The organism is Colwellia sp. 12G3 (genome assembly GCF_002836775.1).
Taxonomy (GTDB): Bacteria; Pseudomonadota; Gammaproteobacteria; order Enterobacterales; family Alteromonadaceae; genus Colwellia.
In genome coordinates, this window is the sequence record NZ_PJAQ01000010.1 from 1 (window position 1) to 57,671 (window position 57,671).

At 37.4% G+C, this 57,671-nt stretch carries 42 protein-coding genes and 6 tRNA genes (1 of these 48 running past the window's edge); 37 read left to right on the plus strand and 11 right to left on the minus strand.

Features of this window, described 5'->3' with window-relative positions; genetic code table 11:
• Positions 1–444: 444 nt before the first annotated feature.
• Together CXF71_RS04070 and CXF71_RS04075 are read right to left on the minus strand one after the other, a co-directional pair.
• Positions 445–1,575 (minus strand): saccharopine dehydrogenase NADP-binding domain-containing protein, encoded by a 1,131-nt coding sequence (locus CXF71_RS04070; protein ID WP_101231709.1) that lies wholly within the window; start codon positions 1,573–1,575, stop codon positions 445–447.
• 17 nt (positions 1,576–1,592) lie between these two features.
• Positions 1,593–3,353 (minus strand): fatty acid desaturase, encoded by a 1,761-nt coding sequence (locus tag CXF71_RS04075; RefSeq protein ID WP_198559828.1) that lies wholly within the window; start codon positions 3,351–3,353, stop codon positions 1,593–1,595.
• Between the two features lie 276 nt (positions 3,354–3,629).
• Between CXF71_RS04075 and CXF71_RS04080 the strand changes: the two genes are divergently transcribed.
• From CXF71_RS04080 to CXF71_RS04120, 8 genes are all read left to right on the plus strand, one after another.
• Positions 3,630–4,526, plus strand: a complete 897-nt coding sequence (locus CXF71_RS04080) for a helix-turn-helix transcriptional regulator (RefSeq protein WP_157826691.1) — start codon at positions 3,630–3,632, stop codon at positions 4,524–4,526.
• Between the two features lie 597 nt (positions 4,527–5,123).
• Entirely contained in the window at positions 5,124–9,911 is a 4,788-nt protein-coding gene (locus CXF71_RS04085; protein WP_198559829.1) for a response regulator, read from the plus strand.
• 31 nt (positions 9,912–9,942) lie between these two features.
• A complete protein-coding gene (locus tag CXF71_RS04090) occupies positions 9,943–10,305 on the plus strand; it encodes a response regulator (protein WP_101231713.1) in 363 nt (120 codons plus the stop codon).
• A 14-nt stretch (positions 10,306–10,319) separates the two neighbouring features.
• Complete coding sequence (locus CXF71_RS04095) at positions 10,320–11,816, plus strand: response regulator (RefSeq protein ID WP_101231714.1); 1,497 nt, start codon at positions 10,320–10,322, stop codon at positions 11,814–11,816.
• Between the two features lie 15 nt (positions 11,817–11,831).
• Positions 11,832–13,589: a hypothetical protein gene (locus tag CXF71_RS04100; RefSeq protein WP_101231715.1), complete on the plus strand. Its 1,758-nt coding sequence runs from the start codon at positions 11,832–11,834 to the stop codon at positions 13,587–13,589.
• 86 nt (positions 13,590–13,675) lie between these two features.
• A complete protein-coding gene (locus tag CXF71_RS04105; RefSeq protein ID WP_101231716.1) occupies positions 13,676–14,623 on the plus strand; it encodes an ion transporter in 948 nt (315 codons plus the stop codon).
• 726 nt (positions 14,624–15,349) lie between these two features.
• Entirely contained in the window at positions 15,350–15,607 is a 258-nt protein-coding gene (locus CXF71_RS04115; protein WP_101231718.1) for a hypothetical protein, read from the plus strand.
• 400 nt (positions 15,608–16,007) lie between these two features.
• Complete coding sequence (locus tag CXF71_RS04120; protein WP_101231719.1) at positions 16,008–16,586, plus strand: class I SAM-dependent methyltransferase; 579 nt, start codon at positions 16,008–16,010, stop codon at positions 16,584–16,586.
• 32 nt (positions 16,587–16,618) lie between these two features.
• Here CXF71_RS04120 and CXF71_RS04125 read toward each other — a convergent pair whose 3' ends face one another.
• From CXF71_RS04125 to metG, 5 genes are all read right to left on the minus strand, one after another.
• Positions 16,619–17,287: a carbohydrate-binding family 9-like protein gene (locus CXF71_RS04125; RefSeq protein ID WP_101231720.1), complete on the minus strand. Its 669-nt coding sequence runs from the start codon at positions 17,285–17,287 to the stop codon at positions 16,619–16,621.
• A 67-nt stretch (positions 17,288–17,354) separates the two neighbouring features.
• Entirely contained in the window at positions 17,355–18,119 is a 765-nt protein-coding gene (gene tsaA / locus CXF71_RS04130) for a tRNA (N6-threonylcarbamoyladenosine(37)-N6)-methyltransferase TrmO (RefSeq protein WP_332871767.1), read from the minus strand.
• The gene (rcsF, locus tag CXF71_RS04135) at positions 18,100–18,516 is read right to left on the minus strand and encodes an Rcs stress response system protein RcsF (RefSeq protein WP_101231721.1); all 417 of its coding nucleotides are present in this window, start codon (positions 18,514–18,516) and stop codon (positions 18,100–18,102) included. The genes tsaA and rcsF overlap by 20 nt, the downstream gene beginning before the upstream one ends.
• Entirely contained in the window at positions 18,506–20,707 is a 2,202-nt protein-coding gene (locus tag CXF71_RS04140; RefSeq protein WP_101231722.1) for a cation:dicarboxylate symporter family transporter, read from the minus strand. The genes rcsF and CXF71_RS04140 overlap by 11 nt, the downstream gene beginning before the upstream one ends.
• Positions 20,708–20,868: 161 nt before the next feature.
• Positions 20,869–23,019 (minus strand): methionine--tRNA ligase, encoded by a 2,151-nt coding sequence (gene metG, locus CXF71_RS04145; protein ID WP_101231723.1) that lies wholly within the window; start codon positions 23,017–23,019, stop codon positions 20,869–20,871.
• 128 nt (positions 23,020–23,147) lie between these two features.
• Here metG and apbC point away from each other — a divergent pair, with 128 nt between their 5' ends.
• Positions 23,148–24,326, plus strand: coding sequence for an iron-sulfur cluster carrier protein ApbC (apbC, locus tag CXF71_RS04150; RefSeq protein WP_101231724.1), 1,179 nt, complete (start codon positions 23,148–23,150; stop codon positions 24,324–24,326).
• Between the two features lie 42 nt (positions 24,327–24,368).
• Positions 24,369–24,959, plus strand: coding sequence for a dCTP deaminase (dcd, locus tag CXF71_RS04155; RefSeq protein WP_101228604.1), 591 nt, complete (start codon positions 24,369–24,371; stop codon positions 24,957–24,959).
• Between the two features lie 53 nt (positions 24,960–25,012).
• Here dcd and CXF71_RS04160 read toward each other — a convergent pair whose 3' ends face one another.
• Entirely contained in the window at positions 25,013–25,927 is a 915-nt protein-coding gene (locus tag CXF71_RS04160; RefSeq protein WP_101231725.1) for a gluconeogenesis factor YvcK family protein, read from the minus strand.
• Between the two features lie 411 nt (positions 25,928–26,338).
• Here CXF71_RS04160 and CXF71_RS04165 point away from each other — a divergent pair.
• The 14 genes from CXF71_RS04165 (at position 26,339) to prpF (ending at position 36,800) form a co-directional block, all read left to right on the plus strand.
• Positions 26,339–26,414, plus strand: a tRNA-Ala gene (locus CXF71_RS04165).
• Positions 26,415–26,517: 103 nt separating this feature from the next.
• Positions 26,518–26,593: transfer RNA gene (locus tag CXF71_RS04170), tRNA-Glu, on the plus strand.
• Positions 26,594–26,700: 107 nt separating this feature from the next.
• Positions 26,701–26,776: transfer RNA gene (locus CXF71_RS04175), tRNA-Glu, on the plus strand.
• Positions 26,777–26,879: 103 nt separating this feature from the next.
• Positions 26,880–26,955 (plus strand) — tRNA-Glu (locus CXF71_RS04180).
• Positions 26,956–27,057: 102 nt separating this feature from the next.
• Positions 27,058–27,133, plus strand: a tRNA-Glu gene (locus tag CXF71_RS04185).
• 188 nt (positions 27,134–27,321) lie between these two features.
• Positions 27,322–27,397: transfer RNA gene (locus CXF71_RS04190), tRNA-Glu, on the plus strand.
• Positions 27,398–27,588: 191 nt separating this feature from the next.
• Positions 27,589–28,008, plus strand: a complete 420-nt coding sequence (locus tag CXF71_RS04195) for a GFA family protein (RefSeq protein ID WP_101231726.1) — start codon at positions 27,589–27,591, stop codon at positions 28,006–28,008.
• Positions 28,009–28,041: 33 nt separating this feature from the next.
• The gene (gloA2, locus tag CXF71_RS04200; RefSeq protein ID WP_101231727.1) at positions 28,042–28,428 is read left to right on the plus strand and encodes an SMU1112c/YaeR family gloxylase I-like metalloprotein; all 387 of its coding nucleotides are present in this window, start codon (positions 28,042–28,044) and stop codon (positions 28,426–28,428) included.
• Positions 28,429–28,486: 58 nt separating this feature from the next.
• On the plus strand, positions 28,487–29,026 hold the full coding sequence (locus tag CXF71_RS04205) for a DUF924 family protein (protein ID WP_101231728.1): 540 nt from the start codon (positions 28,487–28,489) through the stop codon (positions 29,024–29,026).
• 719 nt (positions 29,027–29,745) lie between these two features.
• Positions 29,746–30,450 carry a GntR family transcriptional regulator gene (locus CXF71_RS04210; protein WP_101231729.1) on the plus strand — a complete coding sequence of 235 codons (705 nt, stop codon included), beginning with the start codon at positions 29,746–29,748 and terminating at the stop codon, positions 30,448–30,450.
• Position 30,451: 1 nt separating this feature from the next.
• Positions 30,452–31,360 carry a methylisocitrate lyase gene (prpB, locus tag CXF71_RS04215; RefSeq protein ID WP_101231730.1) on the plus strand — a complete coding sequence of 303 codons (909 nt, stop codon included), beginning with the start codon at positions 30,452–30,454 and terminating at the stop codon, positions 31,358–31,360.
• A gap of 98 nt (positions 31,361–31,458) precedes the next feature.
• Positions 31,459–32,610 carry a bifunctional 2-methylcitrate synthase/citrate synthase gene (gene prpC / locus CXF71_RS04220; protein ID WP_101231731.1) on the plus strand — a complete coding sequence of 384 codons (1,152 nt, stop codon included), beginning with the start codon at positions 31,459–31,461 and terminating at the stop codon, positions 32,608–32,610.
• Positions 32,611–32,815: 205 nt separating this feature from the next.
• Complete coding sequence (acnD, locus tag CXF71_RS04225; protein ID WP_101231732.1) at positions 32,816–35,434, plus strand: Fe/S-dependent 2-methylisocitrate dehydratase AcnD; 2,619 nt, start codon at positions 32,816–32,818, stop codon at positions 35,432–35,434.
• A 181-nt stretch (positions 35,435–35,615) separates the two neighbouring features.
• Positions 35,616–36,800 (plus strand): 2-methylaconitate cis-trans isomerase PrpF, encoded by a 1,185-nt coding sequence (gene prpF / locus CXF71_RS04230; RefSeq protein WP_101231733.1) that lies wholly within the window; start codon positions 35,616–35,618, stop codon positions 36,798–36,800.
• Between the two features lie 107 nt (positions 36,801–36,907).
• Here the strand turns inward: prpF and CXF71_RS04235 are convergent, their stop codons facing one another.
• The 3 genes from CXF71_RS04235 to CXF71_RS04245 form a co-directional block, all read right to left on the minus strand.
• A complete protein-coding gene (locus tag CXF71_RS04235; RefSeq protein WP_232771377.1) occupies positions 36,908–39,754 on the minus strand; it encodes a TonB-dependent receptor in 2,847 nt (948 codons plus the stop codon).
• A 225-nt stretch (positions 39,755–39,979) separates the two neighbouring features.
• Positions 39,980–41,089 (minus strand): FecR family protein, encoded by a 1,110-nt coding sequence (locus CXF71_RS04240; RefSeq protein ID WP_101231734.1) that lies wholly within the window; start codon positions 41,087–41,089, stop codon positions 39,980–39,982.
• 2 nt (positions 41,090–41,091) lie between these two features.
• Entirely contained in the window at positions 41,092–41,676 is a 585-nt protein-coding gene (locus CXF71_RS04245; RefSeq protein WP_101231735.1) for an RNA polymerase sigma factor, read from the minus strand.
• Between the two features lie 148 nt (positions 41,677–41,824).
• Here CXF71_RS04245 and CXF71_RS04250 point away from each other — a divergent pair, with 148 nt between their 5' ends.
• The 13 genes from CXF71_RS04250 to CXF71_RS04310 all read left to right on the plus strand — a co-directional run.
• Positions 41,825–42,514, plus strand: coding sequence for a YccT family protein (locus CXF71_RS04250; protein WP_232771375.1), 690 nt, complete (start codon positions 41,825–41,827; stop codon positions 42,512–42,514).
• Between the two features lie 50 nt (positions 42,515–42,564).
• Complete coding sequence (locus tag CXF71_RS04255; protein WP_101231736.1) at positions 42,565–43,398, plus strand: SIMPL domain-containing protein; 834 nt, start codon at positions 42,565–42,567, stop codon at positions 43,396–43,398.
• A gap of 113 nt (positions 43,399–43,511) precedes the next feature.
• Positions 43,512–43,976 (plus strand): GAF domain-containing protein, encoded by a 465-nt coding sequence (locus CXF71_RS04260; RefSeq protein WP_101231737.1) that lies wholly within the window; start codon positions 43,512–43,514, stop codon positions 43,974–43,976.
• A 58-nt stretch (positions 43,977–44,034) separates the two neighbouring features.
• Positions 44,035–44,322 carry a hypothetical protein gene (locus CXF71_RS04265; RefSeq protein ID WP_101231738.1) on the plus strand — a complete coding sequence of 96 codons (288 nt, stop codon included), beginning with the start codon at positions 44,035–44,037 and terminating at the stop codon, positions 44,320–44,322.
• A gap of 99 nt (positions 44,323–44,421) precedes the next feature.
• On the plus strand, positions 44,422–45,084 hold the full coding sequence (proQ, locus tag CXF71_RS04270; RefSeq protein WP_101231739.1) for an RNA chaperone ProQ: 663 nt from the start codon (positions 44,422–44,424) through the stop codon (positions 45,082–45,084).
• Positions 45,085–45,171: 87 nt separating this feature from the next.
• Entirely contained in the window at positions 45,172–47,223 is a 2,052-nt protein-coding gene (gene prc / locus CXF71_RS04275; RefSeq protein ID WP_101231740.1) for a carboxy terminal-processing peptidase, read from the plus strand.
• Positions 47,224–47,342: 119 nt separating this feature from the next.
• On the plus strand, positions 47,343–48,821 hold the full coding sequence (gene nhaC, locus CXF71_RS04280; protein ID WP_101231741.1) for a Na+/H+ antiporter NhaC: 1,479 nt from the start codon (positions 47,343–47,345) through the stop codon (positions 48,819–48,821).
• Positions 48,822–48,848: 27 nt separating this feature from the next.
• Positions 48,849–51,467, plus strand: coding sequence for an aminopeptidase N (pepN, locus tag CXF71_RS04285; protein ID WP_101231742.1), 2,619 nt, complete (start codon positions 48,849–48,851; stop codon positions 51,465–51,467).
• A gap of 94 nt (positions 51,468–51,561) precedes the next feature.
• The gene (locus tag CXF71_RS04290; protein ID WP_101231743.1) at positions 51,562–51,777 is read left to right on the plus strand and encodes a DUF2835 domain-containing protein; all 216 of its coding nucleotides are present in this window, start codon (positions 51,562–51,564) and stop codon (positions 51,775–51,777) included.
• A 375-nt stretch (positions 51,778–52,152) separates the two neighbouring features.
• Entirely contained in the window at positions 52,153–54,225 is a 2,073-nt protein-coding gene (locus CXF71_RS04295; protein ID WP_101231744.1) for a DUF1302 domain-containing protein, read from the plus strand.
• Between the two features lie 27 nt (positions 54,226–54,252).
• Positions 54,253–55,614, plus strand: a complete 1,362-nt coding sequence (locus CXF71_RS04300) for a DUF1329 domain-containing protein (RefSeq protein WP_101231749.1) — start codon at positions 54,253–54,255, stop codon at positions 55,612–55,614.
• A 71-nt stretch (positions 55,615–55,685) separates the two neighbouring features.
• Positions 55,686–56,786, plus strand: coding sequence for a WD40/YVTN/BNR-like repeat-containing protein (locus CXF71_RS04305; protein ID WP_232771376.1), 1,101 nt, complete (start codon positions 55,686–55,688; stop codon positions 56,784–56,786).
• Positions 56,787–56,932: 146 nt separating this feature from the next.
• A protein-coding gene (locus CXF71_RS04310) for an efflux RND transporter permease subunit (protein ID WP_101231745.1) crosses the window boundary here: on the plus strand, positions 56,933–57,671 show its beginning. It continues 1,580 nt past the right edge of the window; the window shows 739 of its 2,319 coding nt (coding positions 1–739); the start codon lies at positions 56,933–56,935; its stop codon lies beyond the right edge, outside the window.

Here is a 57,671-nt window from a genome sequence, read left to right on the forward strand (position 1 = left end):
TAAGCGGTCATAGAGCTTTTGTGAAACCATGATCATATTTAGGGTAATATCAACCTTAATTCGCTGCTTGTTTGTGGGGTTGGTTTAAGCTCAATACAGTCGACTGTGGAGTTCAAGTTTTAGATGTTAGCTATAAGGCTAAAGTTATCGTTAATCGAATTCGAAATTAAAGGTTGATTTACTAATATCCTACTTTTACTAACAACGGATAAAACTACGTTAGTATGCATATATTGAATTTCAGCATCTTGTTTTATGCTAATTTTATGAATATAGAAATAGAAATAGATAAATTACTACATAAAATCAAAACATTGAGTAAATAGTAACACTAACGGATGACATGTCACGCCAACTGATTACAAGTCAGTTGCTTGTTGTAGATAAAACCACTACTTATGTGGTTTTACACCATGAATAATATATTAAAATACAATAATAGCCCTATTGTTTTCTGTCTGAATTTAATGTTAACTTCATGCCTACTTCTTGATGTCCTTTAGTAAAGTCTTCTAAACCAAAGGCTCTTGCAGGACCAATAACTCCGTGTTGTTGGTAGTCTCCTTTAGTGATCCTATCAGCAATCCACGCCATAATATCTACCGTATATTGATACATATTATGTCCTTCTAATGTCGCGCTGCTTAGCAGAACATTATTTTTATCTCTGGCTTCTGCGTACAAATAAACATCACTGTTTTTGCTTTTCATAATGTTTTCAGACTTTCTCCGCGGAATTGAGACATGTTTTACGAGCTTTCGCATTAAGGCTAAATAGCCTGGGATTTTAAAAAGTACTTTTTGTAATTTACTAAAACCTAAGGCGACAATGGTTAATGGGCCAAACCAGCCTAAATAGGTATTTACATTAAGTACTTCTTTATGATTTTTAGGGATTTCAAACCCTTCTAAACCAGCTAATGAAACGCATCGAACGGTTTTGTTATTAACGTTAATTTTCCAGCTTGTGTTACACAAATAATCTGAATACCAACGGCCATTTTTATAAAAAGTGCCTTCTTCATATAAGGCTTTTATTAAAGAAGTAAGTGTGCCTGAAGAAAGACTGACTATTTTTCCTTTAAGAGTAGAATAGGCTATGTTGACGGTATCTACTTGACTAGTTTTATCTTTTCGCTTTGTTTCTTCTATGATCTTTTCAGCTAAAAATAAACCGGGTATATAGTCATAACCGCAAGCGGGCATAATCAACTGTTCACTGTCTTTCAATTGGTTTTCATAGGTTTCATAAATGTGATTAATAAATGTAGGCTCACCCGTTGAATCCATATAATGAGCGCCATTATCAACGGCAACTTTTAATGGAATTTGCCCTAATTCCATAAAGGGGCCTACAGTCGAAATAAGTAAATCACCAGACTTGATTAAAGCCTTTAGTGCCGCCTCGTCAGTAGCATCGACTTCTGCAATATCAATCATGGGGAATTCAACTTGTAATGCGTTCAATTTGCTTTTATTTCTACCAATAGCCGTAATTTTTAGGTCTCGCTTGATAAGTTGCGGTAATAATAAATGGCCAGTGAAACCTGTCGCGCCTAATAAATAAATGTTCATGTTTTATTGCTTCTCGGTTATAAATCTAAAACTAATGACTGGCTTGTTGCTCTTGAAACGCAAACTGCAATCAGCTCATCTTTCTGGTGATCTTCTTCAGTTAAAATACTATCTCTATGACTTACTTTACCGCTTATTACCTTACAGACACACGAGCCACATAAGCCTTGTTCGCATGACGTAGGTACTGATATGTTATTGCTTTCAAGGATATTTAGTATTGATTGATCAGCAGGGACATATAATGTTTTGGCTGATTTTTTGAGTACTATCTCAAATGCTTTATCGTTACTGGTATCAATGGTTTTAGCACTAAATCGTTCAAAGTGAATGTTATTAGCTTGCCAATGTTGTTCTTTGGCGGTGTTAATCATGTAATCCATAAATTTTTCTGGGCCGCAAATATATAAGCCCTTATTTTGAGTTCCACTCCCTAATAAAGCGGCAATGTCTCGTTCAAATATCGGCATTTCATCATCAAAGTATGTAGTCACTTGTTGAAAAAATGATAATTTTTGTATTTCTTTTATAAAAGGTAAGTAGCTTTGGTTACGCGAAAATAAATGTAAATGAAACGGTTTACCCAGATGATTTAGGTAATGAGCCATTGAGAGAATAGGTGTGATGCCAATACCACCAGCAATTAGTTGATAGTTATCGTAAGTGATATCAATATTAAAATTATCTCTAGGCGTGCTAATTTTTATATTATTTCCAAGCTTGAATGACTCATGCAATGCTGCAGAGCCACCACGACCGTTTTGTTCACATTTTACTGCAATCAAGTAATGATCTGGCGTTGAACTTGATAAGTTAGTAATAGAGTATTGGCGGGTCAAACGATCGGTAATATGCACATCAATATGAGCACCAGCGGAAAAAGCCGGCAGTGCTTTTCCATTATTGCTAACGAGTTTATAGCTCAAAGTATCTTCTGCTATTTTGTTAATTTCAGTAATTGATACATAACAGGTAGAAGACAGGTTAATTTCTACCTTGTCCCAACTTGATTCAATAATATTTCGCATCGGAACTTGTTGTTGCTCTAATATTTCCTGGGCAAATCTCCAAATCTTTTGATAGCGATAAAACGGTAATTTAGGGAAAAGGTGATGAATAAAGTGCTTATCTTGGTACAAGATAAAGGGCTGTAACCATTTTTCCACATTCAACCTAACGGTTGCTTGAAAAGGATTATCAGCTTGAAGTATGCCAGGAGGATGCTGTACGTAAGAAAAAAAATACAGTAAAACGGCGTAAGCTACTCGTTGAGGTAAAAGATAGAGTAAAATAAACTCATTAGCCCATGGTGACATTAACCAAGCCGTGTACCAAGTAAGATAAATAATTGTTCCGCCAATGAAATAACGTTTTTCTTGTGTGGTTCTTGTTGAAAAATTTCTAGCGACCCATGCTCCCCAATATATATCTTGGTAAGTCCAACGAAGTAAACAGCGCAAAAAACTATCATTTACATACTTAACATCAGGGTCTCTTTGCGGATCTCCCGTATAGCGATGATGTGATAAATGTAAATAACGATAGATGGGTGTTGACAGCCCCGGAAAATATAAAAAAGCACCTATGGTACCAATCCAATCATTTATCCATGAAATACGTGAAACCGAGGCATGTGCTGCTTCATGAATGGTACCAAACATGACAATCATTGCAGCACCATTAACAATGAACATAATGAAGTAAGGTAAATCGTAATACAAATACCCTAATGTGGAGGAAATAATAAAAGCTAAACCGCTTAAATAAAATACTAGCATCTGAAATCCATATTTTGGAGCTGTGTTTAATTGCTTAAACCTAGGATCTTTAACTATTTCGCTAATGATTAATTTGGCATCACTTGGAAAGTATGTACTCATAAATTGTTCAACCCGATTGATTAAAATACTGATGATTACCTTATGCTGTAAATGCTAGATAAGTTAATCACCCACTAATCTCGGTAGTATATAATAAGTAAAAATGCTTTTTTATTGCAAGTAGGTGGTAATTTTATAATAATATGTCCATTACTCATTATTACTTATTTGCGTATGAATAATTCAGAACCGTGGTTACATGTCAGAGAGCAATTAGGCGTTCAGCCGATAGTAAGCCAGCAACTTTTGGAACCTTTAAATATTCATATTGAAAGGTACATGTGTGAAGCTAAAAGTTTTAAAATTAATCCATTACCTTATCCTCTACTTATTGTGCATTCTAGCGGTTCTAAAGCTGAAGAAATGAGTGAGGGGCAAATACACGATAGATTTTACCCTGGCTATTCAGCCTTAGTTCCTGCAATGCAAGCCACCCACTGGAAATTTACAGGCTTCGTCGATTTTACAGCCTTTTATTTCTTGCCCTGTAGTAACGATCCATTTAGTCAGTTAATCATCCAATTTTGCCAAGAAAGAAAAGGGCTTGTGCCTGTTTCGGATGCTTTGGTTGCTGCCGTTGCAGCACAAATATCGGATGAGATTTTTCAAGAACGTAAGCAGGAGGTTTTTACTGAACGATTGGTTTTTGTTTTATTAGAAAAAGTTTGGCGAATTTTGAACGCTGAACAGACAATAAAAATGAATCCAGATCACGTGCAGCTTGGCCGCATTCAAAAAGTAGTAACCTATATCCAAAAAAATGTTGACAAACATTTGACGATAAAAGAGTTAGCGTCAGTTACCTTGCTAAGCGAAACGCACTTTAGACGAGTGTTTATTGAGGCTATAGGGTGTACACCTCATCAATTTATTACTCAATATCGGATCCAACAAGCGAAAAAATGGCTTATTTACTCAAAAATGCCAATTATTGCTATAGCAACGGAGTTAGGGTTTAACGATCAAAGTCACTTTACGGTTACGTTCAAAAAATTATTAGGCGTGACTCCGGGTAAGTATCGACAACTTTTTAATCGCTCAAGTATAAATTATGGGCAGAAATTGGACTAGATTTATCGAACAAAACTTTACCTTTTTCTACAGAGAGTTAGTGTAGTGGCTCATCAAAACTGGCCTGGAATATAGATTTAAAACAGATCTTGGAATGTCAGCTTTCGTATCTTTGTTAACATTAAGCCAGGGATCATCAGAGAGTTCTTCAGCTAGCCAATTGCTGACTTTAGCTTTTGAGTTAATAACAGCAGAGCAGAGATTCTTAAGCTTCCTTTTTCATTTAAAACCCACATCCATTTACAACTAAAATTATGCTTAAAACTTTTCCATGGCGTTAGATCTTAAATCCCCAAAGCGGACAAAATAACCATACAAATTAGAGTATTAAGTTTAAGGCGGTTTCGCCCCCTGAGTGAGATAGAAAGATAATTAACTTCTTGCTCTCACTAGACTCAACACCGATCTCAACTATTTTTAATTTTTATTTGTGACCCTTTAAGAGTTTTGCAAAGCTAGACTTTATTAACTAGTTTAATTTGTCCTGCAAAAAATCCTCTTTTGAATTTAGATAACAAGGTCAAAAAGCTTGTTTTTATCTTTATAATTCGCTAGCTTAATAACATAAATTGTATTTTTAATTAGAATATTATGATAATGAGATTTCCAAAATGGATTACAATACTTCTCTTCTCTATTGTATTGATAAACAGTTCATATGCCACTTCAATCTCAAATAAAAATCAGACCAGTTACTTAAACAAACAAGAACTTGAGTGGATCAAAAATCACCCCTCCTTAAATGTTCATAATGAAAGTGATTGGGCGCCTTTCAATTTTAATGTTAATGGTCAAGCAAGTGGTTTTTCCATTGAATATATGAATCTCTTGGCTGAACGAGCTGGCTTCAAAATAGATTATATTAATGGCCCTAGTTGGAATGATTTTCTCAGTATGATTCAAGATGGTAGTTTGGATGTAATGATTAATATTGTTATGACACCTGAACGCTTAAAGTATTTATCTTTCACGCCTATTTATGCCATTGTGTCTCCTGTACTTGCGATTAGAAATAAAGATAATGATGTATTTTCCTTCAATGATTTTGGTGACAAAACACTTTGTGTTCCTCAAGGATCTGCTAGCCATGAGTATTTGAAAAATAATCACCCTGAAATCAATTTACATCCTTTAAAAGATTCATTGGCTTGTCTTAAAGCGATGCAAAGTGATGAAGTTGACATAACGATGGAAGGTGATGCCATATTACAAAACTTACTTACCAAGAATAATATTCAGGATATTAGAATATCAAAAATTGCTATAGATGCTGAGATGGCATCTGAACTTAGAATAGCAACAAGTAACAACAACCCCATATTAAGAACTATTCTCGAAAAGACCATGGGAGAGATTGATAAAGTTAGGGTTAGTCAATTACATAAAAAATGGTTAGAAGTAAAACATTATAAAAAAACAGAATTACATACGGTTAATACCAACCTATTTAGCACAACTGAATTAGCATGGATAAAGTCCCATCCGATACTACGTGTTGGTAATGAAATGGATTGGTCTCCTTTTAACTTTGTAGATAACAATCAAGCTAACGGATATTCTATTGACTTACTTAACTTAATAGGTAAAAAAAGTGGCCTGAAATTCAATTATATTAATGGATATTCGTGGTCAGAATTATTGATTCTGTTTAAAAATAAAGAATTAGATATTATACCTTCTTTGTATGAAGTTGAAGGTCGAAGTGCTTTTACTTTATTTACCTCATCATATCTCGAAAATAAAACAGTTCTTGCTATGATGGGTAATGCCGGGGGAAATATTACGCTCGAAGATATGACAGGTAAAAGACTTGCTGTTCAGGCAGGAGGGAATTATGAAACTTATCTCAGAAAAAATCATCCTAAAATAATATTAATACCTTTTGCAATGATGTTTGAAGGGATTAATGCGGTTCTTGATAAAAGTGTCGATGCTTATATTGGTAGTCGAGCAGATGTTTCTTATGCCATCAACAAAGAAATGATTTATGGGCTTAGTTTAATAGGGCTATCCGAAATGGATAATCCTGAAAATACAGCGCTTAAAATGGGCATTAGAAAAGATTACCCAATATTACATAGCATTATTGAAAAATCATTACTTTCTATTTCAGAAGTAGAACGTAATCAATTAAGAAGCAGATGGCTTCCTTCAATAAAAAAATCTCCTGAGAATATAAAAAACTCACTCAATTTCACATTAATTACATTATATGTATTACTTGCCATATTCAGTTTAGTTTTATTGCTTTCTTATTTTAGCCGCAAAATGTCAAATCAAAATAAATTTGGCTTACAAACAGGCACACGCCAATTTCGTATTATTATGCTGTTATCATTAGGGATTTTTATTAGTGTAATCGTGCTATTTTCATGGTTAGAAATGATAAAAATAAAATCAAAAATTATATATGACTTGGAAAGTAACTTAAAACAAACGCTTGTAACCACCATAGATAGATTAAATAACTGGGTTGCACAGGAAGAGTTTATGTTATTGCAATTAGCGAAAACACCTACGCTTATCAAGGAAACTGAAAGGTTACTGCAACTTAAAACTGAAAAATCGATCTTAATAAAATCTAACGAACAAAAAAACATTCGTCGCTTGGTTGCGAGTAACTCTATTTCTGTTGGTTTAGGTTTTTTCATTATCAATAAAAATGGTATATCTATAGCCTCTAAAAGAGATAGTAATATTGGCTCAAAGAATTTAATTGCGATACAACGACCAGAAAAATTAATATCAGTTTTTGATGGTGAGAGCACTTTTGTTCCTCCAATATATTCTGATATTGAGAAAAACACTTCATCATTGTTTATTGCGGTGCCAATTAAGGATAAACAAAACCAAGTCATCGCAGTATTAACTAAACGCTTAGAGCCAACAGATAAGTTTTCTCAAGTTTTGCAGTTCTCTCGAGTAGGTATAAGTGGTGAGACTTATGCATTTGATCACAATGGAACTTTATTATCAGAAAGTCGATTTGAAAATGATTTAAGAGCTATTGGCTTAATCAATGACCTTCAAAGTAGTGTGATGAATATTCAAATACGAGATCCTGGCATAAACCTACTAGAGACTGATTTTCGAGAGTATAAGCGCAACAACTTGCCTTTAACCTTAATGGCAAACAGTACCATTAATTCGATAAAAGATGATGCTTTTCAAGTAATGAATACTGAACATCGAGTTCAAAGCGATATTATTGGCTATAGTGACTATAGAGGCGTTCCTGTCGTTGGAGCCTGGGTGTGGGAAAAACATCTTGGCATGGGATTGACTAGCGAAATGGATGTTGATGAAGCTTATTCAACTTACCACAGTATACAAAGAGCATTGATTAGCATTATTGGTATCACCATAATATTACTTATTGGCGGCACTTTCTTCATTTTAGTGATGGGAGAAAAAACCAATAAAATAACGACTCAATCAAAAAAAGAGCTAGAAGATAAAGTTAATGAACGAACTAAAGCATTACAGTTTTCAGAAGAAAAAAGCCGTTCCATTGTTACTAATGCATCAGAATGTATTATCACCATTAATGAACAACAAAAAATCATTGCTTTTAATCCCGCGAGTGAAGAAACGTTTGGTTATTCTATAGATGAAATAATGGGTCAACCTATTGAGATTTTGTTGCCCAAAGATAGACAAGCAACTCACTCTCAATATATTGAAAATTGCAAATCAGATAGCGTTACTTCAAAAGATATGAAATCAAGAAATGGAATATCGGGTCGCCGTAAAAATGGTGACTTATTCCCAGCAGAAGCTAGTATTTCACGTTCTACAGTGAATAATAAAAGCTACTTTACCGCTTTTGTGAAAGATATAAGCAAGCGTGTAGAAGCTGAAATGGCAATGGCAGAAGCCAAAGAGCAAGCCGAACAGGCTAATAAAGCAAAAAGCACCTTTCTTGCCAATATGAGTCATGAACTACGTACACCAATGAATGCAATTATTGGCTACAGTGAGATGTTAATTGAAGATGCTGAAGACGATGAGAATGAAGACATAATCCCAGATCTTTCAAAGATAAATTCAGCGGGTCGACACCTACTCGAATTGATAAATGATATTCTAGACTTATCTAAAATTGAAGCGGGAAAGATGGAGTTATACCTTGAAAACCTTAATTTACAAAGCTTATTACAAGAAGTTATTGATACATCAAAACCACTTATCGATAAAAATAATAATGTTCTTAAGCTAACATTTGATGAAACGATTGGCATCATCCACGGCGATGCGATGAAGATAAAACAATCACTATTTAACTTAATATCTAATGCCGCGAAATTTACTGACCAAGGTGAAATAGCTATAACGGTATCAAAAATAAAATATAACAATGTTGAATCCATTGGTATTGCCATTTCAGACAATGGTATTGGCATACCTGAAAATAAACTTGATACAGTCTTTGAAGAGTTTTCTCAAGCTGATGATTCAACCACCAAAGATTATGGTGGAACTGGGTTAGGTCTACCTCTTAGTGTTAAATTTTGTCAGATGATGGGAGGCGATTTAACGCTTACCAGTGAGGTAGGTAAAGGCTCAACATTTACAATGACAATACCGGCTATTGCGATAAAAGAAAATAAAATTGATGAAGAGAGCATGATCCAACCGGATCTTTCTGAATCATCAGCACATCACTCCGTACTCATTATTGATGATGATTCTAATTCTAGAGATATTCTTCAGCGCTATCTCGAAAAAGAAAACTATAAAGTTTACCTTGCCACTAATAGTGAAATGGGTGTTCAAGTAGCCCACAAATATAAACCTGACGTAATTACACTCGATATTATGATGCCAGGAAAAGATGGCTGGGCAACATTACAATTATTGAAAAATAACCCTGTTACTCAAAACATTCCAGTGATTATGATATCAATAGTTTCAGATAAAGAAACGGCTGTAACTTTAGGAGCTGTTGATGCATTGATGAAACCCATAGATAAAAACTTATTAATTGAAACATTAAATCACCACATTGATAAAAAATCAAAGAAGCATGTCTTAGTTATAGATGATGAACAAATGAATCGTGACTTAATCTCTCGTTACCTTGGAGATGAAGGTTTTTCATTATTTCAGGCGGCCAATGGCGAAGAAGGTATCAATTTACTTGATACGGTAAAGCCTGACTTGATTTTACTTGATTTGATGATGCCTGTTATGGGAGGGTTTGAGTTTTTAGAAATAATTAGACAGAAAGAAGATTATAATTTAGTACCCATAATTGTCATAACGTCTAAGTCGCTCAGTAATGATGAACTAAACTATTTAAAAGCACATACGACTGGTGTTCTACAAAAAGGTGATTTAACTAAGTCGGATCTAAATAGCCAACTTAAAGCCATCTTAAAATGATAATAAATAAAAGCAATACGGAGAGTAGTTTATGAGTAAAGTATTACTTGTTGAAGATAATGAAATGAATAGAGATATGTTATCAAGGCGACTCATTCGTAAGGGTCATGAGGTTGTTATGGCTGTTAATGGACAAATAGGTGTCGATATGGCTTCTTCAGAATCACCCGATATTATTTTACTTGATATGAGTCTCCCTATCATGGACGGTTGGACAGCCGCTAAGCATTTAAAAGCAAACCCTGCAACCAAAGATATCCCTATTATTGCATTAACTGCTCATGCGATGGCAGAAGATAAAGAGAAAGCACTAGCAGCCGGCTGTGATGATTACGATACTAAACCTGTTGAATTTAAACGTTTATTAGAGAAAATGATGGTACTAACAGGTTAGCGGAGTATTGACTAGTGTCAGAGCATTCAAAATTTTACACTACACTTGCTGATTTAAGACATGATCTTAAGACACCTATAGGTCATATTTTAGGTTACAGTGAAATGTTGCAAGAAGAGCTTGAAGAAGCTCCTTGGGAAGAATTTCAAGTTGATTTAATCAATGTTCATAATTCAGCAGACAAGTTACTTGCGTTAATCGAAGATAACTTAGCCGCTACAAAAAGCTCTGTTAATGATATAGATATTCCCTCTGTACAGTTTAAACTAAGAATGCAACTTAACCATATCACCGGCTATTGTGAGTTATTACAAGATCTTGCTGAAGATAGAGATCGGATAGAATTAATTGGCGATTTGAACAATATCATTCAGGCATCGGCGGTATTTGCTGAGATAGTTGAAAATAAATTATCGATACATTATCTAGAAACATTTATAGCGCAAGAAGAAACTGTACAAGAGCCAAAGCAGTTAACTCAAAATACAAAAATATCTGCTATTAACAATACGTCTGAGACTGACAACATTGTACTAAGTACTATGGGTGAAGGTGGCATAATACTCGTTGTTGATGATAATCCCACCAATTTAGATTTATTATCAAGAAGATTAAAGCGCCAAGGCTACCTTCCCATCACTGTTGACTCCGGCCAAGCGGCGCTTGATTATCTTGCCAATAATATTGTTGATTTAGTGCTGCTTGATTTAGTAATGCCGCAAATGAGCGGTACAGAAGTATTAACCGTCATTAGACACAATCCAAAATTAAGAAATTTACCGGTAATTATATTATCCGCTCATGATGATATGGATATTATTGTTAAATGTGTCCTGTTAGGCGCAGATGATTATTTATTTAAGCCATACAACCCTATTTTGCTCAAAGCTCGTTTAGCTGCAACATTAGAAAAATATCGTTTAAGACAAAACCAAGTGCCGCGTTTAGAAGTTTTTATTTCCTCTCCTGGTGATGTTATTCCTGAGCGAAAAATTATTCGTGGCATTATCAAGGATATCAATGAAGAACTTGCTGATAGAGTACGTCTTGTTCCCGTTTTTTGGGAAGATGAACCGTTACTCGCCTCAGATACTTTTCAAGCTCAAATACACCCAGCTAAAAATTCAGATATCTATTTAGGCATATTTTGGTCTCGTTTAGGCTCTCCCCTTCCTGATTCAATAACACGAGAAGATGGCAGTTTATATGATTCGGGGTCTGAGTATGAATATGAAGATGCTTATTATGGTTATCAAAAAAAGGGTAAACCTGAAATATTAGTTTATCGAAAAATGTCTGAAGCTTTTGTATCTCTAGCTAATAGAGAAGAGGCTATGTCTTCGATAGATCAATTTGAAAAAGTTGATACGTTTATCGAACGTTGGTTTATCGACCCTGATGATGGTAGCTATAGTGGCGCTTACCATTGTTTTGAAGATATAGAAACGTTTGAAGATATGATATACAAACACCTGAAAAAATTGGTGTTAATGCAACTTGAAAAATTATAATCGCAAGGATTACATGTGAATAATTCCAACTCAATTTTTACTATTGGTGTTACAGGACATCGTGATCTTATTGATGACGAATTGCCAATTATTAAACAACAACTTAAGCAACAATTTTCCTTACTAAAAGACAAACTGCCTAATACTGAAATAAGACTACTTACAGGAATGGCCGATGGTGCTGACCGTATTGCTGCATCGGTCGCATTAGAGTGCGGTATGTCTGTTAACGCGATATTGCCTATGCCATTAAAGCAATACAAAAAAGACTTTAGTGAAGCATCTTACCAAGAATTAGAAATTTTACTCCAGCAAAAAAATGTAACCGTAAATCATACTCATTTTGCTCAATCACTTGATAATGGGAGTTTTCAAGATCAATCATTGAGAGACCAATGTTATTTTGAACTCGGTTCCGAACTTATTGAACAAAGTTTATTACTTCTTTGTTTATGGGATGGCAATAATACCGCTCAAAAGGGCGGTACTTCAGATGTTTTATTACGCTTTACACAATCTGGGCAATTTAATGATGATATTGAAAGCATATCAATTCATAAACCTAGAACAGAGGAAATTACATCGTCAGCTTATCTAAACGGTGTTGTTTTATGGCAACCAGTTAACCGTAGCCTGCATCCATCAAAAACTGTTCAGGATCTATCTATACAGATTTTAACGCCAAGCTATACTCCACACGTGTTTTTTCTAAATGATAACTACCCTGAACAATTTATTCAGCAAGTTACAGAAATTAATGACTACAATAGAAAGTATAATCTTATCCCTGATGCCAACAAAAATGTTTATGATAATAGTTTAACATCAAAAATTGACTGGTTAGATAAAGGCAGTAAAGCACAAATTAAAGAAGTAGATGATGCTTTTGTAAAAGCTGATAATTCAGCTATGTATTCTCAACATTTTTCGGACAAGCAATTTAAGCTATTTGCTTATATGGCTTCCTTAATGGGCATATTCTTCTTAGTTTACGCCAAAATAGTCGCGGCAAAAATTTTCATTATTTTATATGCTGTTCTATTTGTTTTAGGATTATTCATCTTCAAAAAAAGCTCAAAACATCACTGGTTTTCAAGTCATTTAACTAGCCGTATAATTGCTGAAACGTTAAGGGTTAAAGTTTTCCTTTCTTTAGCTGGTGTAGAGAAACAATTGCCCGTATCAAAGTTATTTGCATTATCAGGCGTTAAACAATTCAAAGGATTTAACTGGATAGAAGGAATATTTAAACCAATCTCATTTAATACCTATACTCATGCTTCAGATAAAGAAAAGATGGCTGTTGATTATGTAACTGAGCATTGGGTGGAAGATCAAGCAAAATATTTCACCAAAAAAAGTAAACTGTTATCTGCTAAACACCATAAACTTGAAAAAATAAAGCACATCCTTTTAGGCGGTTCATTTATCGCCGCTTTAGCTTTGATTTTCTTTAAGCAATCTTTAGTTTCTACAATTATTGCAGGCGATTTCTCCACCAAATCCCTGCTAGTTTTTTGTATGGGTTTACTACCTTTACTGCTAGGGATTTGGGAAATTTATCAAGGAAAAATGGCAATTAAAGAACTTAATTGGCAATATAAAAACCAGGCGAATTTATTTAATGAATCACTCTTATTTATTCAACATGCAAAGACAATAAAAGAGCAAAAACATATTCTATTTGAACTTGCTGAAAATTGCTTGATGGAAAATTACCTTTGGTCTATTCATCGTTATCATCGTGAACACGAGCCACCGAGTGCTGGCTAGTTTTAATCAATACCGAATACTTTCGACATCTTTTTATGAACAATTACATTTATTTTAATTATGAATAACAACTAGCTAGGTTAATTATGTCTGATAAGTCTAAAGATACACAAATTCGTCAAAAAATTTATCAGTTAATCGAAGGTTCAGTACATAAATCGTCTACTGCCAAGGCAATCAATTGGTTTTTTATTATTCTCATTATCGTAAATGTTATTGCGATTATTTTAGAGTCAGATAAAAATATCCATGCGACATACTTACAAGAGTTTGCATTATTTGAATTGATTTCTGTTTGTGTTTTTTCGTTAGAATACCTTCTTCGACTATGGACATGTGTTGAGTCATTACGCTTTAAGGGATGTTCTAAATTTACAGCAAGAGTTCGCTATATTTTTACCCCCATAGCTTTAATTGACTTATTAGCCATTGCTCCTTTTTTTATCGCGATGTTTTTTGTTATCGATTTACGCTACTTACGTTTAATTCGTGTGCTAAGACTTTTAAAATTAACTCACTATTTCAAAAGTTTTAATATCTTTATCACTGTGATCAAAAAAGAATTAAAAAGCATAGCAGCAGCAATCATGATAATGATGTTTCTCATCATCATTGCGGCTTGTTTAATGTATACCTTAGAAAGTGAAGCTCAACCTGAAGTCTTTGGTAATATATTACATTCGCTTTGGTGGGCAGTTGTTACCATGACCACCGTTGGTTATGGCGATGTAACACCCGTTACTTTGTTAGGTAAAATTGTTGCTACCTTTATTATGTTAATAGGCGTTGGCTTGGTTGCTTTACCTGCTGGTATGCTCGCGGCACGGTTTGGCGATGAATTAAGAGAAAGAAAACGTAATCTTGATGTTCATATAAAGCATGCATTAGCTGATGGAATTATTGATTCTGATGAATATAAATCGCTAGAAGATCTTACTTCAGAATTAGAACTTTCCCCTGAAGATTTGAAATCTAATATTGCCTTACTTAAAAAAAGTCATAATGGCGTATATTGCCTCCTATGTGGAAAATAATAAAAGCTAGTCTATTGCAAATGAATCTAACTCAGAAATTAGTAAAACCAGTGTTTAGAGAAATATTTATTAGGCAAATTAAATAGACAATTTTTACTGCTTATACACTTAGATTTATTATACTAAGCTATCTCGCTTTGTGCCGTGCGACGTGAAGTCGTATGAAACGCTGTTCACCGCGATAAGAGTGAACCATCTGTATCACTAGATGACCCTAAGACTCTGAATAAAGTAGCGAGTCTGACAATGTAACAAAGTGTCCCATAGCGCCACAGAATTTAATACCTAAAATCATATTAATCTAATGTCCGCTTTGGTATTTTTTAATTAAATTAGAATTTTTGACTCTATAGATCCTGATTAAATTTAGAACAATTCTATTATCTAACGCAGGGCTGACTTGTATCGGTTCAAATGTCGCTAGATAAGCCAAGGCTAAGGTCTTCTTTCGTATCTTTGTTAACATTAAGCCAGTGATCATTAGAGACTTCTTCAGCTAGCCATTAGTGAACATAACTTACTTCAATTTCATATGGTTATTGGTAATTTCAAACATGATGCGTAGCCACAAGTAATTGTAATGTTTGATTTTCTCATGACGTGATTCGTTTCTCATCAATTATGAATATCCACACGTTTAAAAAACACCATTTATTCTATTTCTCAACAAGTTATAATGATTTATTATTTTGTTGGAAATCTTTTTATTTATAGTGGGAAATTCTTTTGTCTATTATCCCTAATTTTATCGGTAAACGCTGGTTAAAAATATCATTACGTACAGCCCACTTAGTTGGTTTTGCTGGTGTTTTTTCTTCGATCTTAACATCAAGTGAACAAGATGTTTATTGGGGCATTACTATTATCAGTGGCTTAGGTTTATTAAGCTTAGAAGCATTATCTAACTTTGTTTGGTTTGTACAAATTAGGGCGCTTGCTATGCATACCCGTTACCATTCAAGATGCAGGTTTCAGAGTGCTTGAGCAATGTTAATTCAAGGCGCTGTGATGAAAGAATGGTTATTCCATTGTAAGTCACAGCAACGATGAAGTAATGTTGCTCAAGCGCTTCTTCGATGGGTTTAAAATGACTTTAGACCGCGTTAAATAAACAAAACATAGAATGACTATGCTTTACTTATTTTACTTGTCTTAAGTCACTTTAATTCCCACTGAAATCCAGCACTTTGATTGGTAACGGGTATATATTAAATTACTCCTACTCACCTGTGTTTTCTTTTTTAATGAATATGCTTGGCATTGTTTAGTTGCGATAATTATTATTTCAGGGATGATTTCTCATGCGCCCAGTTCGGTGCGTTATTATTCATTTGTTCATGGTAGAAAGATTACTTCTTTAAACGACACCAAAGGTTAACTTCAATTGAATCATTCCCCGTTATTAGAAAAAACTATTGAATTATTACGCGAGGCCAATAGTCAAGAACCAGTGCTTGACCTTGCCTGTGGTAGTGGCAGAAATGGCCTTTATCTTATAAATAAAAATATCCCTGTAGTATTTGCGGATATTAAAGAAACGGCACTTGAACAGGTGAAAAGTGCACTATCTCCACCTCATTGCGAGGTAAAATCATTGGCGAATTTTTGGCAAGTTGATTTTGAGCAAGACAGTTTTGAACAAGAGGAGTTAAAACCTTTAGCTGGTAAGTCCTTTTCAGCAATTATAGTTTTTCGTTATTTACATCGATCTTTATTTGAACAAATCAAACAAGCTGTTACTGCTGGGGGTTATGTTGTTTATGAAACCTTTAGCGTAGATCAGCCCCAATTTGGTCGACCTAAAAATCCTAATTTTTTATTAAACCATGGTGAATTGGCTGAACTATTTTCTGATTGGCAAATTATCCATAGCTTTGAAGGCATCATTGATGCAAAAAACGCTGATGCTAATAATGAATCAGGAAAACAAGCTATTGCCCAAATTATTGCAAGGAAGCCTTAAACTTGATTGCTAATCGAATTTAAGGTTTTTAGTCATAGTTGATACCTAAACACTAATTCACCAAAATGTTCCGGTCTATGATAATCGGGGTCAATTACCTCAATATTATTCCATACCGCGTATTGCGGCTGTGTTCTACCACCACAACGATAGAAGTTGGCATACCATTTATCTTTATTGACTTTCTCGCCAGTGAGTTGCTCAATAGCAGTAAAAGGCAGTGCTATTTCTACTATCCATTGGCTATCTTCTTCACTTTCAAGTTTAACAGGGCTTTTCATAGCAAGGTTAAGACTGCTTTTACACTGTATTAAGCTGGCTGCTTCTATGCTGATAAATTGACGGCTTTCACGGCCAGCACCATAGGCTAAGTGTAAAGTACCGCAACAATTGACCTCTAAATTGACATAACTACTGCCAAGTACGCCTGAAGGGCTAAAGAAAAATTCAACACAAGAGTCTTCGCAAATGAGCATATGGTTGAGCTCGGTTTGCTTGGCAAAACTGTAGTTGTCTTGCGCAATTATTTGAATGAATAAAGTCTCGTTATTGGCGCTAAGTTTAACTTGGGTGTTTTGTTTATTACCTGCTTGGTACCAGGGGAAATGGTTAACATCTATGGCTTCGATTGTTTGCCAATCAGGGCTAAAATTTTCATTGTTGTTAATCGAAACGCCTTGGTGAATAATATATTGGTTCATGGTTATCTCTTTAACGGACGCTGACTTTAATTAACTTGCGTTACTCGGGGCGACTTGCGGCTAATTATTAATTAACTTGAGTAATATTAAGCACTAATACAGTGTCTAAGGTGGTTAATTGCCATTGAATATTTAAGTCATATAAGCTCATGCCATAAATTTTATCATCAGCTTTACCTTGTTTATAGGCAGGGCGAGGGTCTTGCCGCAACACTTGCTCTATTAATAAGGCTAACTCGCTGTCACGTTGTTTATATTGCATTAGATCCGTTTGCGCTTGCTCACTAAATACAACAGATAAACCGGCTTCAGGTTGTTGCTGTGCAAAACCCGCTTCGGCATCGATAATTGCGTCAGAATAGGGCACATAAGGTTTAATATCGATAATTGGCGTGCCATTGAGTAGGTCTAACCCCGAGATATGTAAAACCGTTTGTTGTTTTTCAGTCACAACTTTATCTAATTTAACCACAGACATGCCAATGGGGTTTGGCCTAAATGTAGAACGTGTTGCTAGCACACCGGTTTTTACATTGCCGCCAAGGCGAGGTGGCCGCACCAATGGTTTCCAACCTTGCTCTTGGGTGCCATGAAAGACAAAGAGTAACCACAAATGACTAAATTGCTCTATATCACGAACCAATTCAGGATTATTGGCTTTACCAAGTAGCACTACCTTGCCTTTTGCTGCGCTGACTAAATTGGGCTGGCGAGGAATAGCAAACTTTTCTTGGTAAGGTGATTCTATAACGGCTATGGCCTCAAACTTGAAACTTTTTATATCATCAGACGTATCACATGATTTTGACATTTTATTGCTCAATTGGCTCATGTGGAGCGCCTAAGCGATAAGCTTTACCGTAACAAACAACTTGCGCGACACAGTGCTTAGTTTCTATATCCACACAACTGGTAAAGATGACAGCATTGGCCTGTTGTTTAAATGCGGCTTGTCTTGCTTGGGTGCGAGCATTAACGTCATCAGGTGGCGCTAAGTGTGGCTCCTTTTGGCAATCATCGCCTTCAACTAAACCAACATACTGAAAGCTGGACATAAACTCAGTTTCATCTTTAAAAACTTTCACTTTACTGGCACTAAAATATTCCTTGGCACTGTCAGCTTTAACGTTACTTTCAAAAGTATAATTACCACTACAGCTAGCTAGTAATGGCAGTGCTATGAAAAACGATAACGTTGTAGATATTTTCTTAGTTATTTTATTTTGCATGAGAGGTTTCCTGAACGTTAGCTTTTTTGGAAAGATCTAAAAAGGTATTAGGTTTTTTACCTGCTATCCAATAGTGGAACAACTGGTCAATAGTATAATTTTTTTGCATCATGAAAATCCAGTTGCGCAGGTAAATTTCAAAGGCATTATCATCGGTATTAATGGCAAAAGCCATTGACAGTTCAGGCCTAGCTGGCTTGGGAACAATAACGGTATATTCTGGGTTTATCAGGGTCCAGGCTGATGCCGTTGCTGCGCCAAAAAGCATGGCATCAATGTGTTGGTACTTTTCTTTAAAAAACAATCGAGGTGTAGATATTTCCCATGCGGTTGCGTTTTTAAAATAGCGGCGGACAAGATTCTCACTGTAAAAAATCTCAGGAATGCCAATGATTAAATCTTCTTGCGCAAAAATATTCTGCCAATCAGTAAACTCTTTACGTCGCTCTTCTTTAACTAGAAACGCCATTGTTTGGCTTGAATAAGGCACTGTTAAGGTATATTTTTTCATATTCTTGGGTGTTACGGGCATGCCCGTGGTCATGTCTAAATAGCCAGAGGAGAGCAACTGTTTTGCTTGATTGTGGTAAATACGGACAAATTCGATTGAAACGCCTAAGTCATCGGCTAATAAATTGATGATTTCAATATCAAAACCAACAAGTTTTCCTTCATTGTTATGAAAACTGTAAGGTAAATCATCACGAAAATATCCCACCCGAATAAAACCACGCTGAGTAATTCTTGCTAAAACAGGTAGGTTAAGCATTGTTTTGTCAACGCTCAATTCTGGCTCAGCTAATACCTTGGCTTTTACATCAAGTAGCATAAAGTCTCGTTTTATAAATTTACTATAGCCTTGGTATTGGTACGTGATGGCATCAAAAGTAAAACGTAACGCAACAAACGCTACGATAGAGATAATTGGTAATATCGTTAAGTAGAGACTAAATGAACGCCATTTAAAGGTAAATTTTTTCAACATACTGGTGGCAATGAGTAATACCAAACTAACAGAAAAAATAACACTAAGTAGCGCACTAAGACGGCCAACTATGATGTTTTCAGCGACCAAAAACAAATCGAATAAGGAGCTAGGCACATTAAAAATATCTAACAAATTAGGAATAGCTAAAGTCGTTGTACCAAATAATTGCGGAATGCCAGCGACTAATAATTGTAGGTAATCGCTACTATTAACTTGTGAACCTGAAAACCAAGCGGCAAATAAAGTAAATAATAAGGCTAAGAGTTTTCCGCCAACGGGCAAGCTGAAACTGATTGGCACAATTATGCTGGGCATATTACTCACGTCTGCTTTTATTGTTTTATTACCATTTTCAGCAGAGGGCATTTGCTCGATAAGTCGTTTCATTTGTTCAACAATAATAGGGATAACAATAAAGAAACTCCCCGTGGCAAAAGCGGTGATCATCGCTTCGCGTGTACTCTTTAATATCTGGCGGTAACTAAAGGGCGTAATGGTAGCCACAATGGCTGGCAGTACGATGAACGTCAGTAAGAACACTAAAACCGCGGCGGTAACAATATAGACTTGTAATCCGTCAAGTTGTTCACTGTTTATCGTTGCTGCAGCACGTTGAGCAATACAAAATATGCCAACAGGGGCAAAGCGCATCACCATGCTGCTTACATTAACAACAGCTTTATTCAAACCATTTAAGACCGACAAGGTGTGCTTTTTAACTTTTACCTGCATCAAGCCAATACCCATAAAAATACTGAACAGCACTACACTGGGAATTAAGCCGTTCGCTAAGGCATAAAAAGGGTTTGTCGGGATAAACAGTGAAATAATATCAAATTCTGGTGTGGTGCTTATGGTATTAAGACTATAAAAATCAGCACTCTTCCAGCTCGGGAAAGATATGGGGGCAAGTAATATAAAGGTTATTACAACAGCCAATAACGCCATCAAAATTATGAGGGTTATTTTTAAGGTGTTAGTGACTTTTAGTGGCGATAAACTACCAATACCGACAATAAGTGATAGGGCAATGTAGGGAAGGGCTGTCATCTGTAACAGCATGACAAAAGCATTGGCTAATTCATTAACACCGACATATACGTAAGAAGATAAGCTACCTAACACTAAACCTATCATCATGGCTAATAGGATGCGCGAGGATGATGGTATTTTACTCATTAAATGATTTAGCTTCGTGAACATGTGCTTATACCTATTTTCACCAGTTAATTTATTGATCGCTAAAACCGCTAATTATTTGATTACGTCTTCAGATTTTATTAGTTTTTATAAACAAGAAAAGGCATCACTGCTAATGATACCTTTTCAAATCGTTAAACCTAGTATGTAAATAACTGTTTGAGTTATTTAACGCGCATACCCGCTACAGCACCATCATCTGGATTTAATATCCACAAGTCTTTATCGCCAGGGCCAGCAGCTAATACCATACCTTCAGACATGCCAAAGCGCATTTTACGTGGCGCTAAATTAGCAACCATCACCGTATGTTTGCCAATCAAATCTTCAGGATTGTAAGCTGATTTGATGCCTGCAAATACTTGACGAGTTTCGGTACCTTCTTCATTCAATGCTAAGGTTAATTGTATTAATTTATCAGCCTTTTCAACATGCTCAGCATTAATTATTTTAACAATACGTAAATCGATTTTAGCAAAATCATCAAAGCCAATTTCTTCAGAAATCGGGTCTGCTGCTAGAGGATCAGCCAATGCAGCTGAGTTATCGACTACTTTACTCGGTTTAGCTGCTTTCTTTTTATTGGCTGGTTTTTTCTCTTCTTCTGCAGCGCCGGCTAAGCTATCTTTTGACGCATCAGTCATAGCATTAACTTTATCCATATCAACACGTTGTAACAACGCTTTGAATTTATTGATTTTATGGTCAGTTAATAAGGTTTTGTGTCCTTCCCAAACTAGCTCATCATTTAAGAAAGCAGCAGTACTATCGGCAAGTACAGGTAGCACTGGTTTCAAATAGATCATTAAAGTACGGAACATATTGATACCTAATGAACAGATATCATGTACTTCTTGTTGCTTAGTTTCGTCTTTAACAAGCTGCCATGGTTCTTTAATGGCGATATATTCATTTACTTTATCAGCAAGTGCCATGATTTCGCGCATACCACGACCGAAATCACGTGATTCATAATGGGCAGCAATGCTATCGCCTGCAGCCATAACTTCGTCAGCTAGGGCTTGATCATCAACATTAGTTGATAACATGCCATCGAAACGTTTGGTGATGAAACTTGCACAACGAGAAGCGATATTAACTACTTTACCCACTAAATCAGAGTTAACGCGTTGGACGAAATCTTCAAGATTTAAATCTAAATCATCAATTTTATGCGTTAATTTAGTCGCGTAGTAATAACGTAAGTATTCAGGGTTTAAATGCGCTAAATAGGTATTGGCTTTAATAAACGTACCTTTTGATTTAGACATTTTTTCGCCGTTTACGGTAACAAAACCATGAGCGAAAACAGCGGTAGGTTTACGGAAATCCGCGCCTTCTAACATTGCTGGCCAAAATAGGCTGTGAAAATTAATAATGTCTTTACCGATAAAATGGTATAGCTCAGCGTCTGAATCTTTATTCCAGAAGCTGTCAAAGTCGATGCTTGAGTCTCTATCACATAGGTTTTTAAAGCTGCCCATATAACCAATAGGCGCGTCTAGCCAAACATAGAAGAATTTGCCCGGAGCATTCGGTATTTCAAAACCAAAGTAAGGCGCGTCGCGGCTAATATCCCACTGCTTTAAGCCTTGTTCGAACCATTCAGTAAGTTTATTCGCTACTTCTTCTTGCAATGAGCCGCTGCGTATCCACTCTGCTAACATGGTTTCAAAAGCAGGTAAGTCGAAGAAGTAATGCTCAGAATCTTTTAATACTGGTGTAGCACCTGAAATAGCAGAACGTGGATTAAGCACTTCTGTTGGTAAATAAGTTGCGCCACAGTTGTCACAGCTATCACCATTTTCATCTTCACTTTTACACTTTGGACAAGTACCTTTTACAAAGCGGTCAGCTAAGAACATACCTTTTTCAGGATCATATAACTGAGAAATAGTACGGGTTTTAATATGACCTTTCGCATGCAAACTGTTGTAAATTCTTTCAGAGTACTCTTTGTTTTCATCGCTATGCGTTGTGTGGTAATTATCAAAGCTAATGTGGAAATCACTAAATTCTTTAATACGCTCTTCACGCACACCTTTGATCATTTCTTCCGGTGTTATGCCCAGCTCTTGCGCTTTAAGCATAATCGGTGTGCCATGGGCATCATCAGCACAGACAAAATACGTTTCATGTCCACGCATTCGTTGAAAACGTACCCAAATATCGGTTTGAATATGCTCTAACATATGGCCTAAATGGATAGAACCATTTGCATAAGGAAGGGCACAAGTAACTAGAATTTTGCGCTTTTCTGGTGAAGAATGCGATGCAGCGTTTGATGTAGCTTCAGATAAAGTAGTGTCAGACATGAAAAATAGTTGTTTTTAATGGTAATAATGTTGGCAATAGTACAGAATTTAGCAATGATTTTCATTAGTTGAATGCAACTAATTTCCTATTTTTTTTATATTCTTTTATACAAGGTCTCCAAATTACTATGTTTAGTAAAAAATTTGGTCAAATTTTCTCGAAATCCACGTCTAAAACTGACGTGAAATCAAATGGTGAAGCACTTAATGTCGCTGAAATTGAAGAACTTATTAAAGAGTCGTTAACGCATTATATTTCAGACAATTTCCCACAAGGTGTGCTCGCTGTTTGTCAGCAATTTAGCGTTACTCAAAATAACAAGCTAAAGAAAAATGTTATTATCAACCTCATCATGCCATTTGTCTGCCAAGGCGAGTTAGATTTACTTGCGCAAACGTTAACTGAGCATTTAGCTTGTAAAGTCAAAATTAAGGTCGAGTTAGCGATAAAACCCGTTCGTCAGTTTTCCCTCGGAAAAGCTCAAGAGAGTAGCGGCCAAGGAAGGGTTGCCAATATTATCGCTATTGCGTCGGGCAAAGGTGGAGTAGGTAAGTCGACGACTACAGTTAATTTGGCTTATGCTTTAATGGCAGAAGGCGCAAGAGTGGGCATTTTAGATGCGGATATATACGGTCCATCAATTCCCTCTATGCTTGGTCTCAAAGATGAAAAGCCAAGCTCTAATGATGGTAAGCTGATGACTCCGCTTTATGCTAAAGGCTTGAGTGCCATGTCTATCGGCTTTTTAGTTGATGAAGCCGATGCTACTGTTTGGCGAGGTCCTATGGCCAGTACTGCTTTTAATCAATTATTAAACGAAACTGATTGGCCAGCGCTCGATTATCTACTCATTGATATGCCGCCCGGTACGGGCGATATTCAATTAACCTTGGCACAAAAAGTACCCGTGGCAGCAGCTGTCATTGTTACCACACCACAAGATATTGCCTTAATTGATGCCGTAAAAGGTATTGCCATGTTCGATAAAGTTAAAGTGCCGGTATTAGGTATTATAGAGAATATGAGTTACCACTTATGCGAAAACTGTGGACATCAAAGTCATATCTTTGGTGAGGCGGGTGGCAAGCACATGGCAGAAGATCAGGAGACAGTGCTATTGGGGCAATTACCTTTGGATATCGCTATTCGCCAAGATGCTGATTTTGGTGAATCTGACATAATTGAAAATAGCGCTGGTGAAATAGCTAACCATTACCGTAAAATAGCCCGAAATGTTTCGGCGCAATTATTTTTACAATGTGACAATGCCAGCCCGCTAACCGCAACAATAACCACGCGTACTTAAACCAGCAAGGTTTAAGCGCAACTAAGGTAAAGACAAACCATTATGAGATTATGTGATAAAGATATAGAACAATACCTTGATGATGGAAAAATCATTATTGAGCCAAAACCTGACACTTCAATGATCTCAGGGGTTAGTGTTGATATTCGATTGGGCAATGAATTTAGAGTTTTTCAAGACCATACCGCGCCATATATTGATTTAAGTGCGCCAAAGGCTGAAGTGCAAGAAGCAATGAATTCCATCATGAGTGATGAGATTCATATCGCAGATGGTGATGCTTTCTTTTTGCATCCAGGGGAGCTGGCATTGGCAGTGACGCTTGAATCAGTGACATTACCGGATAATATTGTTGGTTGGCTTGATGGTCGTTCATCATTAGCTCGTTTAGGACTAATGGTACATGTAACCGCTCACCGGATTGATCCAGGCTGGTCTGGTCAAATTGTATTAGAATTTTATAACAGCGGTAAATTACCGTTAGCACTTCGCCCACAAATGAAAATAGCTGCATTAAACTTTGAAACTATGTCATCGAGCGCCGCACGTCCTTATAACAAGCGAAAAGACGCTAAATATAAAGACCAAAAAGGTGCTGTTGCTAGTCGAATTAGCCAAGACGATAACGAATAAAAAATTATATTCGTTATCGTATCAATAGTAATAGTAAGAAAAATAGCGAGCAGTTAGCTCGCTATTTCTATTTTTACTGGACTAGAAATTTGGTTTACGCAGGTTTCTAATGCATGAATAAGTTTTTCATTATCATGATGGTGTGGGACTTTATTATGACTTAAGTCTTGGCAAATGATTTTAACTTGGTCTGAACTGATACTTTCATCTTGGCAAATAACACTGTCAATCGGCAAGCAACCAATATTACTTTTAATCCAATCCAGTTTTTCATCTAATGTCAATTTCGCGGCAGGGCTCTTCTCAGCCACTATATTGTCAATAAAAACACAATGTCCTTTTCGCTTATCTAATGCTTTCGCTATATCTCTCACTAAAAGAGGAGGCACAACACTGGTTAAGAAACTACCGGGTCCTAGAATGATTAGGTCAGCACTCTCAATTGCATCAATACAAGACTTCACAGCCTTAACTAATGGCGCTAACATTAAATCGGTAGGCATTATTGGCATTTCGTCAACAGAGAGTTCTCCGAGGCGACAACGTCCCTCAGGATAGAAAGCCATTAAGTCTGTAGGTGTTTCAGACATAGGTAATACTTGCGTTTTGACTCGCAATATACGGCGCACTAGTTTGATGGAGTCCATAGGACTTGATTGTACTTTGCCTAGTCCGTAGAGAATTAAGTTACCCAGGTTATGCCCACCAAGCTCATCATTACCTTCAAAACGAAAATTAAATAGCTGGCTACCAATTGAATTCTCATCGACTAACTGGGTCAAACAGTTACGTAAATCACCCCATGCAATTGTACTACTTCTTTTTCTTAATCGACCCGTTGAACCACCATTATCTGTGGTGGTCACAATACCAGTGAGTTTATTACCCATAAAGGAGAGGGTGGATAATACACGACCTAAACCGTGTCCGCCGCCAATCGCGACTATGTTAAGTTTTTTGAGCTGCATACGGTTTACTACTTCATTAATGTATGGCTAAGTACGGTAAACCATACCGTTAAATGGCAAAAAAATAAAGTAACTAACCATATGGACAACAATATTCTTATATTGGATGGTGAAATAGCATTAATTAAGATAGGCATGTTACTGAAAATATAATAGTAGGTTTATAGCTGGTTAATAATTATACTGCCATTACAGTTAGTTAGTCTAAATTAGATAATAAATAACCATGTTGGTCATTGTGCGATCAGTTGATGCGTTTTTTACTAATTAAATGCTGTTTTTTACAAATAAGTGTTGACAGTTTCTTAGCTGCTGCTTAGAATGCGCCTCGTTTTCAGCAAGTGTTAGGTCCACTGGTTGAGAGCGTGTTTGATAGCTATTAGGCCAGTTATTGAACGACTCGAATAATTCGGGGCTATAGCTCAGCTGGGAGAGCGCTTCGCTGGCAGCGAAGAGGTCTGCGGTTCGATCCCGCATAGCTCCACCATATTAGGTTTTTTGTTTAGGTTAACTCTTGAGTTGGCATTTACAAAAAATAGATAGTTTAATTGGTTTGTTAATATTATTTATAATGTAAACAACTAATTTGTGTCCCTATCGTCTAGAGGCCTAGGACACCGCCCTTTCACGGCGGTAACAGGGGTTCGAATCCCCTTAGGGATGCCACTATTTCTTTGTCACTTTCATTATATGAATGTGATGAAGACAATTAAGTTGCTTAAACTTATAAAAAATTAAGCGCTGTTCTAATTTAGCGATTAGCTAAATATTGTGTCCCTATCGTCTAGAGGCCTAGGACACCGCCCTTTCACGGCGGTAACAGGGGTTCGAATCCCCTTAGGGATGCCACTTTATTCATTCTTTTAAGTGTGATAAAAGAGAGCATTAATAAGTTGCTTAAACTTATAAAAAATTAAGCGCTGTTCTAATTTAGCGATTAGCTAAATATTGTGTCCCTATCGTCTAGAGGCCTAGGACACCGCCCTTTCACGGCGGTAACAGGGGTTCGAATCCCCTTAGGGATGCCACTTTATTCATACTTTTAAGCGTGATAAAAGAGAGCATTAATAAGTTACTTAGACTTATAAAAAATTAAGTATGTTCTGAATTTAGCTTTTAGCTAGTTCTGTGTCCCTATCGTCTAGAGGCCTAGGACACCGCCCTTTCACGGCGGTAACAGGGGTTCGAATCCCCTTAGGGATGCCACTTTTATCCTTCTTTTGTATAAAGGGAACGATGAGAGGAGCATGCAGTTATCTTATTACTGTTTTAAAATAAGAAATTAGAGTTTCAGTTTTTTAAGAGTCTTCTATAATTGACCTTGATAAAACTGAATCAGCAGAGTGATCTGCTAGATAGTTTGAAATGACTTGGCATTAGCTAATTCAATCAGTGTCCCTATCGTCTAGAGGCCTAGGACACCGCCCTTTCACGGCGGTAACAGGGGTTCGAATCCCCTTAGGGATGCCACTTTCTTTTGATTGATTAAAAGAACAGTGAACTATATGAGAAAACCCACGCAATATGTAAATATTGCGTGGGTTTTTTTTTACTTGATTTTTAGCTTTTGATTTTACTTTCTCGTTGGCACCGCTGGCTTTTCAATTTATAGTGTTATACAAATTGACTTATATCTAATTGAAATATAATAAGGAAGTAATGTGAGCGAAATTAACTATCCAATCAAAGGGGCTTGTCAGTGTGGACAAGTGACCTATCAATTATTTGCTGCGCCACTTATGGTGGCAGCTTGTCATTGCCGTCAATGTCAAAAACTTTCTACAAGTGCATTTAGTATTACTGCTGTAGTTAACCTTAGCGATATAGAGTTTTCTGGAGAAATGTCTGACTGGAGCCGGTTGGCTGATAACGGTAATACCAATGGGGCAAAGTTCTGTCCTTGTTGTGGTAACCGTATTTACCATTTTAATCCTAATTATCCCGATAAAATAAAATTAAAACCGAGTACTTTAGAAGACACCAGAGTGATACAACCAAGTATGCATATATGGACCAGTGAAAAACAAGCGTGGTTCAAGCTTCCTGTCGACTTACCCTCTTATGAAAAACAACCATTTTAATACTTTAGTGTATTAACTGATAAGGAATATAACGTGTTAAATGGTATTCATCATGTGGCAATTATCTGCTCAGATTATGAGAAGTCTAAAGATTTTTATACTCGGATATTAGGTTTAAAAGTAATCGCAGAAAATTATCGAGTTGCTCGTGATTCTTTTAAATTAGATTTAAGGCTACCAGATGGTAGTCAAATCGAGTTGTTTTCTTTTCCTAATGCTCCCGAAAGACCTAGCCAACCTGAAGCCCAAGGGCTTAGACATCTGGCTTTTAATGTTGAAAGTGTCGAGCAGGTTTGTCAATATTTAATAAGCCGTGGTGTAGACGTTGAGCCCATTAGAGTCGATGAGTATACCGGTAAACAGTTTACCTTTTTTAATGATCCTGATGGCTTGCCTTTAGAATTATATCAGCAGAATTAATTAAAATGATGAAGTTTGAGACCTCCTTAGTCATAGTGGAACAATAAGAGGAAATACAATGACAGTGCAAGAAATTATCGATTTTTGGTTTAAAGAAATAGAGCCTGCTCGTTGGTGGATTAAAGACACATCGTTTGATAATGATATTACAGTTAAATTTCTGCAAGTACATGAAGCAGCGAAACAATGTGAATTAGTACAATGGCGTGAAACAGCCTCAGGCCGACTTGCCGAAATCATTGTATTGGATCAGTTTTCACGGAACATGTTTCGAGATACCCCGCAAGCTTTTGCTTATGACGGGATCGCTTTAGCACTAGCTCAAGAAGCTATTGCCTTGGGCGAAGATAAAAAACTTAGCCCAATAGAGAGAAGCTTTTTGTATATGCCTTTTATGCACAGTGAGTCATTAGTTATTCATGAAACAGCTGTAACGCTTTATAGAGCCAATGGCATAGCTAACAATGTTGAGTTTGAGCTGAAACATAAAGAGATTATTGAACGCTTTGGCCGCTATCCGCATCGTAATAACATCCTAAATCGGGAATCAACAGCTGAAGAAGTTATGTTTTTAAGCCAACCTAACTCCTCATTTTAATATTTTATTGCTCAGTGCAAAAAAGAAAAACCAGTATTACTGATTACCCACAGGGGAAACTCCCTACGGGAGGGTATTAAATGGCTAAGAACCGCGTTATTTATTTTAACCATATAATACCAATTTGATTAAATTTCTTCCCAACTCAGAGCTCTGCTCGATGTTCAATAACAAGGAAAATTTGTTTCGGTTTAGTCATTCTAAATCAAATAAACTTAACGATGTTAGTGGACATCGAGAAAGCTCCCAGAGGGCGAGTTTAAAAGGTTTACATGCTGCGTTATTGATTTTGACAAGGAAATAACCATTATCTTCAATCAATGCCTTGCCTCTAAGCCTTTTAATTCTCGCTGAGTGAGAAAGAACTTAATCAACTTGGTATAATGACTATGCTTAAGATAAATGTCTTGTATTTGACCCGGTAAATTCCCGCTAAAATCATGTGTCTCCTATGGGGTTGGGTATATAGCCTATTAATAGGCTACTTGCTTTAGGCTTTGATTTACCGACCCATTTATCATTTTTATTGTCTTATCCCTTCGATCCGAAATGTTTACACTAAATTTCATAGTGAAAATTAATTGTCGACAATTATACTTAAGTCTACTTGAATAATTCATAAATTAAGATATTATTGATTTATATTATTGTGTTTGTCGACAATCTTGTTGTCTTGATAAACATCCTTAACGAATATATTTAGGTTTACACGACAAATTATGTTTTTACAAAACCCAACAAAACAAGCGGCAATTACCACGGCTGATAAGGTCTTTGAACAGCTTCAACATGCCATTGTTGAAGGTGATATGACTGCGGGTAGCAAAATAAGTGAACCTGAACTTGCCAAACGCTATGAAATAAGCCGTTCAACCTTACGTGAAGCGTTAAACCGTTTAGAGAAATGTCATCTGATTGAGCGCAAAGCTAATGTAGGCTCACGCGTTGTTGATTGCACTATTGAAGGGTTACTTGAGTTATATATTACCCGAGAAGCGCTCGAAGGTATGGCATGTCGTCAAGCAGCACTAAATATGACCGATGAAGAGATCGCATATATGCAGGATATGTTAGCGAAACATGCGGGTGATAAAGCGTTGCAAGATGGCATTGCTTATTACCAAGAAGAAGGTGATGTTGATTTTCACTATAAAGTTATTCTTGGTAGTCATAATCAGCAGCTGATCAATCTTATTTGTGATCAGTTATATCACTTAGTTCGCATGTATCGTTGTCAGTTTGGTATGTATAGCCCAAGAGCAACACGTGCTTTTACCGAACACTCAAATATTATTCAAGCAATCTGTGATAGAGACGGAGAACTAGCCGAACTATTAATGCGTCGCCATATCGCGGCATCACGAAAAAACATCGAAAATAAAATCGCTTTACAAAAAGCTACACAAAAATCTGAGGAGCTCTAAAATGTCAAAACAACATGTTTCACCGGGTAAGAAATTTCGTCTAGCGCTAGAAAATAATAAACCTCTGCAAGTAGTCGGTACGATAAACGCTTATTGCGCGATGATGGCAGAGCAACTTGGCCACCAAGCTATTTATTTATCGGGTGGCGGGGTTGCTAATGCATCTTACGGTTTACCAGATTTAGGGATGACGTCACTTAATGATGTTATTGCTGACGTACAAAGAATTACCGGCGCTTCAAGCCTACCTTTACTGGTAGATATTGATACGGGTTGGGGTGGGGCGTTTAATATTGCTAAAACTATTCGAGATATGGAAAAAGCCGGAGCAGCTGCCGTTCATTTGGAAGATCAAGTGGCACAAAAGCGTTGTGGCCATCGTCCGAATAAAGAGATCGTAACAACACAAGAAATGGTTGACCGTATTAAGGCTGCGGTAGATGCACGTATAGACAGTGACTTCTTTATTATGGCTCGTACAGACTCTTTTGCACAAGAAGGGCTGGAATCTGCCATTGAACGTGCTAAAGCCTATGTTGCTGCGGGTGCTGATGGTATTTTTGCCGAAGCGATTCAAACACAAGAACATTATGAAGCTTTCACCAAGGCTCTTGATGTACCTGTTCTTGCCAATATCACTGAATTTGGGCAAACAGAGCTTTGGAATAAAGAACAATTAGGTGAGTGGGGATGTGCGATGGTGCTTTATCCATTATCAGCATTTCGTGCTATGAATAAAGCGGCTGAGTCTGTTTATAAAACACTCTTAAATGATGGTGACCAAAAAGCTGAAATTGATAACATGCAAACGCGTATGGATTTATATGACTACCTTGGTTATCACGACTACGAACAAAAGCTTGATTCGCTCTTTGCTGAAGAAAAGGCTCAAGAAAAAACACACAAATAATCAGTTGTTCTACTGAACCAAAGAGTACTGTAAGTACCAATACGTTCGGTAGAATGGATAAAAAATCGTTATACATATTATCAGATGAGGAAAGGATTATGACCGGTACAACAGCAGAGAAAAGTGTCGTTAGCAAACCAGCAAATACTGCAGGACTTCGCGGACAAAGTGCAGGTGAAACAGCACTTTGTACTGTAGGTAAATCAGGCTCAGGCTTAACTTATTGTGGTTATGATGTGGCTGATCTTGCCGAAAACTCAACGTTTGAAGAAGTAGCGTACTTACTTTTTAATGGTGAATTACCAAACCAAGCGCAATTAGATACATATAAGTCAGCATTAAAATCAATGCGTGACTTACCTGCAGCGGTAAAAGCGGTATTAAAGCTTATCCCTAAAGATACTCATCCTATGGATGTAATGCGTACGGGTTGTTCTGTTTTGGGCAATATTGAGCCTGAAAATGACTTCTCAGAGCAAAACCAAGCAGCAAACCGTTTGTTAGCCGCTTTCCCCGCAATTATGTGTTATTGGTATAAGTATTCACATGATGGTGTTGAAATAGACTGTATGACTAATGAAGATTCATTAGGTGGACACTTTTTACGTTTATTGAACCAAGAAGAGCCTTCTGAGCAACATAAGCGTGTAATGGATGTGTCATTGATTTTATACGCAGAGCATGAATTTAACGCCTCTACATTTACTGCCCGTGTTTGTGCATCAACATTATCAGATATGTTCTCCTGTATCACCGGTGCTATTGGTACTTTACGTGGACCACTTCATGGTGGGGCAAACGAAGCTGCAATGGATATGATTGAAAAATTCAAGTCACCTGCAGATGCTAAAGAGCAAATGGCTGGTATGTTAGCGCGTAAAGAAAAAATCATGGGCTTTGGTCACGCGATTTACCGTACATCCGATCCACGTAATACCGTAATCAAAGCATGGTCTGAAAAATTAGCAGCTGAGAATGGCGACACGTCTTTATATGACATTTCAGTGGCGTGTGAAGAGTTTATGTGGGACACCAAAAAGTTATTCTGTAACGCTGATTTTTTCCACGCTTCGACGTATAACTACATGGGCATTCCAACTAAATTATTTACACCTATCTTTGTGTGTTCACGTTTGACCGGTTGGGCTGCTCATGTAATGGAACAGCGTTCTAATAACCGTATAATACGCCCGAGTGCAGACTACATCGGCAGCGAACCACGTAAGGTTTCTCTTATCTCTGAGAGGTAGGAGAGACTTGTTATTTGCCACAACTTCATCGTCAGAAAGTCATTACATATAAAGATAGTCACATATCTTTATATGCTCATACTTTCTTCCTTGAATTCGTGGCAAATTCCGTCGTCTAATTGCACTTAAAGATTTAAACAAGATAAGTGATTTATTAATTGTTTATTTGACTACTGTTTGTTAAAGATATTTCCTGGAATAACTTATGAATTACCAATACCGAAAACCGCTACCTGGTTATAAAGAGAATGGCTCGACGATAGATTTTTTTGATACACGTGAAGCGATCGAAACAATTAAACCAGGCGCTTACGCTAAATTACCTTACACGTCACGTGTACTTGCTGAGCAATTAGTGCGTAAATGTGATCCTGCGACCCTTACCGATTCATTAAAGCAAATTATTGAAGTGAAGCAAGACCTTGATTTTCCTTGGTATCCGGCACGTGTTGTTTGTCATGATATTTTAGGTCAAACCGCCTTAGTTGATTTAGCGGGTCTTCGTGATGCTATTGCGGAACAAGGTGGTGACCCTGCCAAAGTTAACCCTGTTGTGCCGACACAGCTTATTGTTGACCATTCATTAGCTGTTGAAGCGCCGGGTTTTGACCCTGAAGCGTTTGATAAAAACCGCGCAATTGAAGACCGTCGTAATGAACAGCGTTTTCATTTCATTGAGTGGACTAAAACAGCGTTTAAAAATGTTGATGTTATTCCTGCCGGTAACGGTATCATGCACCAAATCAACTTAGAGAAAATGTCGCCGGTTATTCAAGCGCGTGATGGTGTTGCTTTCCCTGATACTTGTGTTGGTACCGACAGTCATACACCGCATATTGATGCCTTGGGTGTTATTGCGATTGGAGTGGGTGGTTTAGAAGCTGAAACCGTTATGTTGGGTCGTCCATCAATGATGCGTCTACCTGATATTATTGGTGTTAAGTTAACCGGTAAACGCCAACCCGGTATTACAGCTACCGATATGGTCTTAGCTATTACAGAATTCTTACGTAATGAAAAAGTTGTTTCTGCTTATTTAGAATTCTTCGGTGAAGGCACTAAAGGTTTAACCATTGGTGACCGAGCCACTATATCAAACATGACACCAGAGTACGGTGCGTCTGCAGGGATGTTCTACATTGATGAACAAACTATTGATTATTTGAAAATTACCGGTCGTGAACCTGAGCAAGTAGCCCTAGTTGAAACGTATGCGAAACACACAGGTTTATGGGCTGATGATTTAGTTGAAGCACAATACCCGCGTGTTATTGAATTTGATTTATCAACGGTAGGTCGTAATTTAGCAGGACCTTCTAATCCACATCGTCGTTTAGCTACCGCTGACTTAGTCTCGAAAGACATTGCTAAAAATTTAGCTGTCTGTAAAGAAGATGAAGCTAATGGTCTAATGCCAGATGGCGCAGTAATTATTGCCGCTATAACGTCATGTACTAACACATCTAATCCGCGAAACGTTGTTGCTGCAGGTCTTGTGGCTAAACGCGCTAATGAATTAGGTTTAGTACGTAAACCTTGGGTTAAATCGTCATTTGCACCCGGTTCAAAAGTTGCCAAACTTTATTTAGAAGAAGCAGGTCTGCTTTCTGAAATGGAAAAATTAGGTTTTGGTATTGTAGGTTATGCTTGTACTACGTGTAACGGTATGTCGGGTGCGTTAGACCCTAAAATCCAACAAGAAATTATTGACCGCGATTTATACTCAACAGCGGTGTTATCAGGTAACCGTAACTTCGATGGTCGTATTCATCCACACGCAAAACAAGCATTTTTGGCATCACCGCCATTAGTCGTTGCTTATGCCATTGCTGGTACGATGCGTTTTGATATTGAAAGAGACGTATTAGGTCAAGATCAAAACGGTAACGATATTACCTTGAAAGATATCTGGCCATCAGATGAAGAAATCGATGCTATCGTTGCTTCATGTGTTAAACCTGAACAATTCAAGAAAATTTATACACCAATGTTCGATTTAGGCGCTTTTGAACCTGCCAAAAGTCCATTATACGACTGGGATCCTAAGAGTACTTATATCCGCCGACCTCCCTATTGGGAAGGTGCCTTAGCTGGTGTCCGTACTATGAAGGGCATGCGTCCTTTAGCGGTGTTAGGTGACAACATCACCACCGATCATTTATCACCATCAAATGCGATTCAGCTAAATAGTGCTTCAGGTGCTTACCTTGAAAAAATGGGTTTACCCGTAGAAGACTTTAATTCATACGCAACGCATCGTGGCGATCATGAAACAACGCAACGAGCAACCTTTGCTAATCCTAAATTGTTTAACGAAATGTGTCGTGACGAAAATGGCGAAGTTAAACAAGGCTCATTAGCGCGTATAGAGCCCGAAGGCACAGAGTCTCGCATGTGGGAAGCGATTGAAACTTACATGGAACGCAAACAGCCGTTAATTATTATTGCAGGTGCTGACTACGGTCAGGGATCTTCACGTGATTGGGCCGCAAAAGGTGTTCGTCTAGCGGGTGTTGAAGTGATAGTTTCACAAGGTTTCGAGCGTATTCACCGCACTAATTTGGTCGGCATGGGTGTTTTACCCCTTGAGTTTGTTAACAGTGAAACACGTCACACTTACAATATTGATGGTAGCGAAACTTATGATATTGTTGGTACTACATCACCAGGGGCAGCTATGACTGTTGTGATGACCCGTGCAAACGGTGAAATCATTGAAATTCCAGTGAAGTGTCGTTTAGATACAGCGGAAGAAGTTTCCGTTTACGATGGCGGTGGCGTGCTACAAAAGTTTGCCACCGATTTCCTTGAATCGAATGCTTAAATGGTCTTTTCGTGCTATTTCTTCGTTAGAAGTGCTCATTGACATGCGTCAACTCCGCGCTTCCGCCTTGAACTAGCACAAAAAGCCTGCTTTATTCATTCAGATTCACAGAGTTTAATTAATTTAAAAGGCACATTTCGATGTGTCTTTTTTATAAAATATTAAGAAAGAGGATAAGTAAATGACAACAGTACATAAACCTCAAATAAAAGTGCCGGCTACTTATATGCGTGGCGGCACTTCGAAAGGTGTATTTTTTAATTTAACCGATTTACCTGAGAGTTGTCAGCAAGCGGGTAGTGCACGTGATGAATTGTTATTACGCGTCATTGGCAGCCCAGATCCATACGGAAAACAAACCGATGGCATGGGCGGAGCAACGTCTAGTACCAGTAAAACCGTGATATTGGCACAATCAACACAAACTGACCATGATGTTGATTATTTATTTGGTCAAGTGGCTATCGATAAAGCGTTTGTAGATTGGTCGGGTAATTGCGGAAACTTAACAGCTGCGGTTGGCAGCTTTGCTATTAGCTCAGGCTTAGTCAGTGCAGACAGAATACCTGATAACGGCATTTGTGAAGTGCGAATTTGGCAAAAAAACATCAGTAAAACAATTATCGCCCATGTACCAATGACTAACGGTGAAGTACAAGAAACCGGTGATTTTGAACTTGATGGCGTCACTTTTCCTGCAGCTGAAGTGAAAGTTGATTTTGTAGCACCTGTAGATCCATCTGAAGCGATGTTTCCTACGGGCAATTTAGTTGATGATCTTGTTGTACCTGATATTGGCACGTTTAAAGCGACTATGATCACAGCAGGTATTCCAACCATCTTCTTAAATGCAGAAGAAATAGGGTATACAGGTACAGAGCTGCAAGAAGCCATTAATGGTGATGAAAAAGCATTAGCACGTTTTGAAACTATTCGTGCTTATGGGGCAGTAAAAATGGGCTTAATTAGTGATATTTCTGAAGCAGCCTCTCGTCAACATACCCCTAAAGTAGCGTTTGTTGCGCCAACACAAGCGTATACCTCTTCAAGTGGCAAAAATATTTCTGCCAGCGAGATTGATTTGCACGTACGTGCACTGTCAATGGGTAAGTTGCATCATGCCATGATGGGCACTGCGGCTGTTGCCATTGGTACTGCTGCCGCTATTCCAGGCACACTAGTAAATTTAGCTGCTGGCTCAGGAGAAAGGAGCGCGGTAACTTTTGGTCACCCCTCAGGTACACTAAAAGTCGGCGCACAAGCTGAATGTATTAGTGGTAACTGGACTGTGAAAAAAGTAAGCATGAGCCGAAGTGCACGTGTATTGATGGAAGGTTGGGTGAGGGTGCCTGTATCCTCTGAATAGAAAGAAAATTGAATAGATAACAGCTTGATAATTTAGCTATCAAAACAGAAAAAGCGCAGAGTAATCTGCGCTTTTTATTGGTTATACTTTTACATTAGTCTATGGCACTAGAACTTAAATTCAGCGCCAGCATAATAGAATGCACCATTAAATCCAAAAGGTGCTGAGCGACGTGAATAAGTAAATACACCAGGGCTACTTACTACCACATTACCACTTGCATCTTCTATTGTTCCTGAACGTGAATTACCTATGGTATTTTCATCCGGGTAAACATCAAACAAGTTATTACCACCAATGTTAAATGATAAGCTTTCAGTAACTTGGTAATTGATACGTAAATCTGTCAGCACTTCAGCGCCGTAAGTTTGTCGACCACCATCAGTAACGGTATATTCACCATAACGGTTAAAGGCTAAATTAATACTCAAATCACCTAGAGTATAAAAACCACTCAAGCTGATACGGTCTTGTGGTTGCCACTCTTCAATGATTGAAATAGCTTGCTCAGAGAAGACGTCACTAGGATCAACCCCACCAAGTGCACTACCTGTCGGCGTATAAATACTTACTACGTCTGTCTCAGTAAAGTTTGCTGCTGCAGTTAAGTTAAAGTCACCGCCTAATAGCTCAGTATTCCATGTCGCAATAATATCAATACCTGTAGTTTCAGTATCTGCACCATTAAGGAAAAACTGACCAGCACCAGCGCCTGAGGCAATTAATGCCGCATCTAAAGCGGGTGATAAACCTTGCCCCAGAGAGTTACTTAATACGATACGATCTTCAATATCAATTGAATACCAATCGACGGTTAAGTTAATGTTATCTGTGATATTAATCACAGTACCTAAACTTAAGTTGGTTGCTTCTTCTTCCTTTAATTCAGGAATACCGACCGCTTTGGCTAGGTTTGAGTCATTACGAAAAGTGCCCACTTGTACGGCAATTTGATCGCCACCGGGGTTATTCGGATCGTTTTGGAACTGAGTGCTAATGTTATCAGTGTATAGCTGCTGCATTGATGGAGCACGGAAACCAGTACTCATAGCACCACGAATCGCGATTGCTTCAGTAATTGACCAATTAGCCGCTAGTTTAAAGTTAGTACTGTCACCAAAACCTTGGTAATCATCATAACGCACGGCACCAGTAACAATTAAATCTTCAGTCACTTCAGTTTCTGCATCGACATAAAATGAGATGACATCACGGGTTTCGTCTACCGCTTGCATCGGCGCTGTGCCACCAAAACCTTGAGACCCAGCAGAGCGATCATCGGCGTATAAACTATTGCCTTGTGCATCAGTATCGTAGTCGCGATATGAGTATTCATCACCTGCAGTGACTATAAATTGATCGGTTCTAATCTCTGCGCCCATAGCGAGTGAAAACAAATCAAAGTCTTGAGTATAATCAAGGTTCAATGTTTGTAATGATAGCTCTAGCCCGTAAGCTGCTGCTTGACGTGGAATAGACGCTCTAATCTCATCAGCACTCAAACCCGAGCTATAACGTAATGAATTTGCATAAGAAGAGTTAATGGTATCGCTAGTAATATAGTCAATATTGTTCTGACCATAGGTGTAAGAAAAGTCTAAGCTTGAGCCATCCGAAAACTGTGTTTGGTAACCCAAGTTATAAGAAATATCTTGTATGTCGGTATTGATTTTAGGTAAAAATCCAGCAGGAATAGTTGCATCACCATCTTGAAGTGGGGCATTACCACCATTATTATTGTTATGACGGAAAAATGCGGCAGACTCATTATCTCGATTTGAGTAAGTGAGGAAACCATACAATTCACCATCACCTAATTCATAGCCGGTATTAATGGTTAAACCAAATTGGCTCGAATCAGCATCACCGATCCTAAAGGTTGAGCGACTAGCGGTAGCTTCTCTAGCATCACCTAATAATACATTACCATTAGCCAAATCAGTACATCCTGAAAATTGGCATGAGCCATGTAATCCAGCGCGATTTGTATAACCACGGTCTCTAAAATTGAGGGTAGTATTTAAGTAACCATTATCTCCTAAGCTAAAGCCTTTAGTAATGTCGACATTAGTTGTTTCACCGTCACCTTCTGAATATTCACCATAAGATACCGCTACTTTACCGCCTTCACTGGCATCGTTCAGCACGATGTTAATGACACCCGCTATAGCGTCAGAGCCATATTGTGCCGCTGCACCATCACGCAATACTTCGATGCGTTTAATCGATGCTGCTGGGATAGCATTCATATCGGTACCCGCTGTGCCACGACCAACAGAGGTGTTTATATGAATTAGACTGGCTTGGTGTCGACGTCGACCATTGATTAATACTAACGTTTGATCTGGTCCTAGCCCTCTGAGTGTTGCTGGACGTAAAGCATCGCTACCATCACTGATGGATGAGCTAGAGAAGTTAAATGATGGAGCGATAGCTTGAAGCATCCGACCAACTTCTGTTTGACCAGTGTTGGCTAATGCTTCTGCGGATAAAATATCTACGGGTACAGGCAAGTCTTCAGCGGAACGACCGGCAACCCGGCTACCAATAATAGCTATTTTTTCTACTTCACTTTCTTGTACTTGAACTGCTTCTTGAGCTAAAGCGGTTTGACTTGCTGCTCCGAGTAAAAGTGGGATTAGCGCGGCGTTCATGTTTTTATGTTTCATTGTTATATCTCTCTTGTTATGTGAATCAACTTGAATGCTCAGTTGACCAGAGATATTAACAACAGCGACTAGACCCGAGCCATTTAGTAATTTTTTTAGGCCAGCGTTAACAGGATAATACCCTTTTAATGCATTTGCTTGATGTTGCTTGGTCAAATCAAATGAAAATATAATCGTTTGATTGGCCTTTTGGGCAAATGCAATTAAGGCTTTATCAGCTCGTTGTTTATTAATATCAAAGCGAATGAAATCTTCAGCACTGGCATACCTTGTTGGTAATAGCATCACCGCTAAGGTGAACGTTGCTAACAAGGCGTGACTAACCGAGATTTGATTCAGACGAAATTGCTTTCGCCAACTGTGCAATATTAATAAACAGCTAAGCAGGGGAAATCCTCTAATTTATTTATAATTTTTTATTATCTTGTTGCATGTGTAATGAAATAGCCAGTAATAAATACTGGCTATTGGTCTAATAAATAAAGATAAAGCTTAAAAGGAAATAGGGGATTAGTTAGCCGAAGTAAGCAAAATAGTACCATCAGAACTTTTATTGAAATTGATACCAAAATTACTCTGTAATGAAATAAGGAGACCATCAATGTCACCGGCTTTAAAATAACCGGCAACATGTATTTCAGCGAGTTCACTATCGATAATCTTAAAGTGACTGGTGGTGTAGCGACTAATTTCAGCAAGTGCAATCGATAGAGGCTCACCCTCAAAAATAAGCATGCCTTGTTGCCATGCTAGATCACGATGAATTTGATCTAAAGATACTTTTTCTATCGGTGTAGTATTAATTGAGGGGGAATTATCGGTTATTACCGCCTTTTCACCAGAAACAACTAACGTTGCCTCTAAAGTATCAGATTTAAAGGTAGTACGAGCTTGCATTAACGTATTTTTAATATCAGTTACCGGCATGCTTGCTTTGGTAATTAATACCTTACCTTCAGTGACAACCAATTCCATTGCTAAGCTATCATTCTTTTGAACATTAAAAATGGTACCGAGTGCAGTAAATGATTTTTCACCAGCGGTGACCGTGAAAGGACGGCTTCTATCTTTAGCCACATCAAAACGGGCTTCGCCATTTACTAAAGTAAGCAAGCGATGTTTGGGGCTATATTCAACTTCGATAAGGCTGTTGGTATTTAATTGGATTTGTGACCCGTCTTGTAAGGTAAAACTTGTTTGTTCACCTATTTGAGTTTTTAAGGTGTAAGTTTGGGTTAATTGTTGTTCGTTAAACGAAGGTAAGTAAGGTAAAAAAGACTCATTGACTAGTGTATTAGCGCCAAGAAGCGAAATAATGGCAAAACTTGCAGCAATTGCTATTGCTGACCATTTATTTCGTTGACTTTGACAATTCGCCTGTGCCAACGGAAATAAATCACTTAATTCATTCAGTACACTTAAATCATCCCAATAAGAAGCCATCTCAAGTAGAGCACTGAGATGATGAGGTTTTTGTTTACACCAATCGACAAGTTGTTTTTTTTCAGGATTACTTAGGCCTCGGTCCATACGGCTGATCCAAAGACAAGCGAGTTCTTGGACATTATCATCATCTTGCTGTTTATTATCTGTACCAAATAACTGGCTGACATTACCCATGCTTATTCTCTATTTCCTGAATTTTTTCTTACTTGGTTGCTATGAACTTGGCGTTCTTTTTTTGAATTTTTAGTACATTGATCTTGGTTCATTCGTTTTATATACATTGCACTTTTTAGCAAACCTTGTGCTATATGCTTTTCTACGGTGCTTTCACTTAAATTTAAATACTTAGCAATTTCTTTTTGGCTTAAGCCATAAACTTTCTTTAGTATAAAACATTTACGCACTGAACCCGAGAGTTGATCGGTCGCACGACAAAAAAACAAAAATTGCTCTTTACTTTCATAATCGTCTTCAACGTTAACGCTAGTTAATTGAACAGGTGGCTGAGAAAAATCCTCTAGCGAATCATTATATTTATTATCCCATAGAGCTACATGATTTAGCGCAAGATTTTTTGCGGTTTTAAGCATATAGCTACGCACATATTTAATTTCTTGCTTTAAATCAGCCTCATAAGTTTTCACAAAAGTTTCTTGAACAATATCCTCAATATCGTCAGGTTTAACGATATGACTAATCAAGCGACCCATGTTTCTTTTAGTGCTAAGAAATAGGTTTGTTAATGTTGAGTTTCGTGTCATCCATGTTTGCCTAATACTTTTAGCTTGAATCGATAATACGCATTAGGTTGAGTGAATGTCTAACCTTAATCACATCTTTTTACTTTAACTTAAACGCTAGGCAGTTTATAAAGAGTTATTATTTATTATCGCCATAAAGGATTCAAGCTTGTCTATATTGTCCCCCGATAGAACTTTTTTTGATAATTCACGAGTGAATTATCTGTGTTTTAGCCTCTTGCTGTTGTGTTGTATTACGAGTATTAAAGCAAGAGCGGCTAAGTTAACTATTACTGATAATCTCATCGTCCGTGAGATCGATGATAAATCGGTTGAACAGGGTTTTTTGTCGAAAAATCAAGTATTCAAGTTAGTTCAAGGACAACATGCTTTAGTTGTTAAATATAAAGATGTTTTCGAAGACCTAGAGTTTGCAGAGGACAGGCTAGTAAAATCTGATTACTTTGTCGTTAAGTTTACCGTCGAAAATCAGCAAGAACTGTTGCTGATGACAAGTGAAATTAACGATTTGGCTACGGCAGAGCGTTTTGTTAAATCACCCGAATTACGTTTGGTCGATGAACATCAACAAGATGTTGTATTAGAACTAGAAAAGTTAAGTGATTATGCATTGGCCAAACAGGTAACTAAAGTGGTTAATACGTTATCGACTCCAACAGTTATGTCCCAAATCAATAGCAAAACAACGACGAACACTGAAAATGAACAAGCTTTTACCTCCCAAGTTATCAATTCAGTTGATACGGTTCCTATGCTGAAATACTGGTGGCAAAAAGCTAACAAAGGTGAAAAAGACGAGTTTATTGATTTTATTAATAAAAATAAGGAACTAAAGTAGAAAGTTATACTCGTTAATAGTACATTCAACAGGTTTATCTAAGGCGTTATATGAATATGATATCTTTTACTCGTTCACCAAAAAGTAGTCAATTAAAATGCAAGCGTATTCAGACTTGCGTTACATTATTGGTCTGTTTATTGTTCCCAACCATAGCTTCTGCTTTTGAAGAGACAGGGATAGAAGTGTCGGGTCAGGGCAGTGTTGTAGTTACACCTGACCAATTTTCGTTAACGTTAACAATTACCGAACGTGGTAGATTACCCAGTAAATTAAAAGCTTTAGTCGATAAAAAGAGTAATTCAGTCATTAGTGCAGCTAAAAGCCTTGCCGTAAAAGAGAGTAACATCTCATCTGCTCGTGTTAATTTACGAATAGTAGAAGAAAAACCATCAATTCAAGTTCAAGGTGTCGAGCTTAAAAGGGCCAGACAAGAAAGTATTTATATTGATGGACAAAGTATAAATCAGCAAACAAATCATGGTATTGAGCATAAGCAACCGTTATTTGAATTAAGCCGTCAAATAACGGTTGGGTTTAATAAGATAGATGAGTACGATAGCTTTTTAGCCCAAATAATTAAAATCAATGTAAGTCACATCTCCCCGCTTTCTATGAGTATTTCAGATCGAGATGAGTATTATCAACAAGCGTTATTGAAAGCGATTAGCCACGCAAAACAAAAAGCACAACGGATGAGTAAACAGGCGGGACATAACTTAGGCAAGATAATGTTGATTAAAGAGCTTTCGAGTAATAATTATCGACCAATGTATGCTGAGGCAATGATGAGTGATGCAAGCCCAAGAACACATTCATCCTTAACGGGTAGCCAAGACATAACAGCACGGGTTTTGGTTAAATTTAGTCTTGAAAATAGATAATTAGGTGATAAATGTCATTAGTTAAGCCAATTATTAGAGAAAAGCTTTAATTGTTGTGTGATTTTAGGTATGTTAGCGCTTTTTATTATAGCATTATCTAATGGTGGTTATTGATGAGTAATCAAGATGAGTTTTATCAAGAGTTATTAGGGCAAACTAAAGCGCTAATAAGTGATGAATCTGATATTATTGCTAACATGGCTAATATTAGTGCTTTACTGTTTGAACGCTTAACTGAGGTTAATTGGGTAGGTTTCTATCGTCTGATTGAAGACGAGTTAGTACTAGGTCCTTTTCAAGGCAAGGTTGCTTGTATTCGAATCCCGCTAGGGAGAGGTGTTTGCGGAACATGCGCATCATCAGGTACAGTTCAACGTATTGCCAATGTGCATCAGTTTGATGGTCATATTGCTTGTGATGCGAGTAGTAATTCAGAGCTGGTTATTCCGATAACCGTTGCAGGAAGAGTTATTGCTGTTTTAGATATAGATAGCACAGCGTTTTCACGTTTTGATTTGCAAGACGAAAAAGGCATTATGTCGATAGTTCAAGTATTCGAGCAGAATATATCTGTTTAATATGATGCCAAAGTGTCATCAGTTATAATAAATAGTGATATAGAAAAGTGAAGGTTTAATGAAAGAATTTGTAGTAATTCATGACTATTTAGTTACCCAAGAAATTGTCGGTGACTGGGATGGCCAGGAAGAAGAAGTTGCTGAGAACATGAATGAATTTTATCATACCATGTACGACTTAGCTGAAGAAGATATTGAAACGGAAGTTTTAGAGCAGTTATTAGCACTCATTTGGGATACCTGGATAGGCCAAGAAGAAATTGCTGATATAAGTACAGATGATATATATGATTGGTGTAAGCATGTGATTGATAACCCGGATCAACATCTCCAATCTGAAGAGTAAAGAAAGATAAACATTGGCGCTATTTTCTTGCTAGAGTGAAATCTTGTTGAAAAATGAAGTTAGCTTAATTTAATTTAAATTGTAAAAAAAAGTGTAGTCATGGAAACTGAAATTAAACGTACAAGTACGAAAGACATTATTGCTTATTTAACTGAAAAATTCCCTGAGTGTTTTTCAATTAAAGGTCCCGTTAAACCGCTTAAAATTGGTATATTCCAAGACCTAGCCGAGAAGCTTAATGATGATGAAACGGTTAGTAAAACTCGTTTGCGTCAAGCATTAAGACATTATACGAGCAGCTGGCGTTACCTTAAAGTTATCAAGGTTGGCAATTCTCGTGTAGACATTGATGGTAAAGACGTTGCTGAGATTGACGAAGAGCAAGCAACTTACGCAAGCAAAACGCTTAAAGAGAGCCAAGAAAAATTTGGTAACAAAAAAGCGACAGACAGCGATAGCAAAAAGCCTTATAAAGGTAAGCCTAGCTCAGCAGAAGCCGATACTACTAAACCGGCAGATAAAAAACGTGAATCAGCTAAATTTAAAACAGTGAAGTCAACGGCTAAAAAAACTGTTAAAAAAGAAGTAGAGACACTTAAGCCTGTTGAATCAGCTACAATAAAAGTAGGTAGTAATGTTAGAGTTCAGTTAGGTAATTCACCAATGAAAGCTACTATCACTGAAATATCAGGTAAAGATATCAGTGTACAACTTGACTCTGGCATGGTTATCAAGACTCAACTACAAAATATTTACTTATAGAAAGTAAAAAAGTCGCCATTATTAGGTTTGGCGGCTAGGCCTAACAAAACTGTTAGGTCACATAGAAATTGAATAGGAAGTTAATGCATGCAAAATTTTTGTCGTATCGCTCTCGCCGTATCTTTATCGTTAGGTTTGTCAGTCAGTACTCTTGCGTTTGAAAAACCAAATACTCCCAAAGAACTCCCTGTACTCATGCCTGAAACTCAGCATGCTACAGCAAGCAAGCGCATTACGGCTCGATTTACTCGTGCACACTATAAGAAAGTAACCATTGATGATGCCTTGTCAGGTGAAGTATTTGATCGCTTTATTAAACAACTTGATTATGCTCGGACTGTTTTTTTAGCAACGGATATTGATAACTTCCAAAAATACCGCCTAGAGTTTGACTCAGTATTGACACGTGGCAAGTTAGACATCGCTTATGATATTTTTAACCTAAATTTACAAAGACGTTTAGAGCGTTATGAATATGCGGTTAGCTTGTTGAATGTTAAAGAAGATAAAAACCCTTTTGATTTCACCAAAGAAGAAGTTTACTCTTTTGACCGCGAAGAAGCTCCTTGGCCTACAAGTAAAGCTGAACTCGATGAATTATGGCGTTTAAAGGTTAAGTCAGATGTTTTAAATTTGACGCTAACCAAAAAAGAATGGCCAAAAATCAAAGAAGTATTAACTAAGCGCTATAACTATGCGATCAAGCGATTAAAGCAGAGTGAAAGTGAAGATGCCTTTCAGTTAGTCATGAATAGTTTTGCTCGTGTAGTAGAGCCACATACCTCATATTTATCTCCGCGAAATGCAGAACGTTTTCAAGTTGACATGAATTTGTCGCTTGAAGGTATTGGAGCTGAACTGCGTTCAATTGAAGATTATACTGTTATTCACCGTATAGTTACGGGTGGACCGGCAGATAAGTCAAAACAACTTAAGTCAAAAGACCGTATTGTTGGTGTTGCCCAAGGTGAAAAAGATTTTGAAGATGTTATTGGCTGGCGCTTAGATGACGTCGTCGAACTAATTAAAGGCTCTAAAGGTACTACAGTACGTTTACAAATATTGTCAGGCGATAGTGATGACGAAGCTAATGTTAAAGTTGTTTCCATTGTTCGCGATATTATCAAATTAGAAGACAGAGCGGCAAAATCTGAAGTTTATTTAGCCAACCCAGATGATGCTGATAGTAAAAAGCTGGGTGTTATAACTATTCCAAGTTTTTATAATAATTTGTCAGAAGATGTAAAAAAAGAAATCGCTAAGTTAAAAGAGCAGGAAGTTAAAGGTATAATTGTTGACTTACGTGGCAATGGCGGCGGTTCATTAAGTGAAGCAACGTTATTGACGGGCTTGTTTATAGATAAAGGTCCTGTTGTTCAAATTAGGGATGGTGCAAATCGTATTCAAGTTAATAGTGACCGTGATGGTGTTAGTTTTTTTGATGGTCCATTAACGGTAATGGTTGATCGTTATAGCGCTTCAGCCTCTGAAATTTTCTCTGCAGCGATTCAAGATTATGGCCGTGGCGTCATCATTGGAGAACATACTTTTGGTAAAGGTACTGTACAGCAACATCGCGGTTTAGGTCGTGTATATGACTTGTATGAAAAACCTTTAGGTAGTATTCAATACACAATCGCTAAATTTTATCGCATTAATGGTGGCAGCACCCAACATCGAGGTGTTTTACCTGATATCTCTTTTCCTACCGCGGTAAACCCAGAAGACTGGGGTGAAAGTAAAGAAGAAAACGCATTACCTTGGGATCATATTGAACAGGCAAAATACACACCATTGAATGAACTCAATAAAGATATTGAGTACTTAAGCTCACTGTATCAACAACGGATTAAAACTAATCCTGAATTTAATTACTTGCTCGAAGATATTGGTATTTACCAAGCAGAAAAAGATGATAAAACCATTTCATTAAATCTTACTAAACGTAAATCTGAACGCGAAGAAAGTAAATCTAAACGTTTAGTGCGTGTTAATGCGCAACTTGCTCTTTTAGGCAAAGATAAAGTAACCGATTTAGATGATATATCTGATGAACTTGATGATTTAGACCCATTTTTAGATGAAGCAGCTCGCATCACCTTTGATTTTATATCATTAGGTAAGATTGCTAAAAAATAGTAAATATCAGCATAAACAAGCCGCCCATAGAGGCGGCTTTAACTTATCTACTTTTATTAACAGCTAAAAGTACGAGACTAAAACCCCATAACAATAACTATAATATAGGCTAATCCTTTATGTCTGAGTTAAACCTCCCAAAAAAACCAAGTATGCTCGATGCAAGCATTCCCGTTATCACATTAATCTGTTTACTCACCTTAGCCGTATTTTATTTTGGTGATAACTCATCTTATGGCCCAAATCAAATTGCCTTACTTATAGCGATGGGTGTTGCTATTATTGTTGGTGTGAAAAATGGTCATAACTGGCACTCTATCGAAAAAGCTATTGTTAATGGCATCTCTCTTTCGCTTGGTGCAGTATTAATTTTATTAGCCGTAGGGTCACTTATTGGTACTTGGTTATTATCAGGCACTGTACCAACAATGATTTATTATGGTTTACAGCTATTAAATCCTTCATGGTTTTATGCTGCTGCTTGTGTCATGTGTGCGATTGTATCAATGAGTATAGGTAGTTCATGGACTACAGCCGCTACCATTGGTGTTGCGTTAATTGGTATAGCTCAAGGGTTAGGTTTATCCCCAGCAATTACTGCCGGTGCGGTTATTTCAGGGGCTTATTTTGGCGATAAAATTTCTCCTCTGTCAGAAACAACCAATTTAGCTCCGGCTATTGCAGGAAGTGAACTTTTCGCTCATATTCGTTATATGTTTTGGACAACAGCACCTTCGATTATCACTGCGCTTGTACTGTTTATCATTATTGGACTTAATGAAACCATTACGGTGAATAATGACAGTATTGATTTGTTAAGCTTGCAGTTAGCAGAACAATTTAATATATCGGTCTTTAATTTAGTACCGTTATTGGTTTTGTTAACCCTTGCCATTAAAAAAGTACCGGCATTTCCAGCGGTTGCCATTGGTGCTTTAATTGGTGGTATTTGGGCATGTGTTTTTCAACAAGAGTTAATCGTCCGTTTAGGCGGCGAGACAGATGTGATTACAGCGAATGTTAAAGTGATCTGGACCGCATTTTATGATGGCGTAGTGATTGAAACGGGTAACAGTCAGCTTAATTCACTGCTCAGTGGCGGCGGTATGTCTTCTATGCTTAATACTGTATGGCTTATCATGTGTGCATTAAGTTTTGGTGCGGTATTAGAGCATTTAGGGATGTTGAAAAAATTCGTTGATGTTATTTTAGCTTCTGCTAAATCTACAGGCAGTTTAATTGCCAGCACAGTAGCTACTTGTATTGGTACTAATATACTTACCGCTGATCAATACATGGCTATTGTTATGCCAGGTCGTATGTATAAAGAAGAATACGCGCGAAGAGGTTTAGATCCATTAGTACTAAGTAGAACACTAGAGGATTCAGGTACTATTACTTCTCCACTGATCCCTTGGAATACCTGTGCGGTATACATGTCAGGCGTACTATTAGTTAGTCCACTTGATTATATGTTCTATTGTTTCTTTAACTGGATTAACCCTATTCTTGCTGTTATTTATGGTTTTATTGGCTTTAACATCAAGAAATTGACTAAAAAAACCACTGAAGAAACATCTCTAACAGCGAAAGCTTAATTTTCATATTCTAAGTAAGGCCTTACTATGTCATCTACTTTAGCAGACACAGCACCACGATTTTTAGCGGACTACCGCCCAGCTGATTTTACTATTAATACAGTACACTTAACTATTCATTTAGAAGACACCTGTAGCCAAGTTGTAAGTGAATTAACAATAGAGCGACAGGGCGATGATAAACAAGCCTTACAACTTAACGGTGAGCATTTAACGCTCGTGTCACTTGTGCTTGATAACCAAGCGTTGAGTAAAGATCAATATCAGCTCAGTGATACGTTATTGACTATTCCGGCAAGTAGTTTACCTGATAGCCGTAATTTTACCCTGACTATTACTACCGAGATTAACCCACAAGAAAATACCGCGTTAGAAGGTTTATTTAAGTCAGGAGATGCTTTTTGTACTCAATGTGAAGCTGAAGGCTTTCGAAGAATTAGCTATTATCTTGATCGACCTGATGTCATGGCAACATTTACCACCAAAGTGGTTGCTGATAAAAGCTTATATCCTTTTTTATTATCTAATGGTAATAAAGTGGCAAGCGGTGAATTAGCCAACAATCAGCACTTTGTTACCTGGCACGACCCCTTCCCAAAACCTTGTTATTTATTTGCCTTAGTTGCAGGGGATTTTGATTTACTTGAAGATAACTTCACTACAGCGTCTGGGCGTGAAGTTGCACTTGAGATATTTGTTGATAAAGGTAATTTGGTCAAAGCTGAACATGCCATGGTGTCATTACAAAAATCAATGGCGTGGGATGAAGAGACTTTCGGTCTTGAATATGATTTAGACATATACATGATAGTCGCAGTAGACTTTTTCAATATGGGTGCAATGGAAAATAAAGGCTTAAATGTCTTTAACTCCAAATATGTATTGGCAGATAGTCAATGTGCAACAGATAGTGATTATTTTAATATTGAAGCTGTTATTGCCCATGAATATTTTCATAACTGGACAGGGAACCGTGTCACTTGTCGTGATTGGTTCCAACTGAGTTTGAAAGAAGGCTTAACTGTTTTTCGAGATCAACAATTTAGTGCACAAATGCATTCAAGTGCAGTGACGCGTATTCAAAATGTGCGTTTATTACGTTCACAACAGTTTGCTGAAGATGCCGGCCCAATGGCGCACCCAATACGCCCGGAAAAAGTCCTTGAAATGAATAATTTTTATACGCTAACCGTGTATGAAAAGGGCTCTGAAGTTATTCGTATGTTACATACTTTAATCGGTGTAGATAAATTCAGACAAGGGATGGATTTATACTTTTCTCGCTTTGATGGCATGGCCGTTACTTGTGATGACTTTATCAATGCGATGAGTGATGCAAGTGGTAAAAATTTATCTCAATTCAAGTTATGGTATAGCCAATCTGGAACACCGGTGATTAAAGCACAAGAGGCTTTTGACCCAGAAAATAACGTGTATACATTAACATTGTTACAGCAATCACCGGTAACTAGAAATCAACAAGACCCACAAGCATTACACATTCCAATTAAAATTGAATTAATCAGTGAAAATAATGGCAAAACACCTCAAAGTGAGTTGTTAGAGTTGACTCAAACGGAGCAAAGTTGGCAGTTTACTGGTTTTACTAATAAACCAATTCTAGCCATGCTTGCTGATTTTAGTGCACCAGTTAAGCTGATTTTAGACCAAGATGAGGCCAGTTTATTAACGGTTATGAAAAAAGCGGATAACAGTTTTTGTCGCTGGGATGCAGGGCAGAAATTATTAATGTCCTATGTACAACAATTAACTTTTGATGCCAATTATGTTATCCCTAAAGCGATAGTGAATGCCATAACTGAAATGCTAAACAGTGGTGGTGATCATGCTTTTATCGCCGAGCAATTATCATTACCTAGTTTCGATGAAGCCGCGAGTTTGATGGTAGATATTGATCCAATCGCTTTGAGCAAGGCTATAACAGCGCTTGCTACTTTTATAGCTCAAGGTGCTCAACAGCAATTACTGGCTAGTTACCAAGCTTGTCTGCAGGAAGACTTATCGCGAAACGCTGTTGCAAATAGGGCACTTAAAAATGTTTGTTTAGAATACTTAAGCCTTTTACCTGAATATCAATATTTAGTAAAAGAGCAATACCAGCAAGCGACAGACAATGATGATGTTTCCAAAGAAAATATGACGGATAGTTTGGCTGCATTAACCTGTAGCGCAAAAAATAATTTAGCAGACTTAAATAAACAGTTAGCGCACTTTGAACAAAAATGGCAGCAAACTACACTAGTGATGGATAAATGGTTTGCCCTTAATGCTAGCGTGGTAAGTGAGGATATATTTTCTCAACTAGACAACTTATTAGAGCACCCGCAGTTTAGCTTAAAAAATCCTAATAGAGCGCGTTCCTTAATTGGTGCTTTTGCAATGAATAACCCCAAGTACCTTCATTGTCAGACAGGACGTGGTTATCAATTTTTAGCTGAACAAATTGCTAAATTAAATGAGATTAATCCACAAGTTGCATCAAGACTGATCACACCGTTAATTCAATACAAAAGTTTTGCTCCGTCACACCAAAAGTTAATGAAGGCAGAGTTAGTTAAATTACAAGCGTTACCGAAATTATCGAACGACTTGAAAGAAAAACTTGATGCTGCCTTAAATGACTAATCTAACTATTTACTAGGTATATCACTTTAGAGTAACGTGCTTTTATTATTGATAAGCACGTTACTCGTAATGATGCCCGTTAACACTTAAAAACATGAACTATTACTTCTCTATCAAAATTACAGCTAATGAGTTTCTTCCTTACTACCAAGGGACAGTTCAAAATGTTGTCGTCAGAACAACCCAAGGCGTTAAAGTTCAATTTCCTGCTATACACTTGCGAAAATACGTCACGGCAAGTGGTATCCAAGGTGATTTTTGTTTACAAACACAACAAAACAAATTTTTATCTTTATCAAAGCTGAAATAATTTTACTCAATTTTGATGAAATAGAGTAATCACTTGAAACGCTGGTCTGACCATTTAGCTTACCTATCTACAATGACAAATTAAACAAATAAGCGTGATTTCATCAACTTATAAAACAAAGAGCGTTTTGTATCTTTCTTGTTTCAAACGCTAGTTTTAAACGTGACATTTAAACGCAAGGGTGCTTGAGTGCAAGTCCTTAAAATATAGCGCTTTAACTCACACCTTTACGCTTGCTACCTAAGTGAAATGATGTAATTATTGTTGCCGTTAGATAAATAATATAACAAAAACTAACTTTTGATTACATTAATGTAGATGAACTGACAGTGATATATATTTTTACCATCATGTTCTAAACAGGGGAGAGAATAGATGAAAAACAAGCCTCAACATGGCTTTGCCAAAAAACCTTTAGCTGTAGGTATTGCTGCTGCGCTTTCAATGACACTGCTAACCTCGATGGTTAATAGTGCTCAAGCAGCAAGATTTGAGTTGGGTGATGTAGAGATCAGTTTTGATTCTACCTTTAGCCTTGGATCAAGCTGGCGTACAGAAAATAGAAACTGGAATGACAATATCGGTAAGTCTAACAATGCCAACAGTGGCCTTGATTTTGGTAACTATTCAATATTTGCACCCGCGCCGTCTAAAGAAGATATCTGGGCGCAGGGCGCTGGTGGTTATTCCACTAACGGCGATGCTGGTAACTTAAACTACAACGCTGGTGAAAGTTTTTCAAAAATATTTAAAGGTGTACATGAATTAGATATTCACTATCAGAATGTTGGTGTATTTGTTCGTGGCATGTACTTTTATGACATGGCTATGATGGATGATGACAGAGCAGCATCTAACGCGCTTACCGGTAACGTTTTTGACCCGTGTCGAGATAGCGAAGCCAAAGAGCAAGTTTGTCAGGATGTTCGTTTATTAGATGCTTATGTTTATGGTGATTTTGAAATTGGTGAAATGCCTTTCTCAGTGCGTCTTGGTGATCAAGTCATTAGCTGGGGGGAAAGTACCTTAATCTCTCACGGTATTAGTGAAATAAACCCAGTTGATGTTGCTCGTTTACGTGCTCCTGGTGCTGAAATCAAGGAAGCTTTTATTCCTTTTGGCGCCTTATGGGGCTCTCTAGGTATTACAGAGAACATTAATATTGAGGCTTTTTACCAATACTCTTGGGAAAAAACCATATTACCACCACCAGGTAGTTATTTTTCTACCAACGACTTTGCTGGTGACGGTGGACAATATAATAACGTCCAGCTTGGCTTTGGTGGTAATCCTGATATGAATTTAGATTACTTAATAGCAGGTCTAAATGAAATTGGTGAAGTTGCTAAAGTCGACCCTGCTACAGCAGGTTCCATGTATGCTGCTTATGCAGGTAATCTTACCTTAAGAGCGCCAGGCTCTAAAGCTGAAAATGAACCTGATGACGGCGGCCAATATGGTTTGCGTTTATCTTGGTTTATACCGGCATTGAATGATACTGAGATCAGTTTGTATCATGTCAATTATCATAGTCGTCGTCCTATCTTCTCAGGTGTTACTGCAGACTTTCGTGCTGAGTCTATCGGTGGTGATATTGGTATGTTAGCAACGACGACGATTACCGAAGATAACTATTCAGATTTAAATAGTTTCTCACGTGTTGAACTTGATTATGTAGAAGATATCAAGATGTATGCGATGAGTTTTAACACGACATTAGGCACAACCGCCTTTGCTGGTGAAGTGAGCTATCGTCAAGATGAACCAATGCAAATTGATGATGTTGAATTACTTTTTGCCGCAGTACCTCAGCAAGTTTATAATTCAGGTAACCCCGCTGGTGCCGCTTTAGATGGTATTTCGCAAATGGTTGACCCGAGTGGTAACCCTTATGGTTCAGGTGAATACGCAAACGGCTATATACTTTCTGATACCATGCAAGCCCAAATGACCTTAACACATTTGTTTGGCCCTACCTTAGGCGCAAGTCAATTTGTTGGCTTGGTTGAAGTGGGTGGTATCAATATTAATGATATGCCTGAGCAAAGTGAATTACGCTTAAATGGTCCTGGTACAGCACGTAGTGCTGGTATTACAAGTGCACCCGGTTTAAACGAAGCCATACAAGGTGGTGTTGAGTCTAACCCATTCCCAACTGAGTTTGCTTGGGGTTATCGTGCAGTAGTGAAACTTGACTACACCAATGTTATCGCTGGTATTAATATATCACCTCGCATTGTATTCGCACATGATGTTAGTGGTATTACACCAGACCCATTGTTTATGTTTATTGAAGGCAGAAAATCAACGTCACTCGGCTTAAAGTTTGATTATCAAAGTCGTTGGTCTGCAGATTTGAACTACAACAGTTTCTTCGGCGGTGTTGGTACCACAAATAAGATGGAAGATCGTGATTATGTATCTTTCAGCGTAAGTTATTCAATCTAATTTAAGGCATAAATCATGAGAATTAACATGAATAAAGTCACATTATTATCATTGACCATCTCTATGGTCTTATCGACAGGTGCTTTAGCTAAAATACCTGCCGAGCAAGCGGCAAAATTGTCATCTGAATTAACCCCTTTAGGTGCAGTGCGAGCAGGCAACAAAGATGGCTCAATCCCAGCATGGACCGGCGGTATTACTAAAGCACCGGCAGGTTACACTGTTGGCGATCACCATCTTGATCCGTATCCAAATGACAAAGTTAAGTTTACTATTACCGCAAGTAACATAGCTGATCACAAAGCGTTATTAACACCAGGTCAAATCAAGTTATTTGAGACCTATCCTGATACCTATAAGATGAATGTTTATCAAACACATCGTAGCGCTTCATATCCTGAGCACGTTTATCAGGCAGTTAGAGATAATGCGACACGTTCAGAGTTAATTAAAGAAGGTAATGGTATTATACAAGCTGCTGTTGGTATTCCTTTTCCGGTGCCAGCAAATGGTTTAGAGGCTATTTGGAATCATACCTTACGCTATCGTGGAGAAGGTCTTACACGTCAAGCAGGTCAAGCAGCACCAACAGCGTCAGGTAGCTTTACTTATGTTGGTTTAGAAGAATCTTTATTATTGCCATACAGTATTAAAGGTGCCTCACCAGAAGCGCTTGAAGAAAGTAATGTTTTGTTTAAATTTAAACAGAAATTAACAGAGCCTGCTCGTCTAGCTGGTACTGCATTATTAGTCCATGAAACGATGGATCAAGTTAAAACACCTCGAAAGGCATGGACTTATAATACCGGTCAGCGTCGTGTTCGTGCTGCACCTAATGTTGCATATGATGCACCAGGTACCGCGTCAGATGGTTTAAGAACCACAGATGATTTTGATATGTATAATGGCGCGCCAAATCGTTATAACTGGACATTAAAAGGCAAGCAAGAATTATTGATCCCTTATAATGATTATCGTCTTCATAGTGATAAAGTAAAATATGAAGATATTTTACATGCAGGTCATATTAATCCAGACTTAGTGCGTTATGAAAAGCATCGTGTTTGGGTAGTTGAAGCTAACCTCAAAGAAAGCACTCGTCATATCTACAAAAAACGTGTCTTTTATATTGATGAAGATAGTTGGCAAGTTGCGGTTACTGATATTTATGATAATCGTGATGAGCTTTACCGCGTAGGACAAGCACATTCAATCAATTATTATGAAGTCCCAACGCTTTGGTCAACATTGGATGTGATGCATGATATTCAATCACGTCGATACATAGCCATCGGGTTAGATAACGAAGCGAAAATGTATGACTTCTCAGAGAAACTTAATGAGGGAGACTTTACTCCCGCAGCATTAAGACGTGAAGGTCGTAGATAATCAGTAATAATAAAACGGCTGACTCATGTTAGCCGTTTTTTTTAGTGCTAAATTTAGTATTTACTGTCTTTATGCTTAATTTAGTTTTACATTTATTTTTATCATTAGAAAATCAAAAGAGTGGTGTTATGCGTTCATTAGTTGCTTTTGCAGTTATTTTTTTTATTTCCCTTTCTCAAGTTTCATCTGTTTATGCTGAGAGTAAACCTTCTACTATCGATATCACAACGCCGGCCACTAAGTCAGCATTAGCAAGTAAATCTCTATTATTAGATATTTCACCTATTGGTGAAGAAAAGCTAGTAGCAGTTGGACAACACGGACATATTTTACTTTCCAGTGATGGCGAGCAATGGCAACAAGCCAATGTTCCCGTACAAGTTACTTTAACAAGTGTGTATTTTTTAAATGATCAGTTAGGTTGGGCTGTTGGTCATGATGCAACGATATTACACAGTCAAGATGGGGGACTTAACTGGCAAGTACAGCAATATTTACCTTCACTTCAAAAACCTCTTTTAGATGTGTTTTTTAAAAATGCTAAGCAAGGCATAGCTGTTGGTGCTTATGGACAGGTTTTTCGTACGAATGATGGCGGTTCCACTTGGCAAACCGAGTTTCATCAAGAATTTTTGTTAGCGGATGATATTGAGTATCTAACTGAAATGAAAGCTGAAGATGAAGCAGCATACCTTGATGAGATTTCATTTATACTTCCTCATTTTAATGGTCTAGTTCAAGAGGGGGATACTTTATTTCTTGTAGGTGAAACGGGTTTACTGGCTCAAAGTACTGACTTTGGTATCACTTGGCAACAATTCGATGGCTTTTATCAAGGATCTTTTTTCTCTTTAGCGCGCACAAAAAGCGGTAATATTTTAGTCGTGGGTTTACGAGGTCATGTTTTCCTAGGTGTGGATAATGGGCGTCAATGGGATGAAATTACCACAGATACTACTGCATTATTAAATGATATTGTTTTTGCAAAAGATGGACGTATATTTATTCTGGGAAACAATGGTATGTTGCTTATCAGTACTGATGATGGTGTAAGTTTTAGTTCAAAACCTCAACATGATGGTAAAACCTTAATTGCAGGTGTGTGGTTTAAAGGAAAATTAATAGCTGTATCTGATGTTGGTATTAAGGTACTTGATTTATCTGAAAAGTAACTGTGAACACCCAAAAAAATACATACTCGTTATCAAAAAAGATGCATCTTTATAATTTATACGCTATTTAAGCTTTCATGCTCAGCGGTTAAATAATGGTTACGGGTATTAAATCAAAAATATAATAAAGTTCGGAATGTATTAATATGAAAATTTCTCTGGCTAGTCGAATCGAAATAGGCCTTTTTCGTCATAAACTCCTCGTGTTAATGTTATTCGTTATCACCAGTGCTTTCTTTCTGTTTCAAGCAACACAAATTAGGCTCGATGCCTCATTTACAAAAAATATACCACTAAATCATAGTTATATGAAAACCTATCTAAAACATAGGGCAAACTTTGGTGGTGCTAATAATATTCTTATCTCTGTCTGTGATACGAATGGAGATATTTTTAATCAAGAATTCTTTAACGCCTTAAAAGGAGTGCACGACAAGCTTTTCTTTATCCCAGGTGTTGATCGAATTCAGGTAAAGTCTTTATTTTCGCCTAGTACCCGCTTTGTCGAGGTGGTAGAAGATGGTTTTGCCGGTGGGCCGGTTATTCCTGCAAACTTTCAACCAACAGCTAAAGGGCTTGGTGTTGTTAAAGGAAATATAGAAAAAGCGGGAATCGTCGGTAGTATTGTTGCTGACGATTACAGTTGTGCCATGGTAAAAGCAGCTTTATTAGAGTTTAACCCTGATACGGGTGAAAAATTAGATACGCTTGAGATAGCAGGTAAGTTAGAAAAAGAGATTCGTCAAGAGTTTGAAAAGGATAATATTAGCGTTCATATTATTGGTTTTGCTAAAATGGTTGGCGATGTAGCTGAAGGTGCTAAGGGTGTTGTGTTGTTTTTTGCACTTGCAATAGCCATTACCGCTGTGATGGTCTACATTTTTA

What these genes read in the sequence shown, in the direction of transcription:
- CXF71_RS04260 (WP_101231737.1), top strand. Translation starts at nt 43,512, where the DNA reads ATGAGTAATCAAGATGAGTTTTATCAAGAGTTATTAGGGCAAACTAAA.
- CXF71_RS04265 (WP_101231738.1), top strand. Translation starts at nt 44,035, where the DNA reads ATGAAAGAATTTGTAGTAATTCATGACTATTTAGTTACCCAAGAAATT.
- metG (WP_101231723.1), bottom strand. Translation starts at nt 23,019, where the DNA reads ATGTCTGACACTACTTTATCTGAAGCTACATCAAACGCTGCATCGCAT.
- rcsF (WP_101231721.1), bottom strand. Translation starts at nt 18,516, where the DNA reads ATGCAAAATAAAATAACTAAGAAAATATCTACAACGTTATCGTTTTTC.
- dcd (WP_101228604.1), top strand. Translation starts at nt 24,369, where the DNA reads ATGAGATTATGTGATAAAGATATAGAACAATACCTTGATGATGGAAAA.
- pepN (WP_101231742.1), top strand. Translation starts at nt 48,849, where the DNA reads ATGTCATCTACTTTAGCAGACACAGCACCACGATTTTTAGCGGACTAC.
- prpC (WP_101231731.1), top strand. Translation starts at nt 31,459, where the DNA reads ATGACCGGTACAACAGCAGAGAAAAGTGTCGTTAGCAAACCAGCAAAT.
- apbC (WP_101231724.1), top strand. Translation starts at nt 23,148, where the DNA reads ATGTTTAGTAAAAAATTTGGTCAAATTTTCTCGAAATCCACGTCTAAA.
- CXF71_RS04245 (WP_101231735.1), bottom strand. Translation starts at nt 41,676, where the DNA reads ATGACACGAAACTCAACATTAACAAACCTATTTCTTAGCACTAAAAGA.
- prpB (WP_101231730.1), top strand. Translation starts at nt 30,452, where the DNA reads ATGTCAAAACAACATGTTTCACCGGGTAAGAAATTTCGTCTAGCGCTA.
- CXF71_RS04210 (WP_101231729.1), top strand. Translation starts at nt 29,746, where the DNA reads ATGTTTTTACAAAACCCAACAAAACAAGCGGCAATTACCACGGCTGAT.
- CXF71_RS04235 (WP_232771377.1), bottom strand. Translation starts at nt 39,754, where the DNA reads ATGCTATTACCAACAAGGTATGCCAGTGCTGAAGATTTCATTCGCTTT.
- proQ (WP_101231739.1), top strand. Translation starts at nt 44,422, where the DNA reads ATGGAAACTGAAATTAAACGTACAAGTACGAAAGACATTATTGCTTAT.
- CXF71_RS04240 (WP_101231734.1), bottom strand. Translation starts at nt 41,089, where the DNA reads ATGGGTAATGTCAGCCAGTTATTTGGTACAGATAATAAACAGCAAGAT.
- prpF (WP_101231733.1), top strand. Translation starts at nt 35,616, where the DNA reads ATGACAACAGTACATAAACCTCAAATAAAAGTGCCGGCTACTTATATG.
- CXF71_RS04300 (WP_101231749.1), top strand. Translation starts at nt 54,253, where the DNA reads ATGAATAAAGTCACATTATTATCATTGACCATCTCTATGGTCTTATCG.
- CXF71_RS04140 (WP_101231722.1), bottom strand. Translation starts at nt 20,707, where the DNA reads ATGTTCACGAAGCTAAATCATTTAATGAGTAAAATACCATCATCCTCG.
- CXF71_RS04295 (WP_101231744.1), top strand. Translation starts at nt 52,153, where the DNA reads ATGAAAAACAAGCCTCAACATGGCTTTGCCAAAAAACCTTTAGCTGTA.
- CXF71_RS04290 (WP_101231743.1), top strand. Translation starts at nt 51,562, where the DNA reads ATGAACTATTACTTCTCTATCAAAATTACAGCTAATGAGTTTCTTCCT.
- CXF71_RS04085 (WP_198559829.1), top strand. Translation starts at nt 5,124, where the DNA reads ATGAGATTTCCAAAATGGATTACAATACTTCTCTTCTCTATTGTATTG.
- CXF71_RS04090 (WP_101231713.1), top strand. Translation starts at nt 9,943, where the DNA reads ATGAGTAAAGTATTACTTGTTGAAGATAATGAAATGAATAGAGATATG.
- acnD (WP_101231732.1), top strand. Translation starts at nt 32,816, where the DNA reads ATGAATTACCAATACCGAAAACCGCTACCTGGTTATAAAGAGAATGGC.
- tsaA (WP_332871767.1), bottom strand. Translation starts at nt 18,119, where the DNA reads ATGAGCCAATTGAGCAATAAAATGTCAAAATCATGTGATACGTCTGAT.
- prc (WP_101231740.1), top strand. Translation starts at nt 45,172, where the DNA reads ATGCAAAATTTTTGTCGTATCGCTCTCGCCGTATCTTTATCGTTAGGT.
- CXF71_RS04255 (WP_101231736.1), top strand. Translation starts at nt 42,565, where the DNA reads ATGAATATGATATCTTTTACTCGTTCACCAAAAAGTAGTCAATTAAAA.
- CXF71_RS04160 (WP_101231725.1), bottom strand. Translation starts at nt 25,927, where the DNA reads ATGCAGCTCAAAAAACTTAACATAGTCGCGATTGGCGGCGGACACGGT.
- CXF71_RS04125 (WP_101231720.1), bottom strand. Translation starts at nt 17,287, where the DNA reads ATGAACCAATATATTATTCACCAAGGCGTTTCGATTAACAACAATGAA.
- CXF71_RS04305 (WP_232771376.1), top strand. Translation starts at nt 55,686, where the DNA reads ATGCTTAATTTAGTTTTACATTTATTTTTATCATTAGAAAATCAAAAG.
- CXF71_RS04105 (WP_101231716.1), top strand. Translation starts at nt 13,676, where the DNA reads ATGTCTGATAAGTCTAAAGATACACAAATTCGTCAAAAAATTTATCAG.
- CXF71_RS04075 (WP_198559828.1), bottom strand. Translation starts at nt 3,353, where the DNA reads ATGCTAGTATTTTATTTAAGCGGTTTAGCTTTTATTATTTCCTCCACA.
- nhaC (WP_101231741.1), top strand. Translation starts at nt 47,343, where the DNA reads ATGTCTGAGTTAAACCTCCCAAAAAAACCAAGTATGCTCGATGCAAGC.
- CXF71_RS04205 (WP_101231728.1), top strand. Translation starts at nt 28,487, where the DNA reads ATGACAGTGCAAGAAATTATCGATTTTTGGTTTAAAGAAATAGAGCCT.
- CXF71_RS04070 (WP_101231709.1), bottom strand. Translation starts at nt 1,575, where the DNA reads ATGAACATTTATTTATTAGGCGCGACAGGTTTCACTGGCCATTTATTA.
- CXF71_RS04080 (WP_157826691.1), top strand. Translation starts at nt 3,630, where the DNA reads ATGAATAATTCAGAACCGTGGTTACATGTCAGAGAGCAATTAGGCGTT.